Origin of the sequence: Mesorhizobium jarvisii (assembly GCF_003601985.1) — a bacterium.
In the GTDB taxonomy this organism is placed as follows: domain Bacteria; phylum Pseudomonadota; class Alphaproteobacteria; order Rhizobiales; family Rhizobiaceae; genus Mesorhizobium; species Mesorhizobium jarvisii.
This window is the reverse complement of record NZ_QZXA01000003.1, coordinates 167,391-222,656: the sequence shown is the minus strand read 5'-3', so window position 1 is coordinate 222,656 and position 55,266 is coordinate 167,391. Positions and strand designations below refer to the sequence as shown.

The following is a 55,266-nucleotide window of genomic DNA, read 5'->3' as shown; positions in this document are numbered from 1 at the left end:
AAGACGTTGACCCCGGCATAGATGCCCGGCAGCCGGCGCAGGCGGAGATGATCGGCCAGCGCGTCGGCGATGAAGCGGTTGGCGCAGCCCTCGGCGATCATGCCGTGGAAATCCATGTCCAGACGCTGGAACTCGCGCGTGTCGAACGCGGCATCCGGCAGCGCCGACAAGGCGTCCATGCCCTGGCGCAACGCCGCCGCGCGCGCGCCGTCCAGCCGGAAGCCCGGTGTCAGGATCGCCGCCGGCTCGAGCAGCAGCCGGAACTCGTAGCTTTCGCCTTGCGCCTCCGGATCGTCGGGCGTGCGCCGGAAAAGCCAGGACTGGCCGGGCGCGCGGTCCAGCAGATTCTCTTCCGTCAGTTTATTAAGCGCTTTTAGTACCGTCTTTCGATCAGCGCTGTAGCGTCGCATCAGCGCCGCGGCGGTCACCGTCTGGTCCAGCCGCCGCGCCGAGCGGTCGCGCAGGATCGCCTCGGCCAGCTCGTCTTCCACCGCGCTGGGAAGCTCGGCTGATATGGCCGGCTGCGCGGCGAGGTCGACCGCCAGGTGATAACCGGTATCGGCTTCCCAGCGCACGACGCCCCGCTCAGCCAAAAGGCTGAGTGCCGCTCGCACCGGCGTGCGCGAGACATTACACAAAGAGGCGATCTGCTGTTCGGGCAGGCGCGCGCCGGGCTCGAAGCCGCGCTGGCGCGCCACATCGAGGATGCGCTGCGCCAGGTCGAGATGGTTGGTGCGAGGTCGTCGGGCTGCGGCTTGCATGACTTGTCTCGGCGGACGGATGTGACCGCATTGGTTTGGCTGATCGCCGGAGCAAGCGCAATCGGCCAGATTCCTCGGTCGGTTGGCAAATTATGGATTGACGTACTTTTTTCTGCAATAGTACTGTCCTGGCAATCGGCGACAAAAAAGACCGAGGGAACAGGATCGAAGGCAGCGGCATGGGTCGCGTCCGGTCCAGCACAGAATTCGACGATCAACCGGAATGGGAGTCTGCCATGACCGCTACCAGCCCGGAGCGCCGTGCGCTCAAGGTCTCTTCAATCGCTCTCGGCCTTGCCCTGGCGCTGTCGGCTCCGGCAATCGCCGCCGACCTCGTCATCTCCAACTGGGACGGCTACATGGCGCCCGACGCCATGACCGCCTTCAAGACCGCCACCGGCGTCTCCGGCGAAGTGGTGGTGCACGCCACCAATGAAGAGATCATGGGCAAGCTGATCGCCGCCGGCGGCAAGGGCTATGACGTGGTCTTCGTCTCTTCGCCCTTTGCCGAAGTGCTGAACAAGCTCGGTCTGACCGAGCCGATGGACCACGCCAAGATCCCCAATCTCGCCAACCTCTATCCGGAAGCGACCAAGCTGCCGCACGATGTCGGCAACGCGTTCTCCGTGCCCTACACCTGGGGCACGACCGGCCTCTGCTACCGCTCGGACCTGGTCAAGACGGCGCCGACGAGCTGGAGCGATCTGCTCGCGCCTTCAGATGCGCTGAAGGGCAAGACCACCATGCTGGCAACCGACCGCTGGCTGCTGGCCGCGGGCCAGCTCGACAAGGGTTTTTCCGTCAACGAGACCGATCCGGCCAAGATGGCCGAGGTCAAGGACCTCTTGATCTCGGCCAAGAGGACCCTGCTCGCCTATGACGACACCACCTTCTATTCCAAACTGGTTTCCGGCGAGGCGCTGATGGTGCAGGCCTGGGACGGCTGGTGCAATTACGGCATCGCCGAAAAGCCGGAGATCAAATACGTCATTCCGAAGGAAGGCTCGGACCTCTGGGTCGACACGATGGTGATGATGAAGGCCTCCGAGCACAAGGACGACGCCTTCAAGTTCATCAACTTCATGCTCGACGCCAAGAACCACGCCTGGGCGGCGCAGAACATCGACTACAAGGTGCCGAACAAGCCGGCGATGGAAAGCCTGCCCGCCGATTTCCTGGCGAAATTCCCCAACATGGCGATGCCGGTGGCCGATCTCGTCAAGTTCGAGCAGCTGCGCGATGTCGGCGAAGCCCAGCGCGACTATTCCAAGATCGTCAGCGAGATCAAGGCCGCGCAGTAAGCGGCACGGATATCACGGCCGGCAGTGCTTTGGCTGCCGGCCCTGAGCGGTACCTTAAATTGTCCCAGACCCGACTTCGCTCCTCCCTGCTGATGGCCCCGGCGCTGGTCTGGCTGACCGCGCTGATGGTGGTGCCGTGCGCGCTGGTGCTGGCGCTCGCCTTCTTCCGGCGCGGCATCTATGGCGGCATCGACTACACCTTCACGCTGGAGAATTTCGGGCTGGTCTTCGACCCGCTCTATGCCGGCATTTTCCTGAAGTCAGCGCGCATCGCCGGCACTGCCACGCTGATCGCGGTGGTGATCGGCTATGCCGCCGCCTACGCCATCTCCGCTGCCCCGCGCCGCTGGCAGCCTGTGTTCCTGTTCTTCGCCGTGCTGCCGTTCTGGTCCAACTATTTGATCCGCACCTATGCCTGGATCGTGCTGCTCAACCGCGAAGGCCTGATCACCCAGCTCCTGCGCTGGTTGGGCTATACCGGCGAACCGCCATCGATGCTCTATACTGAAGGCGCGGTCATCGCCGGCCTCGTCTACAATTATCTGCCCTTCGTCATCCTCGCCTGCTACGCACCGCTGTCGCGGCTCAACCCCGAACTCGCCGAAGCCTCGCGCGACCTCGGCGCTTCGGCCGCCACCACATTCCGCCGTGTCATCCTGCCGCTGACCGTGCCCGGCATCGCCGCCGGCGCGGTCTTCGTCTTCGTGCTGTCTATCGGCAATTTCGTCACCCCGGCCCTGCTCGGCGGCGGCCGTTTCCAGATGATCGGCAATCTCGTCTACGACCAGTTCCTCACCGCCAATGACTGGCCCTTCGGCGCTGCCCTCGCCATGGCGCTGATCGCCATCATGCTTTTGGTGCTGATGGTCCAGGCGCTCGCCGCCGACCGCGCCTCGGGGCGGGCAGCGCAGACCAAAGGTGACGCCGATGGCTGAGCGTTCCCCTGTGACGCGGCGTACGCTGTGGCTTGTGCTGAGCCTCGTCTTCGCCTTCCTCTACATCCCGATCGCCGTACTGGTGGCGCTCTCCTTCAACGAAGGCGGGTTGCCGACGGCATGGTCCGGCTTCTCGCTGAAATGGTATGCCTCGCTGGCCAACAATTCCGCGATCCTGTCCGCCGCGCTCAACACGCTGATCGTGGCGCTGGTCTCGACAGCCATCGCCACCTTGCTCGGCACGCTGCTGGCGATCGGCGTCGAGATGCGCCGGCAATATGGCAAGGGGCTGGAAGCCCTGATCTTTGCGCCGATGATCATCCCCGACATCGTGCTGGCGATTGCACTGCTGTCGTTCTTTTCCATGCTCAATTTGACCATGGGCCTGCACACCATCATCCTCGCCCATGTCGTCTTCAACCTTGCCTTCGTCTGCTCGGTGGTGCGCGCCCGGCTGAAGAGCTTCGACTGGTCGATCGTCGAGGCCTCCGCCGACCTCGGCGCCTCCGCCATCACCACTTTCCGGCGCGTGACCTTGCCGGTCATCGCGCCGGCGGTGATCGCCGGTGCGCTGCTCGCCTTCACGCTGTCGGTCGACGAGTTCATCATCGCCTTCTTCACCGCAGGCGCCGGCCGCGCTTCGACCACGCTGCCGATGCAGATCTACGCCATGATCCGCTTCGGCATCACCCCTGAGATCAACGCGCTGGCGACCATCGTCATGGCCGTAAGCATCACCGCGCTGACCCTGTCGCAGCGGCTCAACCGGGGAATCATCGGCCAATGAGCGAACCGCGCACGCTGCTGGCCATCGACCATGTGTCGAAGAATTTCGGCCGGGTCACCGCCGTCGACGGCATCTCGCTCGACATCCGCGAGAACGAGTTCTTCGCGCTGCTCGGCCCATCGGGCTGCGGCAAGACCACGCTCTTGCGCATGCTGGCCGGTTTCGAGATGCCGAGCGACGGCCGCATCCTGCTCGACGGCAAGGATATCGCCAGGACCCCGCCCAACAAGCGGCCGGTCAACCTGATGTTCCAGTCTTACGCGTTGTTCCCGCATATGAGCGTGCGCGCCAACGTCTCCTATGGGCTGGAGATGGAGCGCTTGCCGGCGAAAGAGATCCGGTCCCGCGTCGACGCCATCCTGGCGACCACCGAGCTCGTCCCCTTCGCCGACCGCAAGCCGGAGCAATTGTCGGGCGGCCAGAAGCAGCGCGTCGCGCTCGCCCGCGCCCTGGTCAAGCGGCCCCGGCTGCTGCTGCTCGACGAGCCGCTCGGCGCGCTCGACAAGAAGCTGCGCGGCGCCATGCAACTGGAATTGAAGCGCCTGCAGCACGAGGTCGGCATCACCTTCGTCATCGTCACCCATGACCAGGAAGAATCGCTTGTCATGGCCGATCGCATGGCGGTGCTGAAAGACGGCAGGCTGCTGCAATGCGACACGCCGCACGCGATCTACGAGCATCCCGCCGACCGTTTCGTCGCCGACTTCATCGGCGTGATGAATTTTATCCCGGGCAAGGCCTCAGCCGATGGCGTGGTCGCCGCGAACGGTGCGCGCATCGCTGGCAAGGTCCCTGCAGCGCTCACGCCGGGCGCATCGGCGGTTGCCTCGGTGCGGCCCGAGCGCATCCGATTGTTCCCGTCAGCCGAGACCGCCAACCGCACGACCGGCACGGTCGAGGCGCTGGCCTATCACGGCCTCGACCTGCAACTGCACGTTCGCACGCCGCTGTCGCCAAAACCGTTCCTGGTGCGCGTCACCGCGGATGCGGCTGACCGCAGGCCTGTCGCATCCGGCGACCAGGTCGAACTCGGCTGGGACGCCGCCGATGTCAGAATTTTCGCAGAATAGGAGAAGCTTGATGGCGCAGAAGACGATCGCCTTTTTTCCGGAAGCCGCCTACGGCCCGGCGCTCAATTCCGTCGGCATCGCGCAGGCCGTCGAGGCGCGTGGCCACAAGGCCGTGTTCCTGTCCGACCCCGGCTTTGTCGAGGTTTACAGGGGCTACGGCTTCGAGGCGCATACGGTGAACCTGTCCGAACCGATGCCGCCCGAGCAGATGGCGAAATTCTGGGAGGATTTTATCAACGGCCACATCCCGAATTTCCGCAAATCGCCCTACGACCAGGTCGACAACTATGTGAAGGATTGCTGGACGGCGATCGTCGACAGCGCCAAATGGGCGCAGAAGGATCTGCCGCGCGTGCTGGCCGCCATCAAGCCGGACGTCATCTGCGTCGACAACGTCATCCTGTTCCCGGCGATCAAACAGTTCGGCAAGCCTTGGGTGCGCGTCATCTCCTGCTCGGAAAACGAGATCGAGGACGAGGACATCCCGCCGCATCTTTCCGGTTGCGGCGAGAACGACCATGCCGGCCACCAGCGCTACCGCGACCATTTCAACGCGGTGATCAAGCCGATCCATGACGACTTCAATGCCTTCCTCACCGCCAACAACGAGGCGGCCTACCCGGTCGGCCAATTCTTCGAGTCCTCGCCATATCTCAATTTGCTGCTCTATCCCGAAGCTGCGAAATTCAAGCGCCGTCATCCGCTCGACCCCCGACAATTCCAGTATCTCGAAGGCTGCGTGCGGCAGGAGAAACCTTACGCCGTGCCGACCTTCGCTGAGAATAATGACGGGCCGCTGCTCTATGTCTCCTTCGGCAGCCTTGGCGCCGGCGATGTCGAACTCTTGAAGCGCATCATCGCCACGCTGGGCAAGACGCGCTACCGCGCGCTGGTCAATGTCGGCGGCTACAAGGACCAGTATAAGGACGTGCCCGGCAACGTCATCGTCGAGAGCTGGTTTCCGCAGCCTTCGGTCATCCCGCAGGTCGATGCCGTCATCCACCATGGCGGCAACAACTCGTTCACCGAGTGCCTCTATTTCGGCAAGCCGGCCATCATCATGCCCTATGTCTGGGATGGCCACGACAATGCCACCCGCGTCGAGGAAACTGGCCACGGCTTCGGCATGCCGCGCTATGACTGGAACGACGCCGAGTTGGTCGCGAAGATCGAGGCCTGCCTGACCGACCCCAGGATGAAGGCGAGGCTGGCGAAGACATCCGCGCAGATGCACGCACAGAACGGGCCTGAGAAGGCTGCCGGCTTGCTGGAGGCGCTGCTGTGAGCACGATGTTTGAGATGCATCTGATCTCCCCCCTCGCGGGGGAGATGGCCGGCAGGCCAGAGGGGGGTGCCTGGGCGCAACATGACGACATTAGGCATCCCGCCATCGGAGCACGTCCATGACCTCCTCCGCTCCGCACCTCTATCAAGCCTCCACCCGCACCGATCTCGTCGACTGGGGCGCCCAGCCCGACGCATTGGACGGCGCCTCGCACTCCACCGGCAGGCTGGTGCACAAGGGCCCCAACAACCAGCCGGAATCCGGCATCTGGGTGTGCACGCCGGGCCGCTGGCGGCTCTCGATCCCGCGCGCCGAATTGTGCCATTTCGTCGCCGGCCGCGCGACCTACCGCTCGGATGTCGGCGAAGTGATAGAAGTCTCGGCCGGGACCGTGGTCATGTTCCCCGCCGGCTGGACGGGCGAGTGCACGGTGCACGAGACCATGCGCAACGTCTACATGCTGGCCTAAGAGCAACGGAGCTAGATCACATGTCGACACCGCATTGGCCCAAGGCTTCGGCAGTGGAACTGGAAGATTGGGGCGCGGGCAGCAATACCCTTGCCGGCGCGCCGCGCGCCTCCGGAAAAATCCTGTCGCAGAACCCGGACGGCTCGAGCGAATGCGGCCTGTGGTCGTGCACGCCGGGCACCCGCAAGGTCACCTTCGCCGCCGACGAGTTCTGCCATTTCCTGTCGGGGCACGGCAGCTATGTCCACGAGAATGGCGAACAGATTCCGGTCACGGCCGGCACGCTGGTGTTCTTTCCTGCCGGCTGGACCGGCATCTCCATCATCACGCAAACGCTGACCAAGGCCTTCATGTGCCGGTGAGCATCATTTCAAGGAATTCGATATGACCACGCCAATCATGCAATGGCCGCTCGCCGTCACCGACCTCATCGACTGGGGCGTCATCCCGACGATGATCGAGGGGCAGTCCCACACCTCGGGCAAGCTGCTCCACAAGGGACAGGAAGGCCGTTCCGAATGCGGCCTATGGGTCTGCACGCCGGGCAAATGGCACTGCCACGTCACCCGCGACGAGTTCTGCCACTTCCTCGAAGGCCGCTGCACCTATGTGCACGAATCGGGCGAAGTGATCGAAATCGAGCCGGACACGGCGGCTTTCTTTCCGCAGGACTGGAAAGGCGTCTGCACCGTCCACGAGACGATCAAGAAGGTCTACATGATCCGCTGAGCCTCGGTAGGACGAATTCTCAAAAGGCTCCATGCGTGGAGAAGGACAAAAATGCATTTCTCCCCTGACCGGCCGACCTTCTTCGTCAATCCGGACTACCGGCCGATGGCCGGCGCAAGCAAAGCGGTGATCGATCCGGCAACGCTGGAAACGGCCGGCGCCATCGCCGCAGCCAGCGACGGCGAGATCGACGCCGTGCTCACCGCCGCGACCAGGGCGCAAGTTGCCTGGAAAAGGCTCGACGCCAAGAGCCGGGCAAAACATCTGCACGCCGTCGCCAACGCCATCGAGGCGGCCGATTTCACGCGCTGCGCCGAGCTCATGGTGCGCGAGATGGGCAAGCCCTACCCGGAAGCCATCGGTGAGATCGCCAATTGCGCGCCGATCTTCCGCTACTATGCCGAGATGGCGCGCGACGATGCCGGCAAGGTGGCCGGCACGACGCAGGCCGGTTCGTTCCAATATGCGCGCTACGAGCCCTATGGCGTCTCCGTCCACATCATGCCCTACAATTTTCCGATCCTGTTGATGTGCTGGACCGTCGCGGCATCGCTTGCCGCGGGCAATGCCTGCATCATCAAGCCTGCCGAGGCGACGACGCTGTCGACGCTGGACTACATGGCGGTGTTCCGCTCGCTGCCGGAAGGCCTGGTCTCTTGCCTGCCCGGCGGCGCGGCCACGGCGCAGGCGCTGATCACGTCCGACCGCACGCATGCGGTTGCCTTCACCGGCTCGGTCGCCGCCGGCAAGGCGGTGGCTGTCGCCTGCGCCGAACGCATGAAGCCTTGCGTCATCGAGGCCGGCGGCAGCGATCCGCTGATCATCAGCAAGCACGCGCCGCTGGAGGTCGCCGCGGCCGGCAGCGTCACCGCCGCCTTCCACCTCACCGGCCAGGTCTGCACCTCGGCCGAGCGCTTCTTCGTCGTCGATGCCGTGCATGACCACTTCGTCGACCTGTTCGCCGACAGGACACGCGCGCTGCGCATCGGCAACGGCATGGACAAGACCGAGATTGGTCCGCTGGTCAGCGAAGCGGCTCGGGCCAAGGTCATGCGTCTTGTCGATGACGCCATTCGCAGCGGCGCCAAAGCAATTACCGGCGGGCGCATCCCGCCGGCGCACAACACCGGCTGGTTCTACGAACCGACCATCCTGACCGGCGTCACCCCCGACATGGCGATCGTGCGCGAAGAGTGTTTTGGGCCGGTCGCCGCCATCTGCCGCGTGAAGGATTTCGACGAGGCGATCCGGCTTGCCAATGACAGCCCGTTCGGGCTCGGCGCCTCGGTGTTCACCACCGATCTCGCCGAAGCGCATGAGGCGGCCGAACGGCTGGAGGCCGGCATGGTCTGGGTCAACAATCCGCTTATCGACAATGACGCCCTGCCCTTCGGCGGCTGGAAGGCGTCAGGTCTCGGCCGCGAACTGGGACGGCAGGGGCTCGATGCCTTCCGCCGTTCCAAGATGGTCATCATCGACCACAGACCGGCGATCCAGGACTGGTGGTATCCCTATCCCGACAGCTGGTTCCGCGAGACCGGCGGACGCAAGCACGTGTGAGGGCATGGCGGCGACACCGCGCGGCTCGATGATCGCCGCCGCCTTCAGCGGTCATCTGGTCAGGCTGTCGCGTCGGTCTCCCAGGAACCGGTCTCGGCCATTTGCCTGAGGAGCGGAGCCACCTCGAAAACCTGCTTGCCGGTCCGTTGATGCCAGTGGTCGAGCCGTTCGACGATCCTGGACGCCCCTTCGAGACCGGCCCAGAACATCGGGCCACCCTTGCCGATGGGAAAACCGTAGCCATTGGCCCAGACGACATCGATGTCGGAGGCACGGGCCGCGATCTTCTCCTCGAGGATCTTCGCCCCCTCATTGACCAGGGGGTAGAGCGTGCGCTCGATGATCTCTTCCGCGCTGATCGCGCGCGGCGCGATGCCACGCTCGGCGGCCTTTTCGCGGATCAGCGCCTCAACCTCCGGATCTGGAACGCCTGCCCGGGCGCCGGCCTCGTAGAGATAGAAGCCCCGGCCGGTCTTCTGCCCGAAGCGCCCCTGCTCGCACAGCGTATCGGCGATCACGGCCGTCAGGCCACGGGCCTTGCGGTTGCGCCACCCAATGTCGAGGCCGGCGAGATCGCCCATCTGGAACGGCCCCATCGGCCAGCCGAAATCGGTGAAGGCCTTGTCGATCTGGCTGGGTGTCGCGCCCTCGAGCAGCAGCGCTTCCGATTCCGAACCGCGCGCGGCCAGCATGCGGTTGCCGACAAAGCCGTGGCAGACACCGACGACGACCGCCACCTTGCCGATCCGCCGCGCGAGGTCGACAACCGTCGCCAGCGCATCCGGCGCGGTCTTGTCTGCCCGCACGATCTCCAGCAGCTTCATGACATTGGCCGGCGAGAAGAAATGCAGGCCGAGCACATCCTGTGGCCGCGAGATCGAGCCGGCGATCTCATTGATGTCGAGATAGGAAGTGTTGGTGGCAAGGATGGCGCCCGGCTTGGCGATGGCATCCAGCTTGCCGAAGACCTCCTTCTTCACCGCCATGTCCTCGAACACCGCCTCGATGATCAGGTCACACTCGGCGAGATCGGCATAGTCGGTCGAGCCCTTGAACTGGGCGAGCCGTTGACGCTTGGCGTCTTCGGCCAGGGAACCGCGCGAAACGGAAACGGCGTAGTTCTTCTCGATCATGCCCAGCCCGCGCTGCAGCGCTTCCACGCTGGTTTCCAGCAAGGTGACCGGAAAGCCGCCATTGGCGAAGGCCATGGCGATCCCGCCGCCCATCGTGCCGGCGCCGATGACCCCGACGCGGGCGATCCTGCGCTTGGGCGTGTCCTTGCCGGGAAGCTTTGCCGCCTCACGTTCGGCGAAGAACAGATGGCGCTGCGCTCGCGACTGGTCGCTGGCGACCAGTTTAACGAACAGCGCGCGCTCCGCCGCCAGCGCCTCGTCGAAGGGCAGTGTGACGGCGTTGCGCACCGCTTGCGCGCAGGCAACCGGCGCTTCCAGCCCGCGCGCCTTTTTGGCGAGCTCCGCCGCCTCGGCATCGAAAGCCGCGAGGTCGGTTTCCCCAAGCCCGTCATTGCGATCGCGCACAGGCGTGAACGGACCACCCTTGCGGGCGATTTCCCCTGCGAAGTTCGTGGCATGCGTGACCAGATCGCCCTCGAAAACGGCATCGACGAGACCGGCTTCATGCGCCTCGTCGGCACCGACCGGCGAACCCGAGACAATCATCTTCAGCGCCTCCACCGCCCCGACAAGACGCGGCAGCCGCACCGTGCCGCCGCCGCCCGGCAGCAGGCCAAGTTTCACTTCCGGCAGGCCGAGCTTGGCGTCGATATCGGCAACGCGGAAATGGCAGCCGAGCGCCAGTTCCAGCCCGCCGCCGAGCGCGGTGCCGTGGATGGCGGCGACCGTCGGTTTGGCGATGGTTTCCAGCATCGCGACGATGGCGCGCAGATCGGGCTGCTGCACCGGCTTGCCGAATTCGGTGATGTCGGCGCCGGCGACAAAGGTCCGTCCGGCGCAGGCGATGACTATTGCCGTGACCGAAGCATCGTCGCGCAAGTCGACCAGCGCCTGCATCAGCGGCTCGCGGACATGGAAACTCAGCGCGTTGACCGGCGGGTTGTCGATGGTGACGATAGCGACGCCATTCTCGTTCACGACGCTGACAGAATTGGACAAGCAGAGCCCTCCCGGGACCGACTGAGATCGCGGAAGGGTTTACTAGGCCGCGCCGCGAATGGGAACCCGCTGTTGGGCTGGCCCAACGATTGGCGGCGCGACGGGCTGCCCCGGAGGTCGCGGTCGATGCTCGCCAGACGCTTGGAGACGGCGATCACCGCACCGCCTTCTCCCCACCCGCCGCCGTAATCACCCCGACGATGATCAGTCCGGTCAGCAGCAGCCGCACGCCGGCGCTGACGCCGAACGTGTTGAGCATGGTCAAGAGCAGCACCAGAAACAGCGCGGCGCCCCAGACGCCGGGGACATTGGCCTTGCCGCCGGCGACCGACGTGCCGCCGATGACGACGACGGCGATCGAGGCGAGCAGATATTCATTGCCGATATCGACATTGGCGCCCCTGAAATAGCCGGCGAGCAGGGCGCCGTCGATGCCGGCGAGCGCGCCCGACAGCGTGTAGGTGAGGAAGCGGATGCGGCCTACATTGACGCCGGCGAGCCAGGCGGCGCGGATGTTCTGGCCGATCGCCAGCACCGACCGGCCATAGATCATGCGCTGCAAGGCGATGGCCGCGCCGATGGTGAACAGCACGGTCAGAACCGCCAGCACGGGAATACCTAGCACCTGCCAGTTGGTGAAATCGGCAAAGCCGGGCGGCGGCTTGATCTGCAGCCCGCGCCCATAGCTGATGTCGATCGACTGGATGATGAAGCTCGCCGACAAGGTGGCGATGATCGGCGGAATGCGCAGCGCCCAGATCAGCAGATAGTTGATCGCGCCGATCGCCGCGCCGCAGGCGAGCGCCGCCAGCAGCCCGACGACGATCATGGAATCGCTGCCGGCCATTACCTTCATGGCGACCGCGCTGGCGAGGCCGATATTGGCCGGCAGCGACAGGTCGACATTGCCGGGGCCGAGCGTGATGACGAACATCTGGCCGACGCCGACGATCACCGTGAAGACGGCAAGTGACAACGCCGCCGTGACCATGCCGCCGGCGCCATAGCCGCCGGTGAAGGCGATCGTCGCCAGCCACACGACAAGCGCGCCGAGGAACGACCATACCCAGGGTTTGCCGGCCAGCGATCTAACCAAAATCATCGCTCACCTCTCCCTGCGGCTGATCAGCACCCGCGCCGCCAGCACGATGATCAGGATGGCGCCGTTGGCGGCCACCTGCCAGTCCGGCGGAATGTGCATGAAGGTGAGCAGCGGCGAAGCGGCCAGCGCCAGCGTCAGCGCGCCGATCACCGCGCCGATCGGCGACACCCGGCCACCGACGAATTCGCCGCCGCCGAGGATGACGCCGGCGATCGAAAGCAGCGTGTAGCCATTGCCGATATTGGCGTCGGCCGAGGTGGTGATGCCGATCAGCGCCATGCCGGACAGCACGCCGAACAGGCCGGCCAGCGCAAACAGCACGATCTTGGTTCTGAGCAGCGACCAGCCTGCGCGCTTGAGCGCGGCCGGATTGCCGCCGGAGCCGCGCAGGATCACACCATAGGAGGTGCGCATCAGGCCGAAATGGACGACGAGGCCGATCAGCAGCGCCGCGGTGATCGGGAAGGGGATAAGAGGCGGCTTGAACGACATGATTGCCAGCAGCCAGTCCGGCGCCTTGCCGCCGGGCTTGGGCAGGACGAGGATGGCCAGCCCCTGCCAGACGAAACTCATGCCGAGCGTCACCACGATCGACGGCAGATTGCGCAGATGGATCAGCGCGCCGAGCAGCGCATAGACGCCGATCGAGCCAAGCAGGATGGCAACGCCGATAAGCGGCGCGTCCTTCAGCCAGGTCGCGGTGACGCAGCCGACGAAACCGACGAAGGTGCCGATCGACAGGTCGAGCTCATTGCCTGAAATGACGAACATCTGCGCGATCGTCGCCAGCGCGATCGGGATCGCCAGGTTCAGCATCAGGCTGAAGCCGAAATAGCTAATGGCGCGCGGGTTGAGCCAGGCGATGGCGGCGAGCACCAATGCCAGCGACAGCGCCGGCAGCAGCCCGCGCAGCAGGCGGGCACGGGCCAGCGCGCCACGCTCGGCGGAACTCCTGGCGGTGGCGTCGAGGCTGGCGGCAGTCATCTCAGGCCGCATCGCCGAAGGAGGACTGGATAATCTTCTCTTCGGTCAATTCGTCGCGACCCAGATTGGCGACGATGCGGCCGTTCTTGAAGACATAGACATGGTCGCAATTGTCGAGTTCCTCGGTTTCCGTGGTGTACCAGAGAAAGGTGCGGCCGCGGCCAGCCTCCTCGCGCACCAGGTCGTAGACTTCCAGCTTGGTGCCGATATCGACGCCGCGCATCGGATCGTCCATCAGCACGATCTGGGCATCCGAGCCGAGCGCGCGGGCAAACAGCGCCTTCTGCTGGTTGCCGCCCGACAGCGAGAAGATGTTGTTGTTCATGTCGGGCGTGCGGATGCCGATCTTCTTCTGCCAGAACTGGGCCAACTCGGCCTCGCGCCGCGGCGAAATCAGCAGCCCGTTGCGCAACCGCGCCAGCGAGCGGATGCCGATGTTCTCGGCAATCGACCATTGCGGGAAAATCCCATCCGACTGGCGGTCGCCAGCGACCAGCGCTACCGGCTCGGTCACTTCGATGCCGGTTCTGGCGCGGGAAGCAGCAGCGAAAATCGCCAGCAACAGGTCGGTTTGGCCGTGTCCCGCCAGCCCGGCAAGGCCGATGATCTCGCCGGCGCGGGCGACAAGGTCGGCGCCGTCCTTCTGCGCGGCGGGACGCGCCCGCACCCGCAACGGACCGGCAGCTGGCCTCGCGGCGGCAATTTCAGCGGCGATCTTCTGGCGCGCCTCGGCCCCGCCCATCGCCGTCACCAGCCGGTCGCGGTCGAAGGCATTCGCCGCATCGGCGACCACCACCTTGCCGTCGCGCATCACCACGATGCGGTCGGCATTCCTGAGCACCTCGCCCAGCACATGCGAGATCAGGATGCAGCTTTTGTCGCTGGCGATGAAACGGCGCACGAAGGCCAGCAATTGGCCAGCCGTGTGCGCATCCAGCGACGATGTCGGCTCGTCGAGGATGACGAGGTCGAGCCGGTCCTGCGTCACTGTGAAGGCGCGCGCCACCTCGACCATCTGGCGCCGGCCGATCGACAGGTCGCCGACGATGTCCCAGGCCGAAATGCCATGATCCGGAAAGATCTCGTCAAGCTTGGCGGTGATCAGCGCGGCCGCCTTGCGCCGCCAGCCGAGGCCCGAGAGCGAGGCATGGTTGATGCGCGTGTTTTCGGCGACGCTGAGATTGGGGCACAGCGACAGTTCCTGGAACACGCAACGTATGCCGAGCTTTTGCGCCCGCGACACCGAGTAGTTGTCCTCGACGCCGCCATGCACGCCGATCTTGCCGCTGTCGGGTGTGAGCGTGCCCGCCACCATGTGCATCAGCGTCGATTTGCCGGCGCCATTGTGGCCGACCAGGCCGACGCATTCGCCGGGCCGGACATGGAAGTCCACGCCGCCCAGCGCGCGAACGGCGCCGAAATGTTTTTCGGCGCCGTTCAGTCTGATGATGTCAGCGTTCCCTTCAGGCATGCTCAACACTATCCGCGCGATGGTACGAAGGGCAACGCAAGCGTGACATTCACTTGATGTTGGCCTTGATCGCCGCGAGGGCGTCTTCCTGCGTGTATTCGTGGGTGGCGACGCCGCCTTCCTTGATCTTCGGCAGGGCTGCTTCGAAGTCGTCCTGGGTGAAGGCCAGATACGGCACCAGCAGGTCGTGCGGAATATCCTTGCGGCCATCGAGCACCTGCTGCGCCACCCAGAAGGCGAGCGACGACACGCCAGGCGCGATCGAAGCCGACCAGGTCTTGTAGCCGTCCTTGTCCTTCTGTTCCTTCCACCACTTCAGCTCGTCCTGCCGGTTGCCCATGATGATGGTCGGGCGCGGCTTGCCGGCGGCGGCGAAAGCCTGTGCGGCGCCATAGCCGTCACCACCCTGGTCGACGATGCCGACGACGTCAGGCAGCGACGGCAGGATGGTCGCGACGGCTTTCTGCGCCGTGGTCTGGTCCCAGTCGCCGGTCACCGAACCGACAATCTTGAACTCGGGATGGGCGGCAACGCCTTCGAGGATGCCGGCATGGATGGCATCGTCGATCGAGGTGCCGGCCAGGCCACGGATTTCCAACAGGTTCCCGCCCTTGGGCTGGAACTTGGCCATCTGCTCGACTTCCTGCTTGCCCATGTCCTTGAAGTCGACGACGACGCGATAGGCGCAGGGCTCCGTGACGGTGCCATCAAAGGAGACGACGGTGATACCGGCATCGCAGGCCTGCTTGATGGCGCCGTTGAGCGCGTCCGGCGAGGCGGCGTTGATGACGATGGCGTCATAGCCCTGCAGGATCAGGTTCTGCACCTGGGCCGCCTGCGTCGGCACTTCCTTGTCGGCGGTGGTGAAGATGTCGGCCGCGCCGACGATCTTGTCGGCGACCGCCTTCTTGGTGACGATGCCGTAGCTGTCGAGCATCGCCTGCCGCCACGAATTGCCGGCGTAATTGTTGGAGAATGCGATCTTTTTGCCGCTGGTATCGGCAAGCGCCGTCCCCGATGCGAGCATCGCGGCAAGAGCGCTCAAGGCTAACAGTTTCTTCATGTCATACTCCTCCCAAGAGTTGCTGGTCGTGCGGATTCTAGATGGAAAATCGAGCCTGTGTTCCTGTTTTTTATCGATTGTCAGACAAATGCAGATGGCGCGGCAGCCTGTCAACTGCAATCCGCAAAGCCCGCCGATCAACTTGCGGTGCGCCAATTGAAATGGTCTGGCTGGATGGGTAAGCCATGCGCACAGGAGGCCAAACAGAGATGGCAGTGACGCCGATCGTTCCCCCGGGCGCACCGGGCATTCCGGCGCGCTGGACGTCGAGCGCCAAGAGCGGCGTCGGCACCGCGTTTTCAGCCAAGAGCCCGCTCTGGTTCACCATCAGCCACGGCATCTTGAACGAGATCTACTATCCGCGTCTCGACAGCGCCTGCACGCGCGACATGGAGCTGATCGTCACCGGCCCCGGTGGCTATTTCTCGGAAGAGAAGCGCGACGCCGCGCACGCAGTAGCGCCTTTCGAGGACGGCGTACCCGGCTACAGGCTGACCAACACCGCGGCAGACGGCGCCTACCGTATCGAAAAGCGCATCATTACGGATCCGAAACGGCCTGTCCTGCTGCAGGAGATTGCATTCGTACCGCTGAAAAATTCGGCGGCCGACTACAAGATCTACGCGCTGCTTGCGCCGCACCTCGTCAACGCCGGCATGGGCAACACTGCCTGGGTCGGCGAACACAAGGGCCAGCGCATGCTCTTCGCCACGGGGCGCGGCGTATCCCTTGCGCTGGTCTCCTCACTGCCCTGGAATACCTGTTCGGCCGGCTATGTCGGTTTCTCCGACGGATGGCAGCAATTGCAGAACGGCGGTGCGCTCGATCCCTCCTGCCAGCGGGCGGAAGACGGCAATGTCGCTCTGACCGGCGAGATCGGCTTTTCCGCCGGCAAGACCACGGCCTTGCTGGCGCTTGGCTTCGGCGCGACGCCGGAAGCCGCCGCCGACGTGGCGCTGGCCAGTCTCAAGCAGGGTTTCGACGCCGCCGCCGAAACCTATGTCGAAAACTGGCGGACATTTCAGACCAGGCTTGAGAAGCTCGACCGCCACACTGCCTCCGGGCTGAACACCTATCGTGTGAGCACAGCGGTTCTGGCCTCGCATCTCTCGGTCGCGAGACCCGGCGCCGCTGTTGCCAGCCTGTCGATCCCATGGGGCTTCAACAAGGGCGACGACGATCTCGGCGGCTACCATCTGGTCTGGCCGCGCGACCTGGTCGAGACCGCTGGCGGTTTCCTCGCCGCCGGCGACGGCAAGCAGGCGCTGCAGATCCTGACCTATCTGCACTCGATTCAGCAACCGGACGGTCACTGGCCGCAGAATGTCTGGTCGGACGGCACCGCCTATTGGCCCGGCATCCAGATGGATGAATGCGCCTTTCCGCTGCTGCTGGCCGACGCATTGCGCCGGGCGGGCCACCTGCCGCGTGCCAGGCTCGCCGATTTCCTGGCCATGATCGAAGCCGCCTCCTCCTATGTCGTGCGCAACGGCCCCGTCACCGGCGAGGACCGCTGGGAGGAAGACGCCGGGTACAGCCCGTTCACGCTGGCCGTCGAGATCGCCGCGCTGCTTGCCGCCGCCGATATGCTGGATATCCTGGGAAAGAGTGAGCCGGCAAACTACCTGCGCGAAACCGCTGATTGCTGGAACGATCAGGTCGAACGCTGGACCTACGTCACGGGCACCCAGCTCTGCATCGAGGCCGGCATCACAGGCTACTATGTCCGCATCGCGCCGCCGGACGATGCGGGCGCCGCATCGCCGAAGGACGGCTTCGTGCCGATCAAGAACCGGCCGCCGGCCGACACTGACAAACCGGCAGAAGCCATAATCAGCCCCGACGCCCTGGCCCTGGTTCGCTTTGGCCTCAGGGCAGCCGACGATCCGCGCATCGTCGGTACCGTCAAGGCCGTCGACACCCTTTTGCGATGCGATCTGCCGCAAGGCCCGGTCTGGTACCGCTACACCGATGACGGCTATGGCGAGCACGAGGATGGCACGCCTTTCGACGGCACAGGCCGGGGACGCGCCTGGCCCCTGCTCACCGGCGAGCGGGCGCATTACGAGCTTGCCGCCGGCCGCAAGGAGAAAGCCGCGCAGCTTCTGGAGACCTTCGAGCGTTCGGCTGGCATGGGCGGGCTGCTGCCGGAACAGGTCTGGGACAGCCCGGATGTGCCGGGCCGCGAGCTGTGGGAGGGCAAACCGTCCGGCAGCGCCATGCCACTGGTCTGGGCGCATGCCGAGCACATAAAGCTGTTGCGTTCGTTGCGCGACGGCGTGGTCTTCGACACGCCGCCGCAAGGCGTCGAGCGCTACATCAAGGGCAAGACAAGCTCGCCGCTCAGGATATGGCGCTTCAACAACAAAATCCGCTCCATCCCGGCCGGCAAGGCTTTACGCGTAGAGCTTTCAGCGCCCGGCGTCGTCCATTGGAGCAGCGACAACTGGCTGACGATCCAGGACCACAAGACCAGGGAAACCGCTTTTGGCGTCCATCTGGCCGACCTGCCGGTTGCCGGATTGACGTCGGGAAGCACCATCGTCTTCACTTTTTTCTGGCCCGATGCGATGCGTTGGGAGAATGTCGACTTCAGCGTCGGCATCGACGCATCGTGGTAAAAGCGGCCGGGCCGATAGATTTTCTCTCTCCTCAAGCAATCGGGACGAAACCATGCAGATCGGAATGATGGGACTGGGCCGGATGGGCGCCAACATGGTGCGGCGCCTGATGCGCGACGGCCATGAATGCGTCGTCTACGACATCAACCCGGCAAGCGTCGCCGCCCTGGTCAGCGACGGCGCGCTGGGCGCGGCATCCCTGACGGAATTCGTCGGCAAGCTCGCCAAGCCGCGCTGTGTCTGGCTGATGCTGCCGGCGGCGATCACCGGTAAGATCATCGATCAGGTCTCGGCCCTGATGGAGCCCGGCGACATCGTCATCGACGGCGGCAATTCCTACTATCACGACGCCGTCGACCAGGCCGCGAAACTGACCACCAAGGGTATCCATCTTGTCGATGTCGGCACCAGCGGCGGTGTCTGGGGCCTCGAGCGCGGCTACTGCCTGATGATCGGCGGCCCCAACGTGGCGGTGCAGCACCTCGATTCGGTCTTCGCCACGCTGGCGCCCGGCGCCGATGCCGGCGCGCCGGCTCCCGACAAGGCTGCCGGCACCGCGCCCTTCGGCTATCTGCATTGCGGGCCGAGCGGCGCCGGCCACTTCGTCAAGATGGTGCACAACGGCATCGAATATGGCGTCATGGCCGCCTATGCCGAAGGCATGAACATCCTGAAGTCGGCCAATGCCGGCAAGCGGCAACGCACGGCCGACGCCGAGACCAGCCCGCTGGAAAACCCGCAATATTATCAGTTCGACATCGACCTCCCGCAGGTGGCCGAGGTCTGGCGGCATGGCAGCGTCATCGGCTCCTGGCTGCTCGATCTCACCGCCGGCGCGCTGAAGGGCGATCCGGGCCTGGCGCAGTTCGGCGGCCGCGTCTCGGATTCGGGCGAAGGACGCTGGACGCTGAAGGCGGCGATCGACACCGGCGTGCCGGCGCCGGTGCTGTCCTCGGCGCTGTTCGACCGCTTCTCCTCGCAAGGCGAATCCGAATTTGCCGACAAGCTGTTGTCCGCCATGCGCTATGCCTTCGGCGGCCATGTCGAAAAGCCGAAGGCCGGCAAGTGACGCCACAGCAGGAGACGCACGCATGAGCCAGGAACGGTCCGACACGCTGGTGCTCTTCGGCGCCACCGGCGACCTCGCCCACAAGAAGATATTTCCGGCCCTTTACCAGATGGTCGCCAAGGGCACGCTCACCGAACCGGTGATCGGCGTCGCCTTCGACGCCTGGGACATCAAGCAGTTGCAGGCCCGCGCTCGCGACGGCATCGTCAATGCGCTGGGCAAGATCGACGAGAAGGTGTTCGCCAAATTCGCCTCGCTGCTGCGCTATGTCAGCGGCGACTACCGCGATCCGGCCACCTTCGAGAAGCTGAAGACCGCACTCGGCACCGCCCAGCGGCCGCTGCACTACATGGCGGTGCCGCCGACCATGTTCGAGACTGTCGTGCAGGGGTTGGAGCAGTCGGGCACCGCGCGTGGCGCGCGGCTGATGGTGGAAAAGCCGTTCGGCCATGATCCGCAGTCGGCGCGCTGGCTGAACCGCGTGCTGCATCTGGTGTTCGACGAGCAGTCGATCTTCCGCATCGACCACTATCTCGGCAAGGAGGCGATCCAGAACCTGCTCTATTTCCGCTTCGCCAATTCCTTCCTCGAGCCGATCTGGAATCGCAATTTCGTCGAGAGCGTGCAGATCACCATGGCCGAGGATTTCGGCGTCGAGGGGCGCGGCCGCTTCTATGACGATGTCGGCTGCATAAGGGATGTCATCGAGAACCATCTGCTCAACATCCTCCTGCTGCTGGCCATGGAGCCGCCGGTCGGCCGCTCCGCCGACGATTTGATCGACGAGAAGGTCCAGGTGCTCAGGGCGATTCGGACGCTGGCGAAAGACGATGTCGTGCGCGGCCAGTTCACCGGCTACCTCGCCGAGCCCGGCGTGGCGCCGAACTCGCCGGTCGAGACCTTCGCGGCGGTGCGCTTCTTCGTCGACACCTGGCGCTGGCAGGACGTGCCTTTCTTCATCCGCGCCGGCAAGAACATGCCGGTGCATGTCACCGAGGTGGTGGTGCGGCTGAAGCGGCCGCCGCTCGACGTCTTCGACCCGATCAAGCCCGCCGACCAGAACTACGTGCGCTTCCGCATCGACCCGCAAGTGGTGATCGCCATCGGCGCCCAGCGCAAGGCGCCAGGCGACGACATGGTCGGCGAGCAGGTGGAACTGACGGCGCTCGACGACAGCAAGGCCGACATGCCGCCCTATGAAAGGCTGATCGGCGACGCCATGAACGGCAACGGCCAGCTCTTCACCCGCCAGGACGCGGCCGAGCTTGCCTGGCGCATCGTCGGGCCGGTGCTCGGCGACACCACGCCGCCGCATCTCTACGAGCCGAAGACATGGGGACCGACGGACGCCATGGCCGGCTTCGGACCGCCCAATGGCTGGATCGACCCGGTGGCATGATCGGAGAAGACACGATGGCCAAGGCGATGAAGCAACCGGCACTCGACACCGAGAAGATCGTTCTGGCGATCGACATTGGCGGCTCGCACGTCAAGATCCTGACCAGCGCCGGCGGCGCCGAGCGCCGGGACGATTCTGGCCCGGGCCTGACGCCGCAGCAGATGATCGACAAGGTGAAGAAGCTCGCCGAGGGCCTGTCCTACGACGTCATCTCGATGGGCTATCCCGGCCCGGTGCGTCACAACAAGCCGGTGCTCGATCCGAAGAATCTTGGCAAGGGCTGGGCTGGCTTCGATTTCGCCGCCCAATTCGGCAAGCCGGTCAAGGTGGTCAATGATGCGCTGATGCAGGCCATCGGCAGCTACGAAGGCGGGCGCATGCTGTTCCTCGGGCTGGGAACCGGCCTCGGCGCGGCGATGGTCTTCGACAATGTCGGCCAGCCGATGGAACTCGCCCATCTTCCCTACAGGAAAGGCCGGAGTTTCGAGGACTATGTCGGCGAGCGCGGCCTGGAAAAGCACGGCAAGAAGAAGTGGCGCAAATACGTCTTCGACGTCGTCACTCGCCTGCGCGCCGCCCTGCAGCCAGACTATGTCGTCATTGGCGGCGGCAATGTCGACAAGCTCGACGCGTTACCGGCCGAGACCAGGCGCGGTGACAACACACGCGCCTTCGAAGGCGGATTTCGTCTGTGGCGAGACAAGGCTCTGATCGTCTGATATTATTACAGTTTAGTATAGTTGTTCAAAATAACGTGTGGCGCCGCGCTTAATCATTGCGTTGTGCAGATTTGCCGACTAGGAATTTTGCGCGCTGCCCCCGCGCGGTCCACTGGATACGCCAGAAACGCTTCAGCATTTTTGATTTTGTGCCTCGTCCTTTCGAAAACGAACCCCATTTTCGAGGCCGTGCACCATAGACGGAGGAAACATTGACCGACGATAGCAACGACGCTCGCATCGACCTTCTCGAGCTGACCGCCCACATCGTATCCGCCTACGTTGAGAAGAACCGCCTGCCCGCCTCCGGCCTGGCCGACCTCATCGCCAGCGTCGCCACCTCGATCGGCGGGCTCGGCAAGCCGGCGGTGCCGGTGGCCGCACCGCTGGTCCCCGCGGTCAACCCGAAAAAGTCGGTGACGCCGGATTTCATCATCTGCCTCGAAGACGGCAAGAAGTTCAAATCGCTGAAGCGCCATCTCGGCGTGCATTTCGGCCTGACGCCGGACGCCTACCGTGCCAAATGGGGCCTGCCGTCTGACTATCCGATGGTTGCCCCCAACTATGCGGCCTCGCGCTCGCAACTGGCGAAGTCCATCGGACTCGGCCGCAAGGCCGTTGAGGTGGCGCCCGTCAAGGCCAAGGGCCGCAAGGCCAAGGTTTCAGCCTGAGCAATTCAGTCCTGAGCCAATATTTAGGACGACTGGAACAGAAGCCTGCCGGCGAAACCGCCTTGGCAGGCTTCCTGTTTTTGTGGCTTGGATAAACCAGACAAGGGGATCTGGGGGAAGCCATGAACTACACCAGGATGGTGATCGAGAAGGAAGCGCCGGAGGAGTACGGCTACGACCGCATCCGCTTCAACCTCTCCGAGAGCTCGATCGCCGACCAGAAGCTCTCCGACATCGGCCTGTCGCTGCCGGACCTCACGCTGTTCTATGGCGAGCATCGCGGCGACAAGGACTTGCGCGCGCTGATCGCGGCACAGGACGCCGGCGTCTCGCCTGACGATGTGCTGGTCACCGCCGGTGCCGCCGGCGCGCTGTTCATCATCTCGACATCGCTTCTGTCGGCGAGCGACCATCTCGTCGTCATCCGGCCCAATTACGCCACCAACATCGAAACCCCAAGGGCGATCGGCTGCGCCATCAGCTTCGTCGACCTCGCCTTCGAGGACGGCTTTGCCATCGATGTCGAGGCCGTCAGGGCGGCGATGCGACCGAACACGAAACTGATCAGCGTTACGTGCCCGCACAACCCGACCGGCACGATGATGGGCCAGACCGATCTCGACGCGCTGGTGGCGCTCGCGGAGACCAGCGGCTGCCATTTGCTGGTCGACGAGACCTATCGCGACCTTTCCTATGGCCGGCGCCTGCCGTCGGCGGCCTCGCTGAGCACGAAGGCGATCAGCGTCGCGTCGCTGTCGAAGGCCTTCGGCATTCCAGGCATCCGCATTGGCTGGCTGATCACCAGGGATCCAGCACTACAGGAGACGTTCCTTGCCGCCAAGGAACAGATCGGCATCTGCGGCAGCGTCATCGACGAAGGCATTGCGCGCGGCATGCTCGAACGCCGGGACGCCTTCCTGGGAGCGCTGCTGCCCGAAATGGCCAAGCGCCGCGACATCGTCCAGGCCTGGATCGACCGCGAACCGCTGGTCGACTGGGTGCGGCCCGAAGGCGGTGTCGTCGGCTTCCCGCGCCTCAATGTCGAACCCGGCTTCGATCTCGACCGCTTCTATGTGAACCTGCTGGAAAACCATGGCACCTATGTCGGGCCCGGCCACTGGTTCGAGATGGAAAAGCGCTTCTTCCGCGTCGGCTTCGGCTGGCCGACGGAGGCCGAGTTGCGAGGCGGGCTCGACGCCATTTCGGCAGCACTTCGGCAGTAATTTCCTTGTGCGATGGGCGCAACAGGCTGAAAATCCCTTGATCCAGTGCTGATTTTCGCACGCATCGCGCATCGAACTTTGCTAGACGTTCCATTGGTCGGACCAGCGCCCAACCTTGGGAAGTGCCCCGCCGGCATCGCATCGGCCCGAAAGTCCACTCCGATTTTCGGAAAGCACGATGCGAAACTAAACAGTGTTGGAGCGCACTTTGTGCGTCCAATTGGACGCACGTCGCTCCAATGCCATCGCAACGGGGCCTTTATTCATGACATCCCTACAAACTTCACCTGAGCAGCGTTACGCTGCCTTCCGGCACAAAGCCTTCCTCAGCTACTGGACGGCGCGCTTCCTCACCACCTTCGCGACCATGATCGTCTCCGTCGCCGTCGGCTGGCAGGTCTATGATCTGACGCGCGATCCTTTCGACCTCGGCATTGTCGGCATCGTCCAGTTCCTGCCATCGCTGCTTTTGGTGCTGGTCACCGGCGTCGTCGCCGACCGCTTCGGACGCCGGCTGATCATGGCGCTGTCGACGGTGATCGAGGGCATATGCGCCCTCACTCTGCTGGTCCTGACGCTGCGCGGTCTTGTCAGCCCGCTGCCGATCTTCGCCGTGCTCGCGATGTTCGGCACGGCGCGGGCCTTTTACGGCCCGGCTTCGTCCTCGCTGTTCGCCAATCTGGTGCCGCCTGAGGATTTCGGCAATGCGATTGCCTGGAACTCGTCCGCCTGGCAGACGGCGACCATCGTTGGACCGGTTGCCGGCGGCCTGCTCTACGGGGTTTCTCCGGAAGTCGCATACGCCATCGCCGCCATGCTGATGCTGGCCGCCGCCCTTTTGATTTTCACCATTCCCAGGCCCGCCCAGCGGACCGCCACCGACAAGCCGACCATGGACACGCTGTTTGCCGGCTTCCGCTACATCTGGAGCGAGAAGATCGTGCTTGGCGCCATCTCGCTCGACCTGTTCGCGGTGCTTCTCTCCGGCGCCTCGGCATTGCTGCCGGTCTATGCGCGCGACATCCTGCAGCTCGGCCCGTGGGGCCTCGGCCTGCTGCGCTCGGCGCCCGGCATCGGCGCCATCTGCGTGGCGGTGTGGCTCGCCGGGCACCCGATCCGCAACCATGCCGGTGTGATCATGCTCGGTTTCGTCGCGGCATTCGGCGCCTCCACCGTGCTGTTTGGACTGTCGACCCTCACCTGGCTGTCGATCGTCGCATTGGCCCTCCTCGGCGCCACCGACATGTTCAGCGTCTACATCAGGGAGACGCTGATCCAGCTGTGGACGCCGGACGAGGTGCGCGGCCGCGTCAACGCCGTCAACCAGGTTTTCGTCGGCGCCTCCAACGAAGTCGGCGAATTCCGTGCCGGCACCATGGCGGCGCTGATCGGCACCGTGCCGGCAGTGGTGATCGGCGGCGTCGGCGCCATCGCGGTAGCAGGCCTGTGGGCCTGGCTGTTTCCGCAATTGCGCAGGGTTCGCCACCTCGACGGGCGCAACTGACGCTCGCCGATGGTCGGCAAGAAACATCACCCCCGTCACAGGAAATCCCATGATCACCTGCTGCCTGAAATATGTCATCGACCCCTACAAGCTTGCCGAGTTTGAAGAATATGGCCGTCGCTGGATCGGTCTGGTCAATCGCCTCGGCGGAAACCATCATGGCTATTTCCTGCCGAGCGAAGGAGCGAACAATATCGCCTATGCCATGTTCAGCTTTCCGAGCCTTGCCGACTATGAGGACTATCGCAAGCGGATGGCAGCCGACCCGGAATGCCAGGATGTGTTTGAAGCGGAAAAGCGCAATCGCAGCATTCTAAGCTATGAGCGCAGCTTCATGCGGCCGGTGCTCGAACCCTAGCTAAAGAATTGCTCCAAGAGATGGAGCTACCGCACCGCCGGCGTCCCAAACACCATGCGCAAAAACTCGTCCAGCCAGCGCTTCAGATGCATGTCCCAGATCAGCCTGCCGCCGAGGTGATCGCGGCCGGGCTGGGCGCCAGGCAATTCGAAGCGATGCGCGCCGCGCACCACCCAGCGCTGCATCATCACCCGGGTCAGTTCGCCATGGAACTGTATGCCCCAGGCATTGTCGCCATAGCGGAAGGCCTGATTGGGATAGGTCTCCGCCGTCGCCAGCAGCGTCGCGTCGCGGGGCAAGGAAAAGCCCTCGCGGTGGAACTGGTAGACCATTTCGGGCCAGTGCATCAGCTTCCTGCCGGCCTCGGTCGCCTTGAGCGGATACCAGCCGATCTCGACCAGCCCTTCGCCGTGCCCCTCGACCTTGCCGCCGAGATGGTTGACCAGCATCTGCGCGCCGAGGCAAATGCCAAGGCACGGCCGGTTCTCCCTGAGCGGGATTTCCAGCCAGTTGGTCTCGCGGCGAACGAACTCGTCCTCGTCATTGGCGCTCATCGGTCCGCCGAACACCACCGTGCCGGCATGGCCGTCCAGCGTCTCCGGCAAGGCGTCGCCGAGCGGCGGCCGGCGGATGTCGAGCTCGAAACCCTCTTCGATGAGCATGTGGCCGACGCGTCCGGGGCTCGAATTCTCCTGATGCAGCACGATCAGGATTTTTGGCTTCGAGCTCGTTGCGCGCGGCATCGTCAGGCGAGATCCCGTCTATTCGTCGCTGGATGTTCCGCGGGCACCCGGCGCCTGCGCCGCCGCCTTGCGGCGCGCCTCGACCCGGTCGTGGCGCTCGACGCCGATCAGTTCGGCGACCCGCCACACCGTATTGTCCTCTAGCTCATGCAGCTCGCCATCGGCATAGACGATCTCCCACATCAGGCCGATGAAGGCCTTGCGCCCGTCCGCGTCGAGATGGCGCTTGAGCACGCTGGTGAAGGCGTAGAGGTCGATCGCCTCATTGTCGGCGCGCTCGCCGGCGGCGGCCAGCGCTTCGAGTTCGGCGCCGCTGATCGAGTAGCTCTCGGAGAGCACAGCCTTGAACCGCTCCCATTCGACGTCCTGGCGCACGCCGTCGGCGTTCATCACATGGTAGAGCAGCGCCGAGGCGGCGACGCGCGGGTCGTCCGTGCTGGTTTGCGCGCCGGCGCCGGCCGGCAAATCCCTGAGAAACGACAGAACGCGTTCGAACATCAATCCATTCCCAAACGGCCCAAGGGCCAAGTCAATCACCCGAAGGCCAAAAATTAAAACAGCCGGAAGCGGCGCGGCGATTTTTCCGCTTCCTCGTCCGGATCGACGCCCGGATCGTCCGGCAGCCGCGCCAGTTCTTCCGCCGGCTCGACGGCCTCGGCATCGGCTGGTACCGCCGCGAACGCAGCCGCCGTGACCGGCGTGACGTGGTCTTCGCTTCTATCGATTCCCTTGCTTGTTGTCTCGCTGCTCGCCGTGGCAGGCTCGATCGCGTCGATCGGCTTCTCGCTGGCCGGCTTCGCCAACGCCTCGATAACCGGCACCGTGGTCTCAGGCGCATCGTCACGGCTGTCGATCAACTGGCCAAGCCGCTCCATCGGCGCGCGCCATTCGAAGGCATCGAGCCGACCGGTGACAGGCGATACCGGCGCCCAGCGTTCCGAAACCACGCCATCGGCGACCCAGGCCGGATCGCGCGGCGCGCGCACCGCCTTGGACAGCAGCTGCCGCACCTTACCCTGGTCGCCGGTCTCGGCCTCCTCGATGTCGGCCAGCAGCAGATAGGCGCCCTCGCGGCGGTCCATCCGGATCGCGGCCTCGGCCTCGGTGCGAGCGGTAGCGAAATCCTGTGCGTCGAGCGCGGCACGCGCCACCGTCATCGACGATTCGGCGTGGTTCTTCTTCATCTCCTGCAGCTTCTTCGCCCGGTTGAGACGGTCGAGCACGGCGTCACCCGGCCTGGCATGGGTGTAGAGCTCGGCAATCTCGGGATGCGGCTCGGCCCTCCAGGCGGTCTCCAGGATTTTCGAGCCCTTGCGCACATCGTTCTGCCTGAACAGCGCGGCGGCGGCGGCAACGGCGGCGGGGGCGAAATCCGGCTGCAGCTTGTTGGCCTCGAGTGCGGCCGCCCTGGCGGTGGTGGGATCGCTGTCGGCGAGCGACTGCGCCTTGGCGGTCAACAGCACGGCGCGACGGCGATTGGCGGCATCGCGCTCGATCTGCCGCGTCGCCTTCTGCGCGTCGACCAGTTTCAAGGCGCCGTCCCAATCGCCGCGCGCGGTCAGCTCCTCCAGTGTCGATTCGGCCGCCCAGGCCAGTTGCGGCGCAACGGCGGCGGCGCGGCCGGCATAGTGGCGTGCGGCATTGCGGTCACCCAGCCGTTCGGCTTCGAGATAAAGCCCGCGCAGGCCGAGCAGCCGCATTTCGGGATCGTCGAGCATGCTCTCGAACTTTTGCCGCGCCCCTTCATGGTCGCCTTCGAGCAGCGAAGCCTGCGCCTCGAGCAGATGAATCAGCGGTTCCTGGTCGGAACGGATCAGCTTGGCCGCTTCCTTGGTCTTCTTGCGGGCCAGCGCACCGTCGCCGGCGCCGGCGGCGATCATGCCGGTCGACAGCGCCTGGTAGCCGCGGTCGCGGCGGCGCACGCGGAAATAGCGCGAGATGGTATAGGGGCTGTTCCACAGCGACCTGATCAGCCACCACAGGATCATTACCGCGGCGACGACAGCGACGATGGCCACCGCCGCCACCATCAGGCTGACCTGATACTGGTAGCCGCTGAAGGTAACGACCATGTCGCCCGGCCGGTCGGCCAGCCAAGCAAAGCCGAGACCGAGCGCGAAGACGACGATGAGGAAGGCGAGCAGGCGGATCATCGTTTTGCCCTCATGCCTTCATCGCGCCGGAGACCAGCGCGTCGACCTGGGTTTCGACCTCGATGCGCGCCTTCAGTTTGCCGGCAAAGTCGGCACCGGCGGCCTTCACGGCCTCAGGCAGCGAATTGTATTCGCCGAGCGCCTTGGCATAGTCGCCCTGTGTGACGGCCACCTCCATGCGCGCAACGGTTTCCGGCGCGCCAGGCCCCTCGACGGCGCCGATCGGCCGGACCTTGACCAGCGATTCGGCACTCGACATCAGGTTCTGCAGGAAGCCGGCATTCTGGTCGACCGGCGTGGCGGCGGCGACCATGGCATTGGCTGCGGCATCCATTTGCGAGGCGATCTCGGTGCGGGTGGGCACGCCCTTTTCGGCATAGGGCCGTAGGGTCGCGAGCTCAGGCGCGTTGGGCGAAATCGCCGCCAGCGTATCGAGTTCAGCCGAGAACGGCGCACCGCGTTCGAGCGCCGACTTCAAAGCCGACGCGGCAATGGCGAGCGCGATCTTCGGCTGTCCTGCCGCCGCCTCGACCTTGCCGGAAAGCTGCGACACCGACTGTTCCAGCGCGGCGAGCCGGCTGTCCTGGGCCTTCGCAGCTTCGCCCGTCGATTTCACCAGCGCGTCGAGGCTCGCCAGTTTTTCGTTGAGCGGGCCGAGATCGACCGGCGCCGCGCTGCCGGCCTTGCCGAGGGCGGCGACCGCGGTTTCGATCTGCTTGACCTTGTCGCCGAGCGCCGCAAGCCCGGCATTGTCGCCAGCACCGCCCTGTTCGACCGCCGATTTCAGCGCCGCGACATCGGCCTTTACCTGCTCCAGCCCCGAGGAAAGTCCAACCACTTTGGCCGCTGCGTCATTATTGCCGCCGCCGTCCTTCAGCCCGGCAATTTCGGTTTTCAGCGAAGCGATCTCGCCATTGACGCCGTCGAGCGAGACGCCGGCGCCGGAACCCGGCGCGCCAAGCAGGCCGGCAAATTGCAAGCCGCCGGCGCCGGCGAGCGCGATGACGCCACCGATGATGCCGGCAGCGATGCCGTTCAGGCCGCCACGCTTTGCCGCGGCCGGTATCGGCGCCATCTTTTCGTCCCGCGTCTGGGTTTTTGCCTTGCTGTCATCGCTACGCTTGGCCGACGCATCCTCGAAATTATAGTCGGAGGCGGCAGTGCGATGGGCTGGCGCATCCGAGCCGGGATAGGGCATCTCCGGCTCAACGGCCTTGGCCTCCGCGGACGGCTCGGTCCCGACCTGCCCCACGCCATCGGCATGCTCCCAGGGTTCGAGATCGGTCTGGTCGGCATGCACCGGCTCTTCGGGAGCCTCCGGCTGCGAGGCATCAGCGGCTTCCTCAGCCTTGGCCTCGTCTGTCTTGGCCGCTGCCCTGACGGCATCCTCATCGACGACGCGGGAAACGGCACCGGGCTCGAGATCGATGGTCACCGGCTCGCGGCGGCTTTTCGAGTGTCGCATCTTCGGCGTCTTGACCATGCCTGGGCTCCGCAAAATTCGCTTCGTCTCAACGCCTGCCGGCGCGTGATGGTTCAGAAAGGGTCTAGCACATCACCAAGCGGTGAAAAGGGGCGGTGTGATGACGCGGCTCAGGGCAGCACCCGCAAAAGCGCCAGCAGCGCCTCCTCGTCGGGTCGCGCGGCGATGCGGATTGTTTTGCCGGCGCCGTCGCCGAAGGCAGCGGCTATGCGGGCGGAAAGAGCGAAAGCCTGTATCTTTTCAAAGGCCTCTTGCAAGGCAGGCCGTTTGCTCAAAGCCTGCATCGCGACGGCCGCCTTGGCCGAGTAGAGCAGCACCGCATCGACCGACTGGCCGGAAAGCAGCGCGAGGATGGTCTCGTCGGAATATGGCACCGGGAGCGTGTCATACGTCTCCACGGCGCGAACCCGGACTCCAGCCGCTTCCAGCCGTTGTTCGAACATCGGAAACCGCACGCGCCCGCAGAGATAGGTGATTGCCTTGCCGGGCAACGCCGCCGCGATGGCGTCGGCCAGCGCCTCGGCATCGCCCGAGCCTTCAATGACGGATGAGAACCCCATCTTGCGCGCCGCTTCGGCGGTCCTGGCGCCCACGGCATGGCAAGGAAGAGCAGCAAGCGCCGCGATGACCTCGTTTGCGGTATGGCGCACGGCATTGGCGCTGGTAACGGCAACGGCATCACCAGTGACGAACCCCGCATCGGCAGGCAAAGCCACCGTTTCGGTCAAAGGCAGAACGACCGGTTGAAAGCCCCTCTCCTGAAGCCGCCGCGCCGTGCGCGAGGCGCCCGGTTCCGGTCTGGTCACCAGGACGCGAAGCATCGTCAGAGCCAGCCGTCGAAGAACTTTTCGCCGGCCCTGGCCCGCACCGTCCGGGCGGCCTCATCGCCGATGCGGGCGGCATCCTGTGCCGGTCCCTGCAATTCGACCGTGTGCGACTCCGTGCCGTCGGGTGAGATGATCAGGCCGGCGAAAGAGAGAGTTCCGGCCTCGATCGTCGCATGGCCGGCGATCGGGGTGCGGCAGGAGCCGTCGAGCGCCGCCAGGAAGGCGCGCTCGCAGGCCAGCGCCTGCCCCGTCCGAACATCATGGATCCCCGTCAGCATCTTTTCGACGTCGCGGTCGCCGATACGGCTCTCTATGCCGATCGCACCCTGCCCGGGTGCGGGCGGAAAAATGTCGAGCGGCATCAAATCGGTGGCGACATGCTCAAGACCGAGCCGCTTCAGCCCGGCATAGGCGAGGATGGTGCCGGCGGCGACGCCTTCGTCGAGCTTGCGCAGCCGCGTCTGCACATTGCCGCGGAACATCACCACGTCGAGATCCGGCCGCATGCGGCGGATCAGCGCCTGCCGCCTGAGCGACGACGAGCCGACCTTGGCGCCGCGCGGCAGCTCGGCGATGGCCTTTGCCGCCTTGCCGACAAAGGCATCGCGCGCATCCTCGCGCGGCAGGAATGCGCTGAGTTCCAGACCGTCCGGCAATCGCGTCGGCATGTCCTTCGACGAATGAACGGCGATGTCGATCGCGCCGGCAAGCAGCGCTTCCTCGATTTCCTTGGTAAACAGGCCCTTGCCGCCGGCTTCCGACAGCGGCCGGTCCTGGATGCGGTCGCCGCTGGTCGAGATGACGGCGACCTCGAAGGCTTCCGCCGGCAGGCCATGCGCGGCCATCAGCCGCGCCTGTGTTTCATGCGCCTGTGCCAGCGCCAGCGGGCTGCCGCGTGTTCCGATTTTCAAGATTGTTTGCATGGCGCGCGGTCCGTGATAACCCCCCGGCTGGCTTTGCGTTTCCGGCATTCTCCCTAAAGGGGAACGCCTGGCTACACAATCTCTTGGGATAGCGACGAATTGATCCGCGTTCTGGGCATTGAGACGAGTTGTGACGAGACCGCCGCCAGCGTCGTGGCGCTGGAAGGCGATGCCGCGCCGCAAATCCTGTCCAACGTCGTGCTTTCGCAGATCGAGGAACATGCCGCCTTCGGCGGTGTCGTGCCCGAGATCGCCGCCCGCGCCCATGTCGAGGCGCTGGACGGCATCATCGAGGCGGCGCTGGCCGATTCGGGCACAACCCTTGCCGATATCGATGCCATCGCCGCCACCGCCGGCCCCGGCCTAGTCGGCGGCCTGATCGTCGGGCTGATGACGGCCAAGGCGATCGCCGCCGCCGCAGGCAAGCCGCTGATCGCCGTCAACCACCTCGAAGGCCACGCGTTGACGGCGCGGCTGACCGATGGGCTCGAATTTCCCTATTTGCTGCTGCTGGTCTCCGGCGGTCACACGCAGATCCTGGCGGTGCGCGGTGTCGGCGACTATCAGCGCTGGGCCACCACCATCGACGACGCGCTCGGCGAAGCCTTCGACAAGACCGCCAAGATGCTCGGCCTGCCCTATCCAGGCGGACCGAGCGTCGAGACGGCGGCTCTATCAGGTGACGCCTCGCGCTTTGCCTTCCCTCGGCCGATGAAGGGTTCGGCGCAGCCCGACTTCTCCTTCTCCGGCCTGAAGACCGCCGTGCGCCAGGCGGCGACCGCGATCGAGCCGCTGAGCGACCAGGACGTCGCCGACATCTGCGCCTCGTTCCAGGCAGCGGTCGCCGATGCGCTGGCCGACCGCGTTTCGCGCGCGCTGGCGCGATTCAGCCAGACATTTCCCGACACGAAAAACCCTGCGCTGGTGGTTGCCGGCGGCGTCGCCGCCAACCGCACCATCAAGGCAACGCTGGAACGGTTGTGCGCCGAGGCCGGTTTCACCTTCGTCGCGCCACCGCTCAAGCTTTGCACCGACAATGCCGCGATGATCGCCTGGGCCGGCATCGAACGGCTGCGGGAAGGCATGGCGCAGGAGAACGGCTTCGATTTCGTGCCGCGCTCGCGCTGGCCGCTGGACAGCATCTCGGCGCCGATGGTCGGTTCCGGCCGGCGCGGAGCCAAGGCATGACTGGTCCAAGCGAGAACAGTCAGGGCATGGCCCGTCCCGGTAAAGGCGGCTGGCAGGTCGCCGTGCTGGGCGGCGGCGCCTGGGGCACGGCGCTGGCGCTGGCCATGCTGCGCGCCGGCCATAAGGTGCGGCTGTTCGCGCGCGATCCGGAAACCGTGGCGGCGATCGGCCAAGGCCAGAATCCGCGCTATCTGCCCGGCATCGCCATTGCGCCCGGCATCGAGGCGACATCGGACATTGCGGCAGCGCTCTCGGGCGCCGATTGCGTGCTGGCGGTGACGCCGGCGCAATCGCTGCGGGCGACGCTGACGGCCGCGAAGGACCATATACCGGGTGGCATCCCGCTTGTTCTCTGCGCCAAGGGCATCGAGCGCGACACCGGCGCCTTGCTGTCGGCAATTGTCGAGGAAATCCTGCCGCGAAATCCGGTTGCCGCACTGTCGGGCCCGAGCTTCGCCACCGATGTCGCCCGCGGCCTGCCGACGGCGGTGGTGGTCGCCGCCCGTGACGAGGCGCTGGCGGTCGACCTTGCCGCCCGCTTTTCCGCCGAAAACCTGCGTTGCTATTCGAGCGACGACCTGATCGGCGTCGAGATCGGCGGCGCCTTGAAGAATGTCTTTGCCATTGCCGCGGGCGCCGTCACCGGCGCCGGGCTCGGCGCCAGCGCCCAGGCCGCCATGGTGACGCGCGGCTTCGTCGAACTGCGCCGCATCGGTGCCGCCTTCGGCGCCAGGCCCGAGACCTTGATGGGGCTTTCCGGCCTTGGCGACCTGTTGCTGACCTGTTCGTCGGCCCAATCGCGCAACTTCGCCTACGGGCTGGCGCTCGGGCAAGGCAAGGCGCTTGCCGGACTGGCGCTGGCCGAGGGCGTGCCGACGGCGGCGATCGCCGCCCGCATCGCCGCCGAGCGCGGCATCGACGCGCCGATCATCGCTGCCGTGGCAGCCATACTGGACGGCGCCATCACCATCCGCCAGGCCGTGACGGGCTTGATGACCCGGCCGCTGAAGACCGAAACCAACGATTGATCCCCCAACTTCAACCCCCCAATTTCAATCTCAACGACCAGGAGAAAGACCATGCTGTTTGCTTTTGTTTGCAAGGATAAGCCCGGAAGCCTGCAGGTGCGCCTCGACACGCGGCCCGAGCATGTCGCCTTTCTCGAAGGGCTGAATGCGGACAAGAAACTGGCCTTCGCCGGTCCGTTCCTCGATGCCGACGGCAAGCCCAACGGCAGTCTCGTGGTCGTCGAGGCGCCGGATCTGGCCGCGGCGCAGGCCTTGTCGGCCGCCGACCCCTATGCCAAGGCGGCTCTGTTCGAAAGCGTCGAAATTCGCCAGTGGAACTGGACGTTCAACAAGCCGGCGGCTAGTTAATTCCGGTTGCCCGCACCTGGATCGCACGGAGGAGAAACATGAACTACTGGCTGTTCAAATCCGAACCCTCGGTTTTCTCCTTCGAGGCGTTGAAGGCCAAGGGCAAGGCAGGCACGCAATGGGACGGCGTGCGCAACTACGCCGCCCGCAACAACATGAAGGCCATGCAGATCGGCGATCTCGGCTTCTTCTACCATTCCAATGAGGGGCTCAACATCGTCGGCATCGCCGAAGTCTGCGCGCTGGCCCACCCCGACACCACTTCGGATGATCCGCGCTGGGAATGCGTGGACATCCGCGCGGTTCGCGATGTGCCGAACCCGCCGACCCTGGAACAGGTAAAAGCCAATCCGAAGCTTGCCGAAATGGCGCTGGTGCGGCTCGGCCGGCTTTCCGTGCAGCCGGTGACCCCGGCCGAATGGAAGGAAGTCTGCCGCATGGGCGGCCTGACGCCCGCTCCGTGACGGCGCTCACCCCGCACGGCGCGAAGCAATTCATCCTCGACAACACGGCGCTGATGGCGCCGCCGCACGTGCCGGAGATTCTGCTGCGCCTCGCCGGTGAAGCGCACGATCTGTGGCAGCGGACCGAGGACGAACTGGTCGAGATCGGCCTGCCGCCGCCCTTCTGGGCCTTTGCCTGGGCAGGCGGCCAGGGCCTTGCCCGCTATGTCCTGGACAATCCCGACACGGTGCGGGGCAAGCGCGTGCTCGACTTCGCCTCGGGCTCCGGCCTTGTCGCCATCGCCGCCGCCAAGGCGGGCGCCGCCGAAGTGATCGCCGCCGACATCGACCCGTTCTGCGCCACCGCGATCCGCCTCAACGGCGAGGCCAATGGCGTCGGGATCGGCTTCCTCGGCACGGATTGCATCGGCACCGATGCGGGCTGGGACGTGGTGCTGGCCGGTGACGTTTTCTACGACAAATCCTTCGCCGACCGCCTGATGCCATGGTTTGCGACACTCAAGGCGCGCGGAGCCGAGATCTTCGTCGGCGATCCCGGCCGGTCGTATCTGCCGAAATCGGGGTTGGAGCCGCTTGCAGTCTATGAGGTGGAAGTCACGCGGGCGCTGGAGGATTCCCTAGTCAAGCGCACCACCGTCTGGCGCTTTGCTTGACGCCATCGCCGAAGCGCCTGATACAGAATGCATGCATGTCGCATGGCCTGCATCTGGAGGGGGAAGCTCATGGATTTTTCAGCAGTGAACTGGCTGGCGGTCATTGCCGCCGCCGTCTTGGCCTGGCTGTTCGGCGCCGCCTGGTACATGGTGTTGAGCAAGCCGTGGCTGAAGGCCGCCAAGCTCGATCCGGCGACGATGAAGAAATCGCCGCTGCCTTTCGTCATCAGCTTCGTCGCCGAACTGGTCATGGCCTACATCATGGCGCTGGTGGTCGGGGCGATGACCGGCGGTGAACCGACATTGCTCGCCGGGCTTGTCTTCGGTTTCGTGCTCTGGCTGGGTTTCGTCGCCACGACGCTGTCGGTCAACCATCGCTACGAGAATTTCGGCTGGGACCTGACCCTCATCGACGGTGGCCACTGGCTGGGCGTCTTGTTGATCGTCGGCGCGGTGATCGGCTGGTTCGGCGCCGCGGCAAGCTAAGCCGGCGCATTGTCGATGGCGGACGAGTCCGGATTTCCACGCGACCAGGTGTTCACCCGGATCTGCCACGTCAAGCAAGGCTATGACGACCGGCGCCGCCACATCGTCCGCGAATTCGAGCGGCGCGGCGTGCCGGTCTATTTTTACACGGACTGGGACCAGGCAGACATCACGCCGGAAATCCGAAACGAGCTGGTCGCGCCCGCCCTTACCCACCTGGCGACCGTCTCGCTGGCGCTGAAACATGTCGGCATCTGGCGCGATTTCCTCGAGACCGACCAGCCCTACTGCCTGGTTTTCGAGGACGACGTCTTCCTCGCCCGCGACTTCGTCGCCAAGTTCCGGCAGGGGCTGGCTGAACTCGGCGGCTCAACGCGCAAGGCCGTCATCTATCTCGGCAATGGCAGCAACTACTACACGCCGAGTTGGAAATTGCGGAAGGGCCAGAAGCTTTATCCGGCTCTCCATGCAAGATGCGCCGATTCCTACCTTATCACCCGCCCGGTTGCCGAGGCCCGCTGCGCCTGGATCGCGCAAAACAAGATATCGACGGCGATCGACCACCAGATTGAGCAGATGGACGAGAGGCTCGGGGTTGAGATGCTTTGGTTCGAGCGGCCGATTGCCGAGCAGGGCAGCGAGAACGGCTCATTTCACACCTCCGTCGCCGGCAAAAAGCAGCCGCTTTTCTACAAAAAGCTGAAATGGACCCTGAAGAAGTTCCGACGCATGATCTTCGGCTACAACGCCCGGTCGTGACCGAAAGACAGGCCCGGCAGCCGCCTACACCTTCTCCGTGCCGTGCGTCTTTGCCGCTTCCTCCAGCAGCCACTCACGAAACGCTGCGATGCGGGCGTCGTCCTTCACGGTTTCCGGATAGACCAGGAAATAGGCGAATTCCGGCGCGACCTTGATGCCGAGCTCGAAGGGGCGCACGAGACGCCCCTGCGACAAATCATTGGCGACCATGGCGAAGTCGGCCAGCGCCACGGCATTGCCGTCGAGTGCCGCCTGCGTGGCATCGGTCGAGGAACCGAAGACGAGCGTGCGGCTGTCGTCGAAATCGTCGACGCCGGCCGCCTGCATCCACATGCTCCAGTTCGGCCAGGTGACGCCTTGCCGCGACCAATCGATATGCGCGAGCGTATGCCGGAAGAGATCGCGCGGTTCGTTGAGCGGCGGCCCGGAAGCCAGCAGCGCCGGGCTGCACACCGGGATGATGATGTTGTCGAACAGCCGGTGCGCGCAAAGCCCGGCATATCTGCCGGTGCCGAACCGGATGCCGATATCGACGTCGTCGCGCTCGAAGTCCCTGACATCGTAGGTGATGTCGAAACGCAACTCGATGCCCGGCCTCTGACCGCGGAAATCGTCGATGCGCCGCATCAGCCATTTCGTCGCGAACTGCGCGTCGAGCGTCACCTTCAAGAGCGCCGTGCCGCGCGTCATCTTGTGGGCGCGCGACACCGCACGGTTGAGCAGGTCGAGCGCATCGATCGACGCCTCGTGAAGCACGTTTCCCGCTTCCGTCAACCGCATGGTGCGGCTGGTGCGGGTGAACAGCACCAGATCAAGCTGATCCTCGATTTCCTTGACCTGATGGCTGACCGCGGCCGGCGTCAGCCCAAGCTCGTCGGCGGCGCGGGTGAAATTGAGGAGACGCGCCGCCGCCACGAAGGTCCTCAGCGCGCGCGTTCCGGGCAGGAGGCGAGACATCTGATCTCCAAATAAAACTTGATGATCTGAAAAGAACTACTCGTTTCCCGTTTGTTTTTCAATCCGGCATGATCTCGACATCGAGATACCTTCAAACCGGATTTGATATCCGGAGAAACCGGATAAAGCCATGACCGACATCGCTCTGAAGTCCCATACCGCCCTGAAATCATCTCTCCCGCAGTGGCTGCGCGCCACGTTCGACTGGCTGCGCCAGGCCAACGTCGCCGCCAGGCTTCCCTTGGAATCGGTCGACGACCTTTCCGACCGTGAACTGCGCGATATCGGCGGCGAACGCCGCGACATCGCCAGGGCGATGGACCGGGAACTCCGTGAAATCGGACTGCTGGGCACGGGTTGGCAGAAGCGATAGAAAAGGAAGTGGGCAGTAGGGGATAGACGTAGAAAGAGATCCCTACTGCCTACTGCCTACTGCCCATTCCCTACCGCACCACCTTCACCACCGTCCTACCCGACAGCAGCGGCAGCAGCCGGGCCATCGTGCGCGCGGTCACCGCCACGCAACCTTGCGTCGGCGTGAAATCCGGTCGCGCCAGGTGGAAGAAGATGGCGCTGCCGCGCCCGCGGCGGCGCGGCGCGATGTTCCAGTCGAGCACCAGGCAGGCGTCGTAGAGCCGGTCGTCGCGCCGCATGCGCTCATGGCTGGCGCCATAGGGGATCTTGACAGGCCTGTTGTAGTTGCGGTCGTCTGATACCTCGCACCAGCCGAGGTCGGGCCCGATCGGCGTCATCGCCAGCCGCGTCCGGCGGCCACCGGCAAACTGATCTCCCCGGAAATAACCCGACAGGATCCGCATCGAGCCGAGCGGCGTGGCGCCATCGCCCTCGCGCTTGTCGGCCGAGATGCCGCCACGCCCGAGCGCGCAGGCAAACACGGTTTTTCCGGCCTGCAGCAGGCCCTGGCTGGGGTGGCCGGGCCTTGCCCGCACGGTCAGCACACGCAGCCGTTTCGGCAAAATTGCGCCGGCTGCATTGCGATCGCGTTTTTTCTTGTATGATCGTGCCACGGAACAAATCACTGTGATCGGCTATTGTGTCGGCCAGCTTCCGCATAAATACGCAGCGGTCAACTGAATTTCATTTTCAAAACAACGGATTGATCCATGACTTCACGCACCATCCTAATCGTCGACGACGACGACGACCTGCGCGGCACACTGGTCGAGCAACTCGCCCTCTACGAGGAATTCGACGTGCTGCAGGAAGCGACTGCGGCAAAAGGCGTCACGGCGGCACGCGGCGGCCTCATCGACCTGCTCATCATGGATGTCGGCCTGCCCGACATGGACGGCCGCGAGGCCGTCAAAATCCTGCGCAAGGGCGGCTATAAGGCGCCCATCATCATGCTGACCGGCCACGACACCGATTCGGACACGATTCTGGGTCTCGAGGCCGGCGCCAACGATTATGTGACGAAGCCGTTCCGCTTCGCGGTGCTGCTGGCGCGCATCCGTGCCCAGCTGCGCCAGCACGAGCAGAGCGAGGACGCCACCTTCTCGGTCGGCCCCTACACCTTCAAACCCAGCCAGAAGCTGCTCATCGACCCGCGTGGCGGCAAGGTGCGGCTGACGGAGAAGGAAGCCTCGATCATCAAATATCTCTACCGCGCCGACCAGAAGGTGGTGACGCGCGACGTGCTGTTGGAGGAAGTCTGGGGCTACAATTCCGGCGTCACCACGCACACGCTGGAAACCCATGTCTACCGGCTGCGCCAGAAGATCGAGCGCGATCCTTCCAATGCGGAAATTCTTGTGACAGAAAGCGGTGGCTACAAGCTGGTTCCTTAAACATTTCATTATCCAATAAGCGGTCTGGGCGGGACCGCTTTCGGGTGCGATCCTGTTGGAGGGGATTAAGGATCGACTCGTGAAGGAGGGATTGGACTGACCGTTCGGGGACGCAGCTAGAGATGGCGTTGGATGACGACATCCGCATTCTGTCCGCCGTGAGGCTCTTCCAGGGTTTCACGCAGGAACAGCTGCGCCTGCTCGCCTTCGGCGCCGAGACCACCCTGCTGCAGGCCAACCACAAGCTCTACCGCGAGGACGACGAGGCCGATTCGGCCTATGTCGTGGTCAGCGGACGCATCGTGCTCTATCGCGAGCAGAGTGGCGAGCGTATCCCGATCGGCACCGCCGGCCCCGGCACCATGCTCAGCGAACTGGCATTGATCGCCGACACCAATCGGCTGACCAGCGCGTCGGCCGAAATCGATTCGGAAGTGATCCGGCTCAGCCGCAAGATGTTCCGCCGCATCCTCGAGGAATATCCGGAACTGGCGGTGAAGCTGCACCAGCGCATCTCCGAGGAATTCCAGGACATGATCCGCCGCATCGAGGAACTGGCGCCACGGTTTTCGGGTAGGTGAGAGCCGCGAATGGACTTCCGGCTTGTTCGAGCCACCGAAAATGACCTGCCCTTCATCATGGCCACCGAACGGCGCGCAGGCTACGATGCCTTTGTCGGACGCTGGGATGAGCCATGTCATCGCCAAGCCTTTGCCGACGGCACCCACGCCTATTTCGTAGGGATCGAAGGCTCGGCGCCGATCGGCTTCGTGATCTTGCGCGGTTGGGCTTCTGCCGAACGTGTGACACTGGTCAAGCGCATTGCCGTTGTCGCGCCGGGCCAAGGCCAGGGCCGGATGCTGCTGGCGGCAGCGATTGACCGGGCCTTTGTCGAAACCGACGCCTATCGGCTATGCATCGGCCTCTTTCCGGACAACCATCGCGCGCGGCGCGCCTACGAGGCTGTTGGATTCACAGCCGAAGGTATTGCGCGAGGAAGCGCGCTTTTCAATGGCGTGCACCGCGACGAACTGGTCATGGCGCAGCTGCGGCCGGAATGGGAACGTCGAGCAGGGACGCCGGCCTAAGGTGTGTTGAGATTCAGGTCAGGCCGAGCCGAAAATGGTGGCTTTCGAGAACCGGAGCGGAGCGTACTTTTGGGTACGTGAGCACCGGAAGCGCAGGAAGCCGCTATTTGCAGGCCGGCCTCACCTGAATATCGACATACCTAATCCAGGTCGAAGCGCGCGATGACAGGAACATGGTCCGACGGCCGCTCCCAGCCGCGCGCCGCGCGCAGTATTTCGTAGCCGGCGAAATCAGGCACCAGATTGGGCGACGACCAGACATGGTCGAGCCGCCGGCCCCGGTTCGATGCTTCCCAGTCCTGCGCGCGATAACTCCACCAGGTGTAGAGCTTCTGGTCTAGTGGCACGTTGTGCCGCATCAGGTCGACCCAATTGCCGGCGAGCCGCATCGCCTCGAAGTTTTCGGTCTCGACCGGCGTGTGGCTGACCACATTGAGCAATTGCTTGTGCGACCAGACGTCGTGCTCGAGCGGCGCGATGTTGAGATCGCCGACCAGCACCGAGGCGGACACCTCTGTGTGCTCGGCGCGAATAGCGTTCATCTCGGCGACGAAATCGAGCTTGTGCTTGAATTTCTTGTTGATTTCGGGATCGGGCTCGTCGCCGCCCGCCGGAACGTAGAAATTGTGCAGCAGGATCGTCTTGCCGCCGGCGCGCACCGTCACCGACAGATGCCGGCTGTCCTCGATCTCGCAGAAGCGGCGCTTTTCGACCACCTCGATCGGCCGCCGCGCCACCGTGGCGACGCCGTGATAGCCCTTCTGGCCATGGAAGGCGATGTGCTGGTAGCCGAGCCTGCGGAATGCCTTTTCCGGGAACAGCTCGTCGGGAACCTTGGTTTCCTGCAGGCAAAGCACGTCGGGCGCGTACTCGTCGAGCAGTCGCTCCACGATCGGCATGCGCAGACGAACCGAATTGATGTTCCAAGTGGCGACGGAAAAGGGCATTTGGCAATCCGGACAGCGTGCAGCCAGCCAGGATCGATAGGCCCTGACGGAGAAGACGCCTTTTGAGGGAGTCAGTCCGGAAACTGCCAGCCGCGGGCAGCAAAGACAAGCCGGGCGCCAGTTATTGATCTCGGCGCCCCTCATTGGCCTGCCGGGCATTTCTCCCCGCAAACGGGGAGAAAGAAACTGGTTTCAGCGCCGCCGCCGCAAACTTGCCGTAGCGACGGGAGCTATCTTGTCTTGGTGTTCAGCTCGCGGTTCGCCGTATAGTCGATGGCAAAGGTGTCGGGCGCGAAGCTGACGCCTTCCTTGGTGTTGAAGATCATCACCGTGGTGTCCTTGCCTTGCGCGTCGGTGATCGTCCACTGGCGCAGATCATAGGTTTTCGGATCGAACATCATGGTGATGCGCGCATTGCCGAACACCGACTTGTCGGAAAGCTGGATGGTGGTGAGATCGTCTTCTTCCTTGACGCTCTTGACGCGGTCGCCGGAGAGGTCGATCCGGTCATCGAGCAGCAGCTTCAGCGGCGTCTTCGACAGCGGATAAAGGTCCGATGTGTTCATTTTCTTGTTGAGTATGACCACCGACTTGCCGTCGGAAATCACCTTGAAATTCGACGCTCCATCATAGTTGAAGCGGATCTTGCCCGGCCGCTCGAGGAAGAATTTGCCGCCGGTCTGCTCGCCCTTGGGGCCAAACTGCACGAATTCGCCGCTCATCGATTTGACCGAGGAAAAATGGTCGGCGATCTTCTGCGCGGCGGCGGGCACGGCCGCCTGCGCCGAAGCCAGCAGCTCGAACCCGGGCACCACGTTGAAGGCGGCTGCACCCGTAGCGACAAGGCCGAAGCCGAGGAGCTGGCGGCGGGTCGGGGCAAAATCGCTGAGCTTGGAAAGATCGTTTTTCATGTCGGTCACTCTCGTGGTGATTCCTGTATCTGTCGCTGTCCTGAACCCCCAGTTGGGCTGAAGTTTGGCGGGGCGAACGCTGCTTAGTTGCTGAACGCGCCAGAGGGTTCGAAGTTGCCGTGAGCTCCCCGCCATCAGAACTTGTCGTCCTCGGTCGGCACCAGGATTTCGCGTTTTCCGGCATGGTTGGCCGGGCCGACGATGCCTTCCTTTTCCATCTTCTCGATGATCGAGGCGGCGCGGTTATAGCCAATGCCGAGCCGGCGCTGGATGTAGCTGGTCGACGCCTTGCCGTCGCGCAGCACCACCGCCACCGCCTGGTCGTAGGGGTCGTCGGAATCCTCGAAATTGCCGCCGCCACCGCCGCCGGAGCCACCGCCCTTGCCGGACGGCTCGTCCTCATCCTCGTCATCATCCTCGGTGATGGCGTCGAGATATTCGGGCACGCCCTGCAGCTTCAGGTGCCCGACGATCTTCTCGACCTCGTCGTCGGATACGAAGGGGCCATGCACGCGCTGGATGCGGCCGCCGCCGGCCATGTAGAGCATGTCGCCCATGCCGAGCAGCTGCTCGGCGCCCTGCTCGCCCAGAATGGTGCGGCTGTCGATCTTCGATGTCACCTGGAAGGAGATGCGGGTTGGGAAGTTGGCCTTGATGGTGCCGGTGATGACGTCGACCGACGGACGCTGCGTCGCCATGATGACATGGATGCCGGCGGCGCGCGCCATTTGCGCCAGGCGCTGCACCGCGCCCTCGATGTCCTTGCCGGCGACCATCATCAGGTCGGCCATCTCGTCGATGATGACGACGATGTAGGGCATCGGCTCGAGATCGAGGTCCTCCGTCTCGTAGATCGCCTCGCCGGTCTGGCGGTCGAAGCCGGTCTGCACGGTGCGCGAGATTTTTTCGCCCTTTTTCTCAGCCAGCTGGACCCGTGCGTTGAACCCGTCGATGTTGCGCACGCCGACCTTGGACATCTTGCGGTAGCGGTCCTCCATCTCGCGCACGGTCCATTTCAACGCCACCACCGCCTTCTTCGGATCGGTGACGACCGGCGTGAGCAGATGCGGGATGCCGTCATAGACGGAGAGTTCCAGCATCTTCGGATCGATCATGATCAGCCGGCATTCCTGCGGTGTCAGCCGGTAGAGCAGCGACAGGATCATGGTGTTGATGGCGACCGACTTGCCGGAGCCGGTGGTGCCGGCGACCAGCACGTGCGGCATCTTGGCGATGTCGACGATGACGGCCTCGCCATTGATGGTTTTGCCCAGCGCCAGCGCGAGCTTTGCCTTGGTCGTCTCAAAATCGCGGCTCGCCATGATCTCGCGCAGATACACCGTCTCGCGCTTGGCGTTCGGCAATTCGATGCCGATGGCGTTGCGGCCGGGCACCACGGCGACGCGGCAGGCGATCGCGCTCATCGAGCGGGCGATGTCGTCGGAGAGGCCGATGACCCGCGACGATTTGATGCCGGGCGCGGGTTCCAGCTCATAGAGGGTGACGACGGGACCCGGGCGCACGGCGATGATCTCGCCCTTGACGCCGAAATCCTCCAGCACGCCTTCAAGCAGGCGCGCATTCTGTTCCAGCGCATCCTTCGACAGGCTCGGGTCACGCGCGACGTTCTTCGGTTCGGACAGGAAATGCAGCGACGGCATCTCGAACTTGTCCGAGCCGATCAGCGAGGTCTGCGCCTCGCGCTGGACGCGTGCGCCAGGCGTCGGCCGCGGCGCCGGCGCCTCGACGCGGGTGGCGGCATCCGAACGGAACTGCTGCACCTTGGCCGTTGGCGCCGCACGGCGCTGGGTGACGGGCTCCTCGTCGAAATCCATGTCCTCGTCGTCGCGGTCGAAGATGTCGTCATCGTCTGGATCGACGGATACGCTGCGGTCATTGACCATGGCGGCGAAGAATTCCGGCTCGACGCGGGCGCGGCCATCCGGGCTCATCCGTTGCTCGGCGAATTCGGCCGATTCGACGCGCTCGGCGGCACGCCGCCAGGCGCTGGGGCGCGGCTCCATCTCCGGCTCGTACTCGTCGCGTTCCTGCCTGCGGCGCACCGCGCGGCGATGCATCCACGCGCGCAACGACAGCCACCAATGGGTGATGGCGCCGAGCGCCAATATGCCCTCGTCGCCCTCATCCTCTTCATTGTCGAACAGAAGATCGTCCTCGCGCGGGTCCGCGGCCGCCGGCTCTTCCATCACGGCGAAGCCGTTCTTGCGCCCGATCAGCGCCGAGCCATAGGCGAACAGCCAGAGCGCCGGCACGGCCAGCAGCACGGCGAGCACGCTGGCGATCAGCCCGGTCGGATAGCCGCCGATCAGCACGCCGGGAATCTTGAGCACCATGTCGCCAAACACGCCGCCGAGGCCGGTGGGCAGCGGCCAGGTCTTGGGCGGAACGATGCAGCCGGCGATCGCGGCGGCGAGCAGCGCGAAGCCGAACCAGAACAGCCCACGCTTGGGCAGCCTGTCGACGCCGCGCGCCGAAAACAAGAGATACCCCCAGATGACAGCCGGAACCAGCGCCGCGACAGCGGCAAGGCCGAAGAACTGCATGGCGAGGTCGGAGAAAACCGCGCCGGCATAGCCCATGGCGTTGGTGACGGTGTTGCTGGTGGCGTGTGAGAAGCTTGGATCGGCAACGTTCCAAGTGGCGAGGCTGGCAACCCCGAAGGCCACAGCCAGAAACATGCCGGCGCCGACCAGCCGGCCGACCTGGCGCCGCGCGAAAGCCTGGATGCCGTGCCCCGTATCGGTCATCGCGAGCGGTGCTGAAGCCCCTGAACGCATGCTCTTCCCCGTCAGTGATTGCCTGGCCCGAGCGCATGACGCACTCCGGCAGATTCGGATGCCAGACTATCGGTGGGAAGGTTAAGGGGGCATTAACTATAAGAGGTTGAGATCATCAAACTCGTCACTTCAGGTTGCAGCGGAAGCGGGCGGGATGTGCAATGTCGCCGTGCGGCCACCGGGGTGGATAGAGGCATGCGGTCTATCTTCCTTCGCGGGGCGGCCCTGGCCTGGGCAGGGCTTAGTCTCCTGCTTGCTGCGCACTGGTTTGTCGAACTCGGGATGGTGGGCTTTCCGGATGGTCACGTGACGCCCTTTGCCAGGGCGACCGGCCCGCTCCTGCACCTGCTCGCCTCCGCTTGCCTGATACAGGGCCTGTATTTTCTGTACAGGGCTCTCTTCGGCAAGGCATTTTTGGTGCCGGGTCTTGGCCTGCAAATTCTGATTGCGGCCGTACTGACGGTGGCGCCGACGTTGATTGTCCGCAATTGCCCCCGTTCCCAGATGTGCAGCAGTGCCTATGAGGCGCTGACAAACACCATGATGGACGACGGCACCGGCGGATAGACTCCGCCATCGGACGGGCATCGGGAACGCCTGCGGTCTCCGCCAAGGCGTACTGGCAAACGAAACAATGGCGGGCACCTGGACCCGCCATCGTTTCGCTCGACAACAAAAGGATCGGGCCTCTGCCCGATCCCGCGCGATCACTTGTGACCGGCGTACATCATCAGGTTGGCGCAGAATTCGGCGTGAGGCTTGCTCATCGCTGCGTCCTGGCACTCCTTCATCATCTGGTCCTGCTTGTCCTTGGCCGTCGAGGCCCAGGCTGCCTTGAAATCCGCCTCGGACTTCATGGTCTTCATGCCGGCATCGGTGAAGAACGGCGCCATATTGTCAGGCTCGTCGAGCGCGCCAGCAAGCGCAACGCCGCCGACCATCGACAGAGCCAGTGCTCCCAGGAAGATGTTCTTGATGTTCATCAGTTGGTTCCTTCCCTGTTGGTAGCGAGCACCAGAACGGCGCTCGCACCTCCAGTACGGAGCCGGGAGGCTCTATGTTTCTCCTCGTTGGCTGATCACGCGAACGTGATCGCATCGAAAAACGATTCCTCCTTCTTCTTTTCGAAGCGTTCGATTTTCCAAAAAAAGAGGCCCGAATTGCTTCGGGCCTCAATGCGTGAGCCTCTTTCGAGAACGTCACGACGGGATCTCTGGAGTAGCTCCGGGAAAGCCGAATTGCAGGTTTTCCCGGGATTGCGTGAAAATATGGGGCCGGCGGGAGGAGGATCCGCCGGCCCCTTGGCGAAGCTTGCCTTACGGCACCACTTCGCCATGCTGGGAGATGTCGAGGCCTTCGACCTCTTCCTGGGTCGTCGGACGCAGGCCGACCAGCGCCTTGACGATGTAGAGGATCACGAAGGTGGCGATCGCCGTCCACAGGATGGTGAAGACGATGCCGTAGAGCTGCTTGCCGATGGAAGCGTCTTTGCCGAGTGCATTGATCGCCGGATCGGCGAGCACGCCGGTCAGCAACGCACCGACCACGCCGCCGACGCCATGGACGCCGAAGGCATCGAGCGAGTCGTCATAGCCGAACATGTGCTTCACCTTGACCGCCGAGATGTAGCAGACCACGCCGGCGACGATGCCGACGATGAAGGCGCCGGTCGGGTTGACGAAGCCGGAAGCCGGCGTCACCGCGACGAGACCGGCGACGGCGCCCGAGATGATGCCGAGCACCGAGGGCTTCTTGGCGACGATCCATTCGGCGAACATCCAGGCGAGAGCCGCCGCGGCGGTGGCGACCTGGGTGTTGAGCATGGCGGCACCGGCAAGGCCGTCGGCTGCCAGTTCCGAACCGGCGTTGAAGCCGAACCAGCCGACCCACAGCAGCGAAGCGCCGATCACCGAATAGACCAGGTTGTGCGGCGCCATGTTGGTGGTGCCGTAGCCTTCGCGCTTGCCCAGGACCAGCGCGCAGACCAGGCCCGCGACACCGGCGTTGATGTGGACGACCGTGCCGCCGGCGAAGTCGAGCACGCCGGCCGCGCCAAGGAAGCCGCCACCCCAGACCCAATGCGCGATCGGCGCATAGACGACCAGCAGCCACAGGGCCATGAAGATCAGCAACGCCGAGAACTTCATGCGCTCGGCGAAGGCACCGGCGATGAGGGCAGGCGTGATGATGGCGAAGGTCATCTGGAACATCGAGAAGACGAACTCAGGAATGTTCGCGACCCCTGGCAGCCACAGCGTCGAGACGGTGATGCCGTGATGGAAGAATCTCGAGAAGCCGCCGATGTAGCTGTTCATGCTGGCGGATTCATTGGTGGTGAAGGCCAGCGAATAGCCGAACATGAACCACAGCACCGTTACCAGGCAGGTGATGGCGAAGCTCTGCATGATGGTGGCGAGCACGTTCTTCTTGCGCACCATGCCGCCGTAGAACAGCGCCAGGCCCGGAATGGTCATCATCAGCACCAGGGCCGTCGAGGTCAGCATCCAGGCGGTGTTGCCGGTGTCGAGCACCGGGGTGGGCGCGGCAGCCGGTGCGGCGGCGGCAGCGGCCGGAGCGGCTTCCTGCGCAAAGGCGGCGACGCTGCCCAATGCTGCCAGAGCAAGCGAGCCCAGAAGGGCCGCCCGTCCCGTCGTCTTCAAGGTGGAAGAAATATTCATTGAACTCTCCATTGGAATACGTGTTCGCCGCTCAGAGCGCGTCGGTGTCTGTTTCGCCGGTGCGGATGCGCACCGCCTGATCGATGCCGAAAACGAAGATCTTGCCGTCGCCGATCTGGCCGGTCTTGGCCGCGGCGGTGATGGCTTCGACGGCCTTGTCGACCATGTCGGCACTGACAGCGACCTCGATCTTGATCTTCGGCAGGAAACTGACCGCGTATTCCGCTCCGCGATAGATTTCCGTATGTCCCTTCTGACGCCCGTAGCCTTTGACTTCGGTGACGGTCAGGCCCTGGATGCCGACGGCGGTAAGCGCTTCGCGTACCTCGTCCAGCTTGAACGGCTTGATGATTGCCATCACGATTTTCATAAGGTTTCACCCTTTGCTGTTGCGGTCCCCCGCGTTTGCACGACTTCACCGATCCCAAAGAGCCGGAGAGTGCACACAAGGATTCAAGCTCCGTGCCAAGTGCCGAAGCAGCATGTTAACCTGTTGTAAACACAGGGAATGAGGCGATGGGAGGCAGCGGGTGCCAATGCCTGCGGCACGCCACATGCTCAAAAAATATGCAATTTTTCGAATTTGCCTAATTTGCCGGCTTTGAGCATGATCCCGAAAAATCGAGCCCGGTTTTCCCGGACAAACGGTTTTCGTTTGCCCGGTGATCCTGCTCAAACAAGACTCGCAATGCTCAACGCTTGAGCCGGATCAACCCTTCCTGGGCCATCGAGGCGATCAGCGTGCCGTCGCGCGCATAGAGCGTGCCGCGGCTGAAGCCGCGCGACCCCGAACTCGACGGGCTGTCCTGCGCATAGAGCAGCCAGCCGTCGAGCGAATGCGGCCGATGGAACCACATCGAATGGTCGAGGCTCGCCGCCTGGATATCGGGATCGAACAGGCCGCGCCCATGCGCGAAGGTCGAGGTGTCCAATAGCGTCATGTCGGAGAGATAGGCCAGCAGCACCGATTGCAGCGCGCGGTCATCGGGAACCGGGCCGCCAAGGCGGATCCAGACGTTCTGCCGGGGCGGCAGCTTGTCGCGGCTTTCATAGTGCTGGAGATTGACCGGCCTGAGTTCCAGCGGCCGTTCGCGCGCCCAGAAGCGGCGCACCGCCTCCGGCACACGCTCGGCTCTTTCGAGCAGCTGGCGCTGCGTCAGCAGCCCTTCCGGCGGCGGCACGTCGTCGGGCAGCGCGAACTGGTGCTCCAGCCCCTTCTCGTCGACCTGGAACGAGGCTTCCAGCGAAAAGATCGCCTGTCCGTGCTGGATCGCCAGCACGCGTCGAGTGGTGAAGGAGCCGCCGTCGCGGATGCGGTCGACCTCGTAGACGATCGGCACCCTGATGTCGCCCGGCCGCATGAAATAGCCGTGCAGCGAATGCACGAAGCGGTCCGGCTCCACCGTCCGCTGCGCCGCTACCAGCGCCTGGGCGATGGTCTGGCCGCCGAACACGCGCTGCCACTCCACCTGGGGGCTGCGACCACGATACAGATTGTGTTCCAGCCTCTCGAGGTCGAGAATGCTCAGAAGCTCGTCGATCGCCGCCGTCATGTTTTGTGACCTCGCCGCAAAATTGCTATGGCGGTTTCCGACAGGAAGAACGAGCCGTCAAGGGCGCGAGCCCGGGCCGACGCGCAAGGAGCCAAGGCATGGAACGCAAGGCGGACGCCAAGACCAGATCCGGGCTCGATGTCCTCGTCGCCGGAGCAGGCTATGTCGGCCTGGCCACCGCCGTCTCGCTGAAACAGGCGCGACCGCATCTGGCCGTGGCGCTGGTCGATGCCGCGCCCGCCGGCGCCTGGCAACGCGACGGCCGCGCCTCGGCCATTGCCGCTGCCGCCTGCCGCATGCTCGACCAGCTCGGCGTCTGGGCCGAGATCGCGCCGCAGGCGCAGGCGATCACCGAGATGATCATTACCGATTCGCGCAGCGCCGATCCTGTGCGCCCGGTCTTCCTGACCTTTGGCGGCGAAGTGGCGCCGGGCGAGCCCTTCGCCCATATGGTCGCCAACAAGTCGCTCAACGGCGCCTTGCGCGCCAGGGCCGAAAAGCTCGGCATCGACATCATCGAAGGCGTCGCGGTGCAGGGTTTCGAGACCAATGGCGCCGGTATCACCGTGCATCTGGCCGACGGCGCCGCGCTGACGGCACGGCTGCTGGTCGCCGCCGACGGCGTCAATTCGAAGCTGCGCGACATGGCCGGCATCAAGACGGTGAAGTGGGACTATGGCCAGTCCGGCATCGTCTGCACCGTGGCGCATGAACGCCCGCACAATGGCCGCGCCGAAGAGCACTTCTTGCCCGCCGGCCCCTTCGCCACGCTGCCGCTGAAACCCGACGAAGACGGCACCAACCGCTCGTCGATCGTCTGGGTCGAACGCACGGAGGATGCCAAAACGCTGGTGGAAGGCGACGACCTCGTCTTCGAGCATGAACTGGAACAGCGTTTCAGCCTGAAGCTCGGCGAGATCCGCGTTGCCGACAAGCCGCGCGCCTGGCCGCTCGGCCTCACCATCGCGCGCGCCTTCGTCGCCCCGCGCGTGGCCCTTGCCGGCGACGCCGCCCACGGCATCCATCCGATCGCCGGCCAGGGCCTCAATCTCGGCTTCAAGGATGTGGCCGCACTTGCCGAAGTGATCGTCGAGGCCGACCGGCTCGGCCAGGACATCGGCGCGCTCGACGTGCTCGAACGCTACCAGCAATGGCGCCGTTTCGACACGGTGCAGATGGGCGTCACGACGGATGTGCTTAACCGGCTGTTTTCCAACGACATCACCCCGCTGCGCACCGTGCGCGACATCGGCCTCGGCCTCGTCGAGCGCATGCCGCGCCTGAAGGAGTTTTTCATCCGGCAGGCGTCGGGATTGTCCGCGGACACGCCGCGGCTGCTGAAAGGCGAGGCGATCTAGCCTTTCGTATAGTCAGGCCCAAAACGTGTCGGCAGGCCGTCGGCGAGTTTCAGCCAGGGGAGCTTCTCCTCAAAAGCGACATGCAACGTTGGTGCAAATTTTTCCGGGTCCTCCATCGCCGCGGCAAAAAAATGCATGACACCGGACATGTTCTTTGAGCGGAAAGACAGTGGCGAGCCACAGTGATCGCAAAATGTTCTTTCCACACCGGGAGAAGAGTTGAAGACCTTCGGAGGCTTGCTCAGCCATCGCCATTGGTCGTCCAAGACGCCAATATAGGTGGTCATCGGCGCAGAACATTGCCGCCGACAACTTTCACAATGACAGCTCACGCATGCTTGTGCCGGACCATCGACCTCAAAAGCAATGGCGCCACATAAACAATGACCGCGCATGCGAATTCTCCTTGAGCCAATCGACTGACCGATAATTTATACCGGTCGTAGTGGGGGAGCCGCCATGAAATGCGTTGAGCTCGAGCCCAATTCCGACATTCGAAGCAAGCGATTGTGCATGATCTTGGCGGCCATCAGACTGTCGCTGCGCCTTTGTGAGTCCGCAGCCGAGAGCGCCTCGCCAATACGCCGGCGAATATCGCCACAGCCTAGTTCACTTCAAAACCAAGCTTCTGCCGCAGCCGCAGCATGCGTTGGTCGGCGATCTCGAGGCGCATCTCGCCACCCTGGGCGGCGCGGTTGACCATCTGCAGCAGATCGTTGCGCTCGGCGACGTCGAGACGTTCGCGCAGGAACGGCGCCAGCTTGTCGATGACGATCGTGGTGTCGTCGATCTGCGCCGCCGCCCATTTGGCGTAAATCACCGCCTCGTCGGTTTTCTTCTTGTCGGCGATCTCGGAGATTACAGCGCGGATGACGGCCTCGCGCTGCGGCAGCACGGGGCCGTTCTCGGAAACGATCGCGGTAATCAGCGTCGCGGCGGCCACCACCGGATCGTCGATCGCCGTGAGCGGCGACAGGGCCGCCTGCTTGCGCAGTTTCTTGCGCCTGATGTTGCCTTGCACGCGCCCGACGACATCGGCGACCTCGCGCGCGGCATCGTTCATGGCCTTCATCCGGTACCACCAGAACGCCGCCGCACCCAGCACGCCAAGGACAGCAATCAGGAAAGGCATGTCGAAATCCCCCGGAAATCCGAGGGACGATAAGAGAACTGTCGCGCCGCTTCAACACGCGAGAGTTGCTTGCGGCGAAGAAACTTCAATTGCGGCTGGTGAAACTTAGGCGATTAAACAGCCGGTTTGTAGCCTCAGCCGCCAAGGCCAGGCACCACCTAAGACCCCGGTATAGTGTAGATCGCCCGGACCTCGACCGTGCCGAGTTCGGCCAGCGGAATACCGGCGGCGATGTCCAGCGCTTCGTCGAGAGTGTCGGCCTCGACCATGACGAAGCCGAGCAGTTGCTCCTTGGTTTCGGCGAAAGGGCCGTCGGTGACGAGGCGCTTGCCCTCGCGCCGGCGCACCGACTTCGACGTTCTCACCGATTGCAGCGCCTGCGCGATGATCAGCTTGCCCTCCTGGTCCAGGGACCTGTCATAGGCCAGTGAATCCGCGTCGAGCTTGGCCCCGCGCTCCACGGTCAATGCGTAGAGGTCCTTTTCCTCACCATAAACCAGGCAGACATATTTCATCGCGAGCTCTCCTGCTGAGACGAACCATAGGATGCGACGACGAGCGTGTCAGCCTTGCCGTCGATGGCCGCCGCATGGTCGAGAAGGCATGTCGCGACCCCGATGATGGCGACCGCCGCCAGCAGCCTGGCGAAGACGGGCGCAGGCGGATCCAGCCAGAAGTCTTCCTGTCGCTCAGGCCCATGGCCCGGGCTCTTCCACAGTGCGAAAAACAGATTGTCCATGTGAACCTCCATCAGGCCACAGATCCCATGGCCGCACACAGGACGGACGGGCTGGATGGAAGTCGACATTTTTGCGCGACTATTTTTTTCCGGGCTGCCCGGATTTTTCCGAAGGCAAATGCGCCGTCATCGTGCCGTGGTCCAAACAGTGCAGTGGTCTTCGCGCCGACCCGCGCTATAGTTGACCGGACGCCGGGCTTCACCCGGACCAAGTTCACGACAACCCCAAGTTCACGGCAACCAAGGAGGACTTCATGGACCGCACCGCAACCGCCGTCTGGAAAGGCAATCTGAAAGAAGGCAAGGGCACGCTCGACAGCCAGAGCGGGACGCTCAAGGGCACGCCCTATTCGTTCAAGGCGCGCTTCGAGGATGAAAGCGGCAAATCCGGCACCAACCCGGAAGAGCTGATCGCGGCGGCACATGCCGGCTGCTACGCCATGCAGCTTTCGCACTTCCTGGCCGAGAACGGCACGCCCGCCGCCGAACTCGACGCCAAGGCCGTGGTGACGCTGGTTCCGGGCACCGGCATCACCGGCAGCGCGATCACGCTGGTCGGCAAGGTGCCCGGCATCGATGCGGCGAAATTCAAGGAATTGGCCGAGAAGGCCAAGGCCGAATGCCCGGTCTCCAAGGCGCTCGGCGCCATAAAGGTGTCGCTCGACGCCAGGCTCGGCTGAGCGGGGTAACCAGAAGCGACAAACGCCGGCCTGAGAGCCGGCGTTTTAATGTGAACAACTCCAGGTGGCCTCAGCCGCCCAGCGCGTCGAGCCGGGCGCGAAGGGCCGCGACTTCCTGCTCCAGCGCCTCCACCCTCGCTTCCAGGTCGGAGTGAGGCGTGGCCGGCGCACTGCGGTGCGCCGATAAAGCCGCAACGTCCACCGGGCCGGCGAGAAGATGCACGTAGCGATCCTCGCGCTGGCCTGGTCCGCGCGGGATTTCCTGGACAAGCGGCGGCCGCCGGCCGATCAGCATGTCGAGTTCGCCGCGCAGATCTTCGATCGACGAAAATCGCGCCATGCGCTCGGCTCGAGCCAGGAGTTCATGCGCCGTCTGCGGTCCGCGCAGCAGGAGCAGGCCGATCAAGGCGGTCTGTGGCGTGGTCAGCGAGAAGCGCTGCGCCATCTGATGCTCGTAGCGCTCGACGCGTGAGCCGAACATCTGCCGCACCAGCCCCTTCTGCTCGAGCAGCTTCAGTGCCCGGTGCACCTCCGTCTGCTCCAGCGCCATGACCGGGTCGCGCGCCGTCTTCTGGTTGGCCGCGGCAAGTGCTGCGTTGAGCGTCAGCGGATAGACGTCAGGCGTCAGCTCCTTCTTCTCGATCAGGCAGCCGAGCACGCGCGCTTCGATGGGGGAGAGGATGGGAAGGTCTTCGCTCATGGATTTCTATACCCAAAGCTTCCGATACCATGACCGTCCGCGAAACGTCTCCCATTTTCGATCGACGAATGCGCTACGAAGCGTCACACTTTTCAGCCTTTTCTCGCATCAGGGCGCTATCTGGCATCGGACATTTGCACCGGCGCGCTTCGGCACTAGAGGGCATTAGTCCTAGGCGCCTCGGCCTTCCGCTCAGGTTTCGGCTGCCAGAATGATCTGACGAGGATATCCTCGGCATAGACCGCGTCATCGAGCAGGTCCTGTCCAAGTTCCTGGGCCAGCGTCGGCCGATCCCCGAGCAGCGAGACGCCAAAGGCGGCCTGGCCATTGGGGGGCGGCACGCCCAGCGCGTCGAGGATGGTGGGGAATATGTCGATCGTGCCCGAAAGTCCGGTATATGTCTTGGATGGAATACCGTCCCCCGAGAGGGAGAAAAAGTTGCGTCGTTCATACTTGTCCAGGCGGTCCGTCACCGCGCTAGGTGCACTGAGATGGTCGCTTTGCAGCACCAGAACGGTGTTCGCCATCAGACCGTCGGCTTCGGCTTTGTGAATGAAGTCGGCAACGAGCATGTTGGTGCATTTCACGGCGTGGAGAATATTGGGGGCTTGCGGGGAAAGTCCCGTCTTGCCGATACATTTGTCGGTCAGGTAGCCATCCATCGCGTGCCCACCGCTGACGGCGATCGTCAAAGAGAACGGTTTGCCGCCGCGCTGCGCACGCCGCAAAATGTCGAAGCTCAAATCCAGGACTTCAGCGTCGTCGGCGCCGAAACTGTTGCCGCGCCCGGCGACCGCAGCCACCACTTCGGGGCCCCCGAAAAGCGATGAATAGCCATGGGTGGAATAGAATGTCCCCTGACCGGTGAAGCTGAGTGGCCAACCGGTAACAAAGTTCTGCTGGTAACCCCGTGCCTTCAGAACATCGCCCAGGCAGGTCAGGCCAGGCAGGAATTGCGAATGCTCCTCCAGATACTGGCGCGATGTGAAGAACGTTATCAGCAGCGGCGTTCCACAATTCGCAGCGACCATCCCTGAGATGGAGTTGTTGGTGTAGGCAAGCTGCACCATGTTGCTCGCCGAAACCCCACGCCTGTCGAATTCGAGCAGCGGACCCATGACGTCACCGAACTCCGCCTCGTTCATGTAGGAGCGCTCGGCGCTTTCGATGAAAATATGAACGAGGTTGCTGGGCGCGACGGCCACGGATGCTGCTGCAACCTCCGGCTCTGCCAAAGCGGCAATATCGACGAACCGCTTGGACAGGAAATCATGCAGGGGATTGGGATGAATTGCTGCCGCGATCGGACGTGTCAGCATCGGGTTTGCCGCCAGGAAGAACGCCATCAGGGCGACATCCAATCCTCTCGTCAGCGTACCGCGCGCCTTCAGTGCGCCGAGACCGAGAAGAACGACCAGAATAACCAGCATCGTGCTTCCGGTATTCCACAAATACTCAAAGACGACACCGGGCGTCAGCATCCCGGCGCCGGCATGCATGAACATCGCACCCCAGTCAAAATAGCCGAAGACGCTTTCCAGATAGACATAGACAAGGAATAGAAGGCAGGGGAAGAGCGAGAAATAGGGCCTGAACCACCGGCTTCCCTGCCGATCCGCCTTCTTGTCCCGGAAGCCGTCAAGCCAGAG

58 protein-coding genes (2 of these 58 running past the window's edge) are annotated in these 55,266 nt (G+C 64.3%); 31 read left to right on the top strand and 27 right to left on the bottom strand.

Annotated features, from left to right (window positions below; translation table 11 throughout):
• Nucleotides 1–761, bottom strand: partial view of a GntR family transcriptional regulator gene (locus D3242_RS08625; protein ID WP_064981398.1) — the 5' portion only. The gene continues 178 nt to the left of window position 1, outside the view; 761 of the gene's 939 nt are visible here — the first part of the coding sequence; its start codon is at nt 759–761; its stop codon lies off the left edge, out of view.
• A gap of 236 nt (nt 762–997) precedes the next feature.
• On the opposite strand from D3242_RS08625, the gene D3242_RS08620 reads away from it, so the two are divergent.
• The 9 genes from D3242_RS08620 to D3242_RS08580 all read left to right on the top strand — a co-directional run bounded on the left by D3242_RS08620 (nt 998) and on the right by D3242_RS08580 (nt 8,897).
• Nucleotides 998–2,062 (top strand): polyamine ABC transporter substrate-binding protein, encoded by a 1,065-nt coding sequence (locus D3242_RS08620; RefSeq protein ID WP_064981399.1) that lies wholly within the window; start codon nt 998–1,000, stop codon nt 2,060–2,062.
• 92 nt (nt 2,063–2,154) lie between these two features.
• Nucleotides 2,155–2,997: an ABC transporter permease gene (locus tag D3242_RS08615; protein WP_019861943.1), complete on the top strand. Its 843-nt coding sequence runs from the start codon at nt 2,155–2,157 to the stop codon at nt 2,995–2,997.
• On the top strand, nt 2,990–3,784 hold the full coding sequence (locus D3242_RS08610; protein ID WP_064981401.1) for an ABC transporter permease: 795 nt from the start codon (nt 2,990–2,992) through the stop codon (nt 3,782–3,784). Before D3242_RS08615 ends, D3242_RS08610 begins: the two co-directional genes overlap by 8 nt.
• Nucleotides 3,781–4,854 (top strand): ABC transporter ATP-binding protein, encoded by a 1,074-nt coding sequence (locus D3242_RS08605; protein ID WP_064981403.1) that lies wholly within the window; start codon nt 3,781–3,783, stop codon nt 4,852–4,854. Before D3242_RS08610 ends, D3242_RS08605 begins: the two co-directional genes overlap by 4 nt.
• Before the next feature lie 10 nt (nt 4,855–4,864).
• The gene (locus D3242_RS08600) at nt 4,865–6,139 is read left to right on the top strand and encodes a glycosyltransferase (RefSeq protein WP_064981404.1); all 1,275 of its coding nucleotides are present in this window, start codon (nt 4,865–4,867) and stop codon (nt 6,137–6,139) included.
• 118 nt (nt 6,140–6,257) lie between these two features.
• Nucleotides 6,258–6,608, top strand: coding sequence for a cupin domain-containing protein (locus D3242_RS08595; protein WP_064981406.1), 351 nt, complete (start codon nt 6,258–6,260; stop codon nt 6,606–6,608).
• Between the two features lie 20 nt (nt 6,609–6,628).
• A complete protein-coding gene (locus D3242_RS08590) occupies nt 6,629–6,970 on the top strand; it encodes a cupin domain-containing protein (protein WP_064981409.1) in 342 nt (113 codons plus the stop codon).
• Nucleotides 6,971–6,992: 22 nt separating this feature from the next.
• Nucleotides 6,993–7,337 carry a cupin domain-containing protein gene (locus D3242_RS08585; protein ID WP_064981411.1) on the top strand — a complete coding sequence of 115 codons (345 nt, stop codon included), beginning with the start codon at nt 6,993–6,995 and terminating at the stop codon, nt 7,335–7,337.
• Nucleotides 7,338–7,388: 51 nt separating this feature from the next.
• Nucleotides 7,389–8,897 (top strand): aldehyde dehydrogenase family protein, encoded by a 1,509-nt coding sequence (locus D3242_RS08580; RefSeq protein WP_064981412.1) that lies wholly within the window; start codon nt 7,389–7,391, stop codon nt 8,895–8,897.
• Nucleotides 8,898–8,956: 59 nt separating this feature from the next.
• Here the strand turns inward: D3242_RS08580 and D3242_RS08575 are convergent, their stop codons facing one another.
• From D3242_RS08575 to D3242_RS08555, 5 genes are all read right to left on the bottom strand, one after another.
• Complete coding sequence (locus D3242_RS08575; RefSeq protein WP_064981414.1) at nt 8,957–11,029, bottom strand: 3-hydroxyacyl-CoA dehydrogenase NAD-binding domain-containing protein; 2,073 nt, start codon at nt 11,027–11,029, stop codon at nt 8,957–8,959.
• 154 nt (nt 11,030–11,183) lie between these two features.
• Nucleotides 11,184–12,131 carry an ABC transporter permease gene (locus tag D3242_RS08570; RefSeq protein ID WP_064981416.1) on the bottom strand — a complete coding sequence of 316 codons (948 nt, stop codon included), beginning with the start codon at nt 12,129–12,131 and terminating at the stop codon, nt 11,184–11,186.
• 3 nt (nt 12,132–12,134) lie between these two features.
• Complete coding sequence (locus D3242_RS08565) at nt 12,135–13,115, bottom strand: ABC transporter permease (RefSeq protein WP_064981744.1); 981 nt, start codon at nt 13,113–13,115, stop codon at nt 12,135–12,137.
• A gap of 1 nt (nt 13,116) precedes the next feature.
• Complete coding sequence (locus D3242_RS08560; RefSeq protein WP_064981417.1) at nt 13,117–14,586, bottom strand: sugar ABC transporter ATP-binding protein; 1,470 nt, start codon at nt 14,584–14,586, stop codon at nt 13,117–13,119.
• 49 nt (nt 14,587–14,635) lie between these two features.
• A complete protein-coding gene (locus D3242_RS08555; RefSeq protein ID WP_027047529.1) occupies nt 14,636–15,649 on the bottom strand; it encodes an ABC transporter substrate-binding protein in 1,014 nt (337 codons plus the stop codon).
• A gap of 209 nt (nt 15,650–15,858) precedes the next feature.
• Between D3242_RS08555 and D3242_RS08550 the strand changes: the two genes are divergently transcribed.
• From D3242_RS08550 to D3242_RS08510, 8 genes are all read left to right on the top strand, one after another.
• Nucleotides 15,859–18,270 (top strand): glucan 1,4-alpha-glucosidase, encoded by a 2,412-nt coding sequence (locus D3242_RS08550; protein WP_064981419.1) that lies wholly within the window; start codon nt 15,859–15,861, stop codon nt 18,268–18,270.
• Nucleotides 18,271–18,322: 52 nt separating this feature from the next.
• Complete coding sequence (gene gnd / locus D3242_RS08545) at nt 18,323–19,339, top strand: phosphogluconate dehydrogenase (NAD(+)-dependent, decarboxylating) (RefSeq protein ID WP_064981422.1); 1,017 nt, start codon at nt 18,323–18,325, stop codon at nt 19,337–19,339.
• A gap of 22 nt (nt 19,340–19,361) precedes the next feature.
• Entirely contained in the window at nt 19,362–20,738 is a 1,377-nt protein-coding gene (zwf, locus tag D3242_RS08540; protein WP_064981424.1) for a glucose-6-phosphate dehydrogenase, read from the top strand.
• A gap of 14 nt (nt 20,739–20,752) precedes the next feature.
• On the top strand, nt 20,753–21,457 hold the full coding sequence (locus D3242_RS08535; protein WP_027047531.1) for an ROK family protein: 705 nt from the start codon (nt 20,753–20,755) through the stop codon (nt 21,455–21,457).
• Between the two features lie 212 nt (nt 21,458–21,669).
• Nucleotides 21,670–22,128, top strand: a complete 459-nt coding sequence (locus tag D3242_RS08530; protein WP_010912262.1) for a Ros/MucR family transcriptional regulator — start codon at nt 21,670–21,672, stop codon at nt 22,126–22,128.
• 122 nt (nt 22,129–22,250) lie between these two features.
• Nucleotides 22,251–23,351: an aminotransferase class I/II-fold pyridoxal phosphate-dependent enzyme gene (locus tag D3242_RS08525; RefSeq protein ID WP_064981425.1), complete on the top strand. Its 1,101-nt coding sequence runs from the start codon at nt 22,251–22,253 to the stop codon at nt 23,349–23,351.
• A gap of 265 nt (nt 23,352–23,616) precedes the next feature.
• Nucleotides 23,617–24,855, top strand: a complete 1,239-nt coding sequence (locus D3242_RS08515; RefSeq protein ID WP_064981433.1) for an MFS transporter — start codon at nt 23,617–23,619, stop codon at nt 24,853–24,855.
• A 49-nt stretch (nt 24,856–24,904) separates the two neighbouring features.
• Nucleotides 24,905–25,213 carry an NIPSNAP family protein gene (locus D3242_RS08510; protein ID WP_019861965.1) on the top strand — a complete coding sequence of 103 codons (309 nt, stop codon included), beginning with the start codon at nt 24,905–24,907 and terminating at the stop codon, nt 25,211–25,213.
• Between the two features lie 26 nt (nt 25,214–25,239).
• Here D3242_RS08510 and D3242_RS08505 read toward each other — a convergent pair whose 3' ends face one another.
• The 6 genes from D3242_RS08505 to hemC all read right to left on the bottom strand — a co-directional run bounded on the left by D3242_RS08505 (nt 25,240) and on the right by hemC (nt 31,342).
• Nucleotides 25,240–25,956, bottom strand: a complete 717-nt coding sequence (locus D3242_RS08505) for a glutamine amidotransferase (RefSeq protein WP_064981436.1) — start codon at nt 25,954–25,956, stop codon at nt 25,240–25,242.
• Nucleotides 25,957–25,974: 18 nt separating this feature from the next.
• Nucleotides 25,975–26,454: a tellurite resistance TerB family protein gene (locus D3242_RS08500; protein WP_027047532.1), complete on the bottom strand. Its 480-nt coding sequence runs from the start codon at nt 26,452–26,454 to the stop codon at nt 25,975–25,977.
• Nucleotides 26,455–26,507: 53 nt separating this feature from the next.
• On the bottom strand, nt 26,508–28,109 hold the full coding sequence (locus D3242_RS08495; RefSeq protein WP_064981438.1) for a heme biosynthesis protein HemY: 1,602 nt from the start codon (nt 28,107–28,109) through the stop codon (nt 26,508–26,510).
• Between the two features lie 10 nt (nt 28,110–28,119).
• Nucleotides 28,120–29,592 carry a COG4223 family protein gene (locus tag D3242_RS08490; protein WP_064981440.1) on the bottom strand — a complete coding sequence of 491 codons (1,473 nt, stop codon included), beginning with the start codon at nt 29,590–29,592 and terminating at the stop codon, nt 28,120–28,122.
• Between the two features lie 110 nt (nt 29,593–29,702).
• Nucleotides 29,703–30,413, bottom strand: a complete 711-nt coding sequence (locus D3242_RS08485; RefSeq protein ID WP_064981442.1) for a uroporphyrinogen-III synthase — start codon at nt 30,411–30,413, stop codon at nt 29,703–29,705.
• 2 nt (nt 30,414–30,415) lie between these two features.
• Nucleotides 30,416–31,342 (bottom strand): hydroxymethylbilane synthase, encoded by a 927-nt coding sequence (gene hemC / locus D3242_RS08480; protein WP_064981444.1) that lies wholly within the window; start codon nt 31,340–31,342, stop codon nt 30,416–30,418.
• 102 nt (nt 31,343–31,444) lie between these two features.
• Here hemC and tsaD point away from each other — a divergent pair, with 102 nt between their 5' ends.
• From tsaD to D3242_RS08445, 7 genes are all read left to right on the top strand, one after another.
• Nucleotides 31,445–32,530, top strand: a complete 1,086-nt coding sequence (tsaD, locus tag D3242_RS08475; protein ID WP_171880410.1) for a tRNA (adenosine(37)-N6)-threonylcarbamoyltransferase complex transferase subunit TsaD — start codon at nt 31,445–31,447, stop codon at nt 32,528–32,530.
• Nucleotides 32,527–33,558 carry an NAD(P)H-dependent glycerol-3-phosphate dehydrogenase gene (locus D3242_RS08470; protein WP_019861974.1) on the top strand — a complete coding sequence of 344 codons (1,032 nt, stop codon included), beginning with the start codon at nt 32,527–32,529 and terminating at the stop codon, nt 33,556–33,558. Before tsaD ends, D3242_RS08470 begins: the two co-directional genes overlap by 4 nt.
• A 51-nt stretch (nt 33,559–33,609) precedes the next feature.
• Nucleotides 33,610–33,906 carry a YciI-like protein gene (locus D3242_RS08465; RefSeq protein ID WP_064981446.1) on the top strand — a complete coding sequence of 99 codons (297 nt, stop codon included), beginning with the start codon at nt 33,610–33,612 and terminating at the stop codon, nt 33,904–33,906.
• A gap of 38 nt (nt 33,907–33,944) precedes the next feature.
• Entirely contained in the window at nt 33,945–34,370 is a 426-nt protein-coding gene (locus tag D3242_RS08460) for an EVE domain-containing protein (RefSeq protein ID WP_019861976.1), read from the top strand.
• The gene (locus D3242_RS08455; protein WP_394811825.1) at nt 34,325–35,023 is read left to right on the top strand and encodes a class I SAM-dependent methyltransferase; all 699 of its coding nucleotides are present in this window, start codon (nt 34,325–34,327) and stop codon (nt 35,021–35,023) included. The genes D3242_RS08460 and D3242_RS08455 overlap by 46 nt, the downstream gene beginning before the upstream one ends.
• A gap of 69 nt (nt 35,024–35,092) precedes the next feature.
• Nucleotides 35,093–35,509 carry a DUF1761 domain-containing protein gene (locus D3242_RS08450; RefSeq protein WP_064981451.1) on the top strand — a complete coding sequence of 139 codons (417 nt, stop codon included), beginning with the start codon at nt 35,093–35,095 and terminating at the stop codon, nt 35,507–35,509.
• Between the two features lie 15 nt (nt 35,510–35,524).
• On the top strand, nt 35,525–36,268 hold the full coding sequence (locus tag D3242_RS08445) for a glycosyltransferase family 25 protein (RefSeq protein ID WP_064981453.1): 744 nt from the start codon (nt 35,525–35,527) through the stop codon (nt 36,266–36,268).
• Between the two features lie 24 nt (nt 36,269–36,292).
• Here the strand turns inward: D3242_RS08445 and D3242_RS08440 are convergent, their stop codons facing one another.
• Nucleotides 36,293–37,225 (bottom strand): LysR substrate-binding domain-containing protein, encoded by a 933-nt coding sequence (locus D3242_RS08440; RefSeq protein ID WP_064981455.1) that lies wholly within the window; start codon nt 37,223–37,225, stop codon nt 36,293–36,295.
• Nucleotides 37,226–37,355: 130 nt separating this feature from the next.
• Here D3242_RS08440 and D3242_RS08435 point away from each other — a divergent pair, with 130 nt between their 5' ends.
• Entirely contained in the window at nt 37,356–37,598 is a 243-nt protein-coding gene (locus D3242_RS08435; RefSeq protein ID WP_038650500.1) for a hypothetical protein, read from the top strand.
• Between the two features lie 70 nt (nt 37,599–37,668).
• On the opposite strand, the gene D3242_RS08430 is transcribed toward D3242_RS08435, so the two are convergent.
• A complete protein-coding gene (locus D3242_RS08430) occupies nt 37,669–38,205 on the bottom strand; it encodes a L,D-transpeptidase family protein (protein WP_223217913.1) in 537 nt (178 codons plus the stop codon).
• Between the two features lie 144 nt (nt 38,206–38,349).
• Here D3242_RS08430 and D3242_RS08425 point away from each other — a divergent pair, with 144 nt between their 5' ends.
• From D3242_RS08425 to D3242_RS08415, 3 genes are all read left to right on the top strand, one after another.
• On the top strand, nt 38,350–39,033 hold the full coding sequence (locus tag D3242_RS08425) for a response regulator transcription factor (protein WP_010912284.1): 684 nt from the start codon (nt 38,350–38,352) through the stop codon (nt 39,031–39,033).
• A gap of 122 nt (nt 39,034–39,155) precedes the next feature.
• The gene (locus D3242_RS08420) at nt 39,156–39,614 is read left to right on the top strand and encodes a cyclic nucleotide-binding domain-containing protein (protein ID WP_038650502.1); all 459 of its coding nucleotides are present in this window, start codon (nt 39,156–39,158) and stop codon (nt 39,612–39,614) included.
• Between the two features lie 9 nt (nt 39,615–39,623).
• Nucleotides 39,624–40,121 (top strand): GNAT family N-acetyltransferase, encoded by a 498-nt coding sequence (locus D3242_RS08415; protein WP_064981457.1) that lies wholly within the window; start codon nt 39,624–39,626, stop codon nt 40,119–40,121.
• A 140-nt stretch (nt 40,122–40,261) separates the two neighbouring features.
• Here the strand turns inward: D3242_RS08415 and D3242_RS08410 are convergent, their stop codons facing one another.
• The 3 genes from D3242_RS08410 to D3242_RS08400 all read right to left on the bottom strand — a co-directional run bounded on the left by D3242_RS08410 (nt 40,262) and on the right by D3242_RS08400 (nt 44,777).
• The gene (locus D3242_RS08410; RefSeq protein ID WP_038650507.1) at nt 40,262–41,068 is read right to left on the bottom strand and encodes an exodeoxyribonuclease III; all 807 of its coding nucleotides are present in this window, start codon (nt 41,066–41,068) and stop codon (nt 40,262–40,264) included.
• 230 nt (nt 41,069–41,298) lie between these two features.
• Nucleotides 41,299–41,979: an outer membrane lipoprotein carrier protein LolA gene (locus D3242_RS08405; RefSeq protein ID WP_027047537.1), complete on the bottom strand. Its 681-nt coding sequence runs from the start codon at nt 41,977–41,979 to the stop codon at nt 41,299–41,301.
• A 134-nt stretch (nt 41,980–42,113) separates the two neighbouring features.
• On the bottom strand, nt 42,114–44,777 hold the full coding sequence (locus D3242_RS08400) for a DNA translocase FtsK (protein ID WP_064981460.1): 2,664 nt from the start codon (nt 44,775–44,777) through the stop codon (nt 42,114–42,116).
• Nucleotides 44,778–44,972: 195 nt separating this feature from the next.
• On the opposite strand from D3242_RS08400, the gene D3242_RS08395 reads away from it, so the two are divergent.
• A complete protein-coding gene (locus tag D3242_RS08395; RefSeq protein WP_064981462.1) occupies nt 44,973–45,344 on the top strand; it encodes a hypothetical protein in 372 nt (123 codons plus the stop codon).
• A gap of 140 nt (nt 45,345–45,484) precedes the next feature.
• Here D3242_RS08395 and D3242_RS08390 read toward each other — a convergent pair whose 3' ends face one another.
• From D3242_RS08390 to tesB, 4 genes are all read right to left on the bottom strand, one after another.
• Nucleotides 45,485–45,760, bottom strand: a complete 276-nt coding sequence (locus tag D3242_RS08390) for a hypothetical protein (RefSeq protein WP_019861990.1) — start codon at nt 45,758–45,760, stop codon at nt 45,485–45,487.
• Nucleotides 45,761–46,093: 333 nt separating this feature from the next.
• A complete protein-coding gene (locus tag D3242_RS08385) occupies nt 46,094–47,455 on the bottom strand; it encodes an ammonium transporter (RefSeq protein WP_019861991.1) in 1,362 nt (453 codons plus the stop codon).
• Between the two features lie 31 nt (nt 47,456–47,486).
• Nucleotides 47,487–47,825 (bottom strand): P-II family nitrogen regulator, encoded by a 339-nt coding sequence (locus D3242_RS08380; RefSeq protein ID WP_013528889.1) that lies wholly within the window; start codon nt 47,823–47,825, stop codon nt 47,487–47,489.
• A 322-nt stretch (nt 47,826–48,147) separates the two neighbouring features.
• Nucleotides 48,148–49,008 (bottom strand): acyl-CoA thioesterase II, encoded by an 861-nt coding sequence (gene tesB, locus D3242_RS08375; RefSeq protein WP_019861992.1) that lies wholly within the window; start codon nt 49,006–49,008, stop codon nt 48,148–48,150.
• Nucleotides 49,009–49,106: 98 nt separating this feature from the next.
• Between tesB and D3242_RS08370 the strand changes: the two genes are divergently transcribed.
• Nucleotides 49,107–50,366 (top strand): ubiquinone biosynthesis hydroxylase, encoded by a 1,260-nt coding sequence (locus D3242_RS08370; protein WP_019861993.1) that lies wholly within the window; start codon nt 49,107–49,109, stop codon nt 50,364–50,366.
• On the opposite strand, the gene D3242_RS08365 is transcribed toward D3242_RS08370, so the two are convergent.
• The 4 genes from D3242_RS08365 to D3242_RS08350 all read right to left on the bottom strand — a co-directional run bounded on the left by D3242_RS08365 (nt 50,363) and on the right by D3242_RS08350 (nt 52,237).
• Nucleotides 50,363–50,761, bottom strand: a complete 399-nt coding sequence (locus tag D3242_RS08365; protein WP_081295898.1) for a GFA family protein — start codon at nt 50,759–50,761, stop codon at nt 50,363–50,365. The two genes, D3242_RS08370 and D3242_RS08365, sit on opposite strands and share 4 nt — an antisense overlap.
• Nucleotides 50,762–50,970: 209 nt before the next feature.
• Nucleotides 50,971–51,498 (bottom strand): hypothetical protein, encoded by a 528-nt coding sequence (locus tag D3242_RS08360; RefSeq protein WP_038653532.1) that lies wholly within the window; start codon nt 51,496–51,498, stop codon nt 50,971–50,973.
• 158 nt (nt 51,499–51,656) lie between these two features.
• Nucleotides 51,657–52,013, bottom strand: a complete 357-nt coding sequence (locus D3242_RS08355; RefSeq protein ID WP_019861998.1) for a YciI family protein — start codon at nt 52,011–52,013, stop codon at nt 51,657–51,659.
• Nucleotides 52,010–52,237 (bottom strand): hypothetical protein, encoded by a 228-nt coding sequence (locus tag D3242_RS08350; protein ID WP_038650525.1) that lies wholly within the window; start codon nt 52,235–52,237, stop codon nt 52,010–52,012. The genes D3242_RS08355 and D3242_RS08350 overlap by 4 nt, the downstream gene beginning before the upstream one ends.
• A 254-nt stretch (nt 52,238–52,491) precedes the next feature.
• On the opposite strand from D3242_RS08350, the gene D3242_RS08345 reads away from it, so the two are divergent.
• A complete protein-coding gene (locus D3242_RS08345; protein ID WP_010912297.1) occupies nt 52,492–52,917 on the top strand; it encodes an OsmC family protein in 426 nt (141 codons plus the stop codon).
• 70 nt (nt 52,918–52,987) lie between these two features.
• On the opposite strand, the gene D3242_RS08340 is transcribed toward D3242_RS08345, so the two are convergent.
• Both D3242_RS08340 and D3242_RS08335 read right to left on the bottom strand, forming a co-directional pair.
• A complete protein-coding gene (locus D3242_RS08340) occupies nt 52,988–53,617 on the bottom strand; it encodes a YceH family protein (protein WP_019862000.1) in 630 nt (209 codons plus the stop codon).
• Between the two features lie 155 nt (nt 53,618–53,772).
• Nucleotides 53,773–55,266 carry the 3' portion of a sulfatase-like hydrolase/transferase gene (locus D3242_RS08335; RefSeq protein ID WP_245435296.1) on the bottom strand. The gene runs 150 nt beyond the window's last position, so the window shows 1,494 of its 1,644 coding nt (coding positions 151–1,644); its start codon lies off the right edge, out of view; it ends in the stop codon at nt 53,773–53,775.

Bases quoted from the DNA above. Each gene is read 5' to 3' on its own strand.
- D3242_RS08620 (WP_064981399.1), top strand. From the start codon at position 998: ATGACCGCTACCAGCCCGGAGCGCCGTGCGCTCAAGGTCTCTTCAATC.
- D3242_RS08615 (WP_019861943.1), top strand. From the start codon at position 2,155: ATGGCCCCGGCGCTGGTCTGGCTGACCGCGCTGATGGTGGTGCCGTGC.
- D3242_RS08610 (WP_064981401.1), top strand. From the start codon at position 2,990: ATGGCTGAGCGTTCCCCTGTGACGCGGCGTACGCTGTGGCTTGTGCTG.
- D3242_RS08605 (WP_064981403.1), top strand. From the start codon at position 3,781: ATGAGCGAACCGCGCACGCTGCTGGCCATCGACCATGTGTCGAAGAAT.
- D3242_RS08600 (WP_064981404.1), top strand. From the start codon at position 4,865: ATGGCGCAGAAGACGATCGCCTTTTTTCCGGAAGCCGCCTACGGCCCG.
- D3242_RS08595 (WP_064981406.1), top strand. From the start codon at position 6,258: ATGACCTCCTCCGCTCCGCACCTCTATCAAGCCTCCACCCGCACCGAT.
- D3242_RS08590 (WP_064981409.1), top strand. From the start codon at position 6,629: ATGTCGACACCGCATTGGCCCAAGGCTTCGGCAGTGGAACTGGAAGAT.
- D3242_RS08585 (WP_064981411.1), top strand. From the start codon at position 6,993: ATGACCACGCCAATCATGCAATGGCCGCTCGCCGTCACCGACCTCATC.
- D3242_RS08580 (WP_064981412.1), top strand. From the start codon at position 7,389: ATGCATTTCTCCCCTGACCGGCCGACCTTCTTCGTCAATCCGGACTAC.
- D3242_RS08570 (WP_064981416.1), bottom strand. From the start codon at position 12,131: ATGATTTTGGTTAGATCGCTGGCCGGCAAACCCTGGGTATGGTCGTTC.
- D3242_RS08565 (WP_064981744.1), bottom strand. From the start codon at position 13,115: ATGACTGCCGCCAGCCTCGACGCCACCGCCAGGAGTTCCGCCGAGCGT.
- D3242_RS08560 (WP_064981417.1), bottom strand. From the start codon at position 14,586: ATGCCTGAAGGGAACGCTGACATCATCAGACTGAACGGCGCCGAAAAA.
- D3242_RS08555 (WP_027047529.1), bottom strand. From the start codon at position 15,649: ATGAAGAAACTGTTAGCCTTGAGCGCTCTTGCCGCGATGCTCGCATCG.
- D3242_RS08550 (WP_064981419.1), top strand. From the start codon at position 15,859: ATGGCAGTGACGCCGATCGTTCCCCCGGGCGCACCGGGCATTCCGGCG.
- gnd (WP_064981422.1), top strand. From the start codon at position 18,323: ATGCAGATCGGAATGATGGGACTGGGCCGGATGGGCGCCAACATGGTG.
- zwf (WP_064981424.1), top strand. From the start codon at position 19,362: ATGAGCCAGGAACGGTCCGACACGCTGGTGCTCTTCGGCGCCACCGGC.
- D3242_RS08535 (WP_027047531.1), top strand. From the start codon at position 20,753: ATGGCCAAGGCGATGAAGCAACCGGCACTCGACACCGAGAAGATCGTT.
- D3242_RS08525 (WP_064981425.1), top strand. From the start codon at position 22,251: ATGAACTACACCAGGATGGTGATCGAGAAGGAAGCGCCGGAGGAGTAC.
- D3242_RS08515 (WP_064981433.1), top strand. From the start codon at position 23,617: ATGACATCCCTACAAACTTCACCTGAGCAGCGTTACGCTGCCTTCCGG.
- D3242_RS08510 (WP_019861965.1), top strand. From the start codon at position 24,905: ATGATCACCTGCTGCCTGAAATATGTCATCGACCCCTACAAGCTTGCC.
- D3242_RS08505 (WP_064981436.1), bottom strand. From the start codon at position 25,956: ATGCCGCGCGCAACGAGCTCGAAGCCAAAAATCCTGATCGTGCTGCAT.
- D3242_RS08500 (WP_027047532.1), bottom strand. From the start codon at position 26,454: ATGTTCGAACGCGTTCTGTCGTTTCTCAGGGATTTGCCGGCCGGCGCC.
- D3242_RS08495 (WP_064981438.1), bottom strand. From the start codon at position 28,109: ATGATCCGCCTGCTCGCCTTCCTCATCGTCGTCTTCGCGCTCGGTCTC.
- D3242_RS08490 (WP_064981440.1), bottom strand. From the start codon at position 29,592: ATGGTCAAGACGCCGAAGATGCGACACTCGAAAAGCCGCCGCGAGCCG.
- D3242_RS08485 (WP_064981442.1), bottom strand. From the start codon at position 30,413: ATGCTTCGCGTCCTGGTGACCAGACCGGAACCGGGCGCCTCGCGCACG.
- hemC (WP_064981444.1), bottom strand. From the start codon at position 31,342: ATGCAAACAATCTTGAAAATCGGAACACGCGGCAGCCCGCTGGCGCTG.
- D3242_RS08470 (WP_019861974.1), top strand. From the start codon at position 32,527: ATGACTGGTCCAAGCGAGAACAGTCAGGGCATGGCCCGTCCCGGTAAA.
- D3242_RS08465 (WP_064981446.1), top strand. From the start codon at position 33,610: ATGCTGTTTGCTTTTGTTTGCAAGGATAAGCCCGGAAGCCTGCAGGTG.
- D3242_RS08460 (WP_019861976.1), top strand. From the start codon at position 33,945: ATGAACTACTGGCTGTTCAAATCCGAACCCTCGGTTTTCTCCTTCGAG.
- D3242_RS08455 (WP_394811825.1), top strand. From the start codon at position 34,325: ATGGAAGGAAGTCTGCCGCATGGGCGGCCTGACGCCCGCTCCGTGACG.
- D3242_RS08450 (WP_064981451.1), top strand. From the start codon at position 35,093: ATGGATTTTTCAGCAGTGAACTGGCTGGCGGTCATTGCCGCCGCCGTC.
- D3242_RS08445 (WP_064981453.1), top strand. From the start codon at position 35,525: ATGGCGGACGAGTCCGGATTTCCACGCGACCAGGTGTTCACCCGGATC.
- D3242_RS08440 (WP_064981455.1), bottom strand. From the start codon at position 37,225: ATGTCTCGCCTCCTGCCCGGAACGCGCGCGCTGAGGACCTTCGTGGCG.
- D3242_RS08435 (WP_038650500.1), top strand. From the start codon at position 37,356: ATGACCGACATCGCTCTGAAGTCCCATACCGCCCTGAAATCATCTCTC.
- D3242_RS08425 (WP_010912284.1), top strand. From the start codon at position 38,350: ATGACTTCACGCACCATCCTAATCGTCGACGACGACGACGACCTGCGC.
- D3242_RS08420 (WP_038650502.1), top strand. From the start codon at position 39,156: ATGGCGTTGGATGACGACATCCGCATTCTGTCCGCCGTGAGGCTCTTC.
- D3242_RS08415 (WP_064981457.1), top strand. From the start codon at position 39,624: ATGGACTTCCGGCTTGTTCGAGCCACCGAAAATGACCTGCCCTTCATC.
- D3242_RS08410 (WP_038650507.1), bottom strand. From the start codon at position 41,068: ATGCCCTTTTCCGTCGCCACTTGGAACATCAATTCGGTTCGTCTGCGC.
- D3242_RS08405 (WP_027047537.1), bottom strand. From the start codon at position 41,979: ATGAAAAACGATCTTTCCAAGCTCAGCGATTTTGCCCCGACCCGCCGC.
- D3242_RS08400 (WP_064981460.1), bottom strand. From the start codon at position 44,777: ATGCGTTCAGGGGCTTCAGCACCGCTCGCGATGACCGATACGGGGCAC.
- D3242_RS08395 (WP_064981462.1), top strand. From the start codon at position 44,973: ATGCGGTCTATCTTCCTTCGCGGGGCGGCCCTGGCCTGGGCAGGGCTT.
- D3242_RS08390 (WP_019861990.1), bottom strand. From the start codon at position 45,760: ATGAACATCAAGAACATCTTCCTGGGAGCACTGGCTCTGTCGATGGTC.
- D3242_RS08385 (WP_019861991.1), bottom strand. From the start codon at position 47,455: ATGAATATTTCTTCCACCTTGAAGACGACGGGACGGGCGGCCCTTCTG.
- D3242_RS08380 (WP_013528889.1), bottom strand. From the start codon at position 47,825: ATGAAAATCGTGATGGCAATCATCAAGCCGTTCAAGCTGGACGAGGTA.
- tesB (WP_019861992.1), bottom strand. From the start codon at position 49,008: ATGACGGCGGCGATCGACGAGCTTCTGAGCATTCTCGACCTCGAGAGG.
- D3242_RS08370 (WP_019861993.1), top strand. From the start codon at position 49,107: ATGGAACGCAAGGCGGACGCCAAGACCAGATCCGGGCTCGATGTCCTC.
- D3242_RS08365 (WP_081295898.1), bottom strand. From the start codon at position 50,761: ATGCGCGGTCATTGTTTATGTGGCGCCATTGCTTTTGAGGTCGATGGT.
- D3242_RS08360 (WP_038653532.1), bottom strand. From the start codon at position 51,498: ATGCCTTTCCTGATTGCTGTCCTTGGCGTGCTGGGTGCGGCGGCGTTC.
- D3242_RS08355 (WP_019861998.1), bottom strand. From the start codon at position 52,013: ATGAAATATGTCTGCCTGGTTTATGGTGAGGAAAAGGACCTCTACGCA.
- D3242_RS08350 (WP_038650525.1), bottom strand. From the start codon at position 52,237: ATGGACAATCTGTTTTTCGCACTGTGGAAGAGCCCGGGCCATGGGCCT.
- D3242_RS08345 (WP_010912297.1), top strand. From the start codon at position 52,492: ATGGACCGCACCGCAACCGCCGTCTGGAAAGGCAATCTGAAAGAAGGC.
- D3242_RS08340 (WP_019862000.1), bottom strand. From the start codon at position 53,617: ATGAGCGAAGACCTTCCCATCCTCTCCCCCATCGAAGCGCGCGTGCTC.